This is a genomic window from Paractinoplanes toevensis, assembly GCF_018332695.1.
In the GTDB taxonomy this organism is placed as follows: Bacteria; Actinomycetota; Actinomycetes; order Mycobacteriales; family Micromonosporaceae; genus Actinoplanes; species Actinoplanes toevensis.
In genome coordinates, this window is the sequence record NZ_BOQN01000068.1 from 1 (window position 1) to 57,671 (window position 57,671).

The window sequence follows — 57,671 nt, forward strand, 5'->3', positions numbered from 1 at the left end:
GTACTGCAGGTCGACCTGGTAACCGAGCTCCTCGAGGTCTTTCTTGACGTTCAGGCCGTCACCGTTCCACCGCTCCGAGGAACGGGTCGGCATGGTGACACCGATCAGGGCGCCCTTGGTGTCGCCGGCGGTTCCGGATCCCTGCTTGTCGGTGGTCTTCTCGCTGGAGCCGCACGCGGTCAGCGTGACGGCCAGTACGGCGGCGGATGCCGCGGCGGCCAGAAGGGTGTATCGCATGGCCAGCTCCTTGCTGTTCGCCGTGAGTTCAGTGGGATCTGCCGTAGACGCCGACCTCGACGGTGTCGACGAAGTAGCACCCCGCGTAGAAGTCGGGGCAGGTGATTCCCTCCTCGGCGATCTGGGTGCCGAGCATCGTGTAGCGCAGGTAGCGCACCGCGGACGTGCTGCCCGCCGCGAGGGGGACCTCGTTCATCCGGCCCCGGTTGCCGGCCCCGAAGTGGCCCGCCGACGCGACCGTCCAGGTCTGGCCGTCGGCAGAGGTCTCGACGCGGTAGTCGCCGGTCGAGGCGCTCGGGTCGTCGCCGCAGTTGCCGGACGGGTTGATCGCGATGGACGACACGTCGACGGCGGTGGGCAACCGCACCACCAGGTGGCGTGGGTCGATCTTGCCATTGGCGTCGTAGGTGGCGTCGGTGCTCCACCCGGTCCGCTGCAGGGCATCCACCGCGGCCACCGGGCCACAGCCGACGAACGAGTAGTCGTCGCCGTCGGCATCGGTCACCTGGCTGCCGCCGCCGGTCGCCGCCCAGTCCCGGCGCAGCGTCCAGTCCACCCGGTTGGTGCCGGGACGGATCCGGACGTCCCGCATGCTCGGCTCGTAACCGGGGAGGGTGGCGCCGACCTCGGGGTAGGTGCCGCCGGGCAGGACGCCGGCGATCGTGTACCGGCCGTGCGGGTCGGTGGTCGCCCGGTAGGAGTCGGCGAAGCCGGAGTCGTGGCCGGCGAAGCTGACCGTGACGCCGGCCAGTGGAGTGCCGGAGTCGGCGTCGGTGACGTTGCCGGTGACCGAAGTACGCGCGGCGTCGCGGGCCGGCGGCATCGAGAAGTCCTCGATCGGGGTGACGTCGTCACCGTCCAGGTCGGCGGCGAACCAGCCCATGCCCCGCCCGGCGAAGACCTTCCAGATCTTGTGCTGGTCGCGCCCGTCCCCGGTGACCCTGTCGGCCATCAGGATCGAGTTGCGCATGTCGAGGAAGGACGGGTTGGCCGGGGACAGCTCCATGGCTCGGGTGATCAGGGATTCGGCCAGTTTCGAGCCGACCGCCGTGCGCAGGTCCCACAGCGTCTCGCCCCAGATCTCGCCGTCGGCGTGTGATTCCGGGAAGCCGAGGATCTTGCCGTAGTCACCGTAGGTGTAGCCGCCGGATCCGGCACCGGGGGTTCCCGGACATACGCCGGCACTCGCGCCGACCGTGCAGTCCAGCGGTTGGGTCCGGATCAGGTTCTGGTCGTCGCCCACATACCGGCCGACCAGTACCTCACCCGGTGCGGCGGTGTCCTTCTGCACGCCCAGCGCGGTGAGGTGGTCGAACGCGTACCAGTCGCTCCATGCCTCACCCATCGAGTAGCCCTGGGCACCGGTCAGTGCCGAGTTCCCGGACGCGTCGACGACCAGCCGGTTCGACATGCCGTGGGTGTACTCGTGGTAGACGACGTCACCCTCGTCGCCGGAGTTGGCCGCGATGAACGGGTCGTCCGGCGACGGGTAGTGGAACAGGTACATCTGCATCCGTCCGGGCACACCGTCCGGGGTGGGCAGCATGTTGGCGTTGTCGACGTGGTCGCCGTCCGGCCGGCCGTTCGCGGTGTCGGCGCCGTCGAGCGCGTTGACCTCGATCGGGTCGCCGTCCGCGGTCTCGTAGTTGCCGGCCTGACGGGTGAAGCCGATCGGCGCCTTCTCCAGGTGGTCATGGAAGCTGCTGACGTAGTAGAACAACTGCGCCGCGTTCTGCCGTGAGTTGTCCTTCCACGAGTACGCGGTGTTCGGGTCCCAGGAGCACTGTTTGTCGGCGGCGCAGGGCGGGCCGACCTGGGCGGTGAAGTCCTTGAACGGGAAGCGCCAGTCGCCGGGCCGGGCGGGTGCGACCTCCTCCCCCGGGCCGGCCTGATCGTCGTCGTCGACGTCGAGGAAGACGTGCGCCGAATCGCCGTCGAGGGTGGTCGCGCCGGGTGCGATCCAGCGGGCGAGGGACTGGCGCCGCTGGGTGCCGCCGAGCGGGGCGCCCGGATAGTTCTGCCACACCGCGGCCTGCGGGCCGTTGTCGTTGAGCAGCAGGTCCTGCCGGTAGAGGACGCGGCCGGTCGCCGCGTCGATCACATGCAGGTAGCCCTGCTTCGTGCTGAGGGTCTGCCAGGCGAGGCGGGTGCCTCCCCGAGTGGCGAAGGCGACCAGCTCGGCCGGGTCGCCGGGGCGGGCGCCGACCTTCGAACCGGCGTCCTTGACCGCGGCCGCGCGGGCCTGGTCGGCGGTCATCCTGGCACTGCCCGGCGAGGTGGGCAGGGCCGCCACCGGGGAGCCGGTGACCTGAATGAGCCGGCCGTCCTTCGCGACGTCGGCGCGCACGCCGTTGCCGAAGATCGGCACGTCGCCGACCATCTGCTGGAAGCTCAGGTGGTGGGTGCCGTCGATGTCGACGTAGTCCTTGCGCAGTCGCAGCGCGGCGACCTCGGTCGCGCTCAGGCCGAACACGTCGGGGTGCGCGATCAGGTAGCCGGTGGCGATCTCCTTGGCCGGTTCGCGGCCGGCCGCGGTGAGAAACCCGTCCAGCTTGGCGACCCGGCGGGCCGTCCCGGTCTCCGGGTCGAGGTCGACGATGCCCTGCGGGCCGAGCCCTTCGTGCAGCCTGGTGACGCCGGCGGCCGGGCGGGCGGCACGCAGCGCGACAAGGGTGCGCGCGTCCGGCGTACGGGTGTCGAAGCCGGCCCGCCGCTCTCGGTGGTGGTCACGGACGGTGGCCGGCCCCGGGCCGGGTGCCGCGGACGCCGAGGCGGGTACGGCGCCGATGCCCAGGACGATCGAGGCGGCCGCCGCGACAGTCCTGCGTGCTCGTGCGGATGTCATCGATTGACTCCTTCATGCCGCTGGCACGGCATCTACTGTGGAGTGGTCTGGCCCGCGGGGAGTGACCCCGACCATAGGCAGCCGGCCGATGTTCAGGTTCGGCGTCGATCACTGAACAACAAACACCGGACACGGCGAGACGACGATGACGACTGATGGAGGTGCCGTGCCGCGGCAGGAACGTCCGTTGGAGTCCGAGGACACACCGCTCCTGCGGTTCGCCGGTGACCTGCGTCGACTTCGCCTGCGCGCCGGCCGGCTCTCGTACCGCGAACTGGGGAAGCGGACCAATTACTCGGCCGCGGCACTGTCCGAGGCGCTGTCCGGGCGTCGGCTACCCAGCCTCGCCGTCACCGGGGCGGTCGTGCGGGCCTGTGGTGGCGATATCGACGAATGGACCGAGCGATGGCGTCATCTGGCTTCCGCGCAGCCGGGTGCGAGCGCGGACACGCCGGCGCCGTACGTCGGTCTGGCGCCCTACCAGGTAGGTGATGCCGATCGGTTCTTCGGCCGGGAGGCGGTGACCGACACGCTGGTGAAGCTGGTCGACGACCGCCCCTTCGTCGGCGTCTTCGGCTCCTCCGGCGCGGGTAAGTCGTCGCTGCTGCGGGCCGGGCTGGTCGCGCGGAGCCGGCGTATCCCGATCGTGATCACGCCGGGAGCCGATCCGATCAGCGAACTCGCCGTGGCCGTGGCGAATGTCGCCGACGAGCCCGTCGACCGCGTTCGCGGTGATCTGGCAGCGGGTCCGGAGGCGTTGCGCGGCTGGCTCGCGAAGGCCACGGGCGACGTGTTGCTGGTGGTCGACCAGTTCGAGGAGGCGTTCACCCTCTGCCACGAGGCCGACCGGGACTGGCTGATCCGGGCGTTGACGAACGCCGCGGGACCGCACGCGCGCATCGTGGTCGGCGTTCGCGCCGATTTCTACGGGCACTGCGCACGCCACCCGGAATTGGTCACCGCACTGCACCGGGCGCAGGTGATGCTCGGCCCGATGTCCACCGAGGAGCTGCGGTCGGCGATCACCGAACCGGCCGCACGCGCCGGGGCGACGATCGAGACGGCGCTGGTGGCTCGTCTCGTCTCGGATGTCGCCGGGCAGCCGTCCGTGTTACCGCTGGTGTCGCACGCGCTCGCCGAGACCTGGCAGCGACGCCGCGGCATGGTCGTGACACTGACCGGCTACGACGACGTCGGAGGTGTCGAACATGCCCTCGCCCGGACCGCCGAGCGCACCTTCGAGCAGTTCACCGAGGAGGAGCGCACCGCGGCCCGGTTGCTGTTCCTGCGCCTGGTCGTGCCGGGCGACGGCACCGAGGACACCAAGCGACGGGCCCGGCGTACCGACCTTCCGGTGCCGGACGCACTCCTCGACCGTCTTGCCGCCAGCCGGCTGATCACCATCTCCCGCGACAGCGTCGAGCTGACCCACGAAGCGCTGCTGCGGGCCTGGCCACGACTGGCCGGTTGGATTTCCCAAGATCGAGACGGCCTGCGCGCCCAGCACCGGCTCGCCGAGGCCACCGCCATCTGGGAGTCACACGACCGCGACCCCGACACCCTCTACCGCGGCGCGCGCCTCGATCAGGCCGCCGCGCTGCGCGACCGGCTCAACCGGCACGAGCGCGAGTTCCTCGACGCCGGGCTGGCCGCCGACGACGCCCGTACGAAAGCTGACCGGCGCGCTACCAACCGCTTGCGCAGGCTCGCGGCCGGGCTGACCGCCCTGGCGGTCCTGCTGGCCGGCACCGCGCTCGCGGCGATCGCCGCGCAGCACAAGGCCGCGCGGCAGCGCAACGAAGCGCTCTCCCTGCGGGCTTCCGATACCGCCCGGGACATGATCGCCGGCCGGCCCCGCGACGCCGCGACGCTGGCCCTGGCCGCCTACCGGCTCGCACCCACCCCCGAGGCTCGGGACGTGCTGCTCCTGGCGCACGCCGCCGCGGGTGCCACCACACTCGGGCGTGGATACGCGAGCCCGCCGGGCCGGTTCGCCGTCACCTACGCCGCCGGAACGGACGATGAGCAACTGTGGCGGCGCGTCGGCACGACGTGGCGACCGGCCGCCACTCTGCGCACCGCGAACAGCTATCTCCGTGTGAACAGCATCGACGAACGCCGCGCGATCTACTGGGCGGGCAACACCCGCTCGTTTCTCTGGGACCTGGCCGACCTCGACCACCCTCGTCGGATCACGGTGCCGGCCGACCTCGGAATGATGGACAGCATGGACCGGACCGGTTCCCTGCTGGGCGCGGTCGGCACCGACAGGACGGCCAGGGTGTGGCGGGTCGGCGATCGATCCGTCCGGCGACTGCCCGCCACGGAGGTCCTCGGAACAGCCGTCCTCGCCGACGGTTCCGGCATCGTCCTCAGCCGCCGCGACGGCGCTCAGGACGCCATCGAGAAGTGGACCCCGGACGGCCGCCTGACCACGACCCTGCTGCGCGTCCCGCATCCGGCGGTCGTCCAGGCGGGGCCTGCCGGACTGATCGTCATCACGTCCTACCTGAGCAGCGCAAACATGACGATCATGGACGTACGCGACCAGCATGCCCCACGAGTCGTCGCCCGAGCCGACGGCCTGGACGAAACGGGCACCGCCGCGTTCGATCCGACCGGACGAACGGTGGCCGTCGTCGACGGTGCCGAAGCGAGGATCTGGGACGCCGGGACCGGCGCCCAGATCCTCTCCCTGCGCACTCAAGGCCTGCATCTGAGCACGCCCCGTCTCGACGGCGGCGAGTTGTCCCTGCTGGACGGGAAGTCGGCGGTATGGCGCATCGACAGCGACCTGAATGCTGTCATCCGCCAGACCTGTGCATCGCCGGGCACCGTCGACTGGGACAGCAACTTCCCGGGCACGGCACGGAAGCAGCCGTGCCTCAGAACAGACGGAACGCCGTGACGAAGGAATCGGTCGGGGTTCCGAGGCCGGTGACGTCGTCGAAGCCGGGGGTCACGGTGAGGCCGAGGTCGGCGCCGAGCGTGGTCAGGCACGGTTCCGCGTCGGCGTCGCCGTTGCAGTACTTCACGCCTGCCGTGATCGGTGGGTGGTGCGGATTCACCGGACCGATGTCGTGCAGTGCCCGGGTGCCGGCCAGCTTGTACAGGGCCGGGTTGACGAAGCCGAGCGCGTGGCCGGTGGCCTGCTTGGCGTTCGCCTCCAGCGCGGCCAGCAACGGCGACGATCCGCTGGTGCCGCCGCCCACCGGCCGCTCCGCGTACACCGGCGGGCCGGGCTCGGGGTCGGTGTCGGAAGGTCCGGGATCGCCCGGCTCGACCGGTGCGGGCTCCCCCGGCGCGGTGTAGCCGATCAGCCAGAACGTCCCGGCGTCGGCCGACACATCCGGCACCACACGGCGCGCCGGGACCGTGCCGCCCGCGGAGGCCAGGGCATCGGGAACCACGCCTCGCTGATAGGCGGGCTGGGCGATCTTCGTGCTGAGCCCGCCGCCGGAACCCATCAGGAAGGTGCCCGGCGGGGTGCCGGCGTACCCGGCATCGGTGATCGCCGTGACGGTGTCGCCCCAGCCCCATTCGCCCAGCACCTTGCCGCCCGCGCCGATCGCCAGGCTGGTCCCACCGACGCCGGTCGCCCACGGGTCCGAGGTGGGGAACGGCACCTTCGCCCTGCCCAGGCTGTCGTCGCTGCCGTCGCCGTAGTCGCCGGAGGCGAAATTCATCCCGATTCCCTCGATCGCGCCCTGCTGCAGGATCAGTTCCCAGGCGGTGATCATGGCGGGTGAGGTGTCCGACTCGATACCCGGCCACGAGTTGCTGACCACGTCGGCGAGGTGGTCGTCGACGACGCGGGTGTGCGCGTCGAAGAAGTCGTACTCGCCGTAGGCGCACCCGGCGCTCACGAAGACGACCTTGGCGTCCGGCGCGATGATGTGCACGGTCTCGACGTCGAGGGCCTCCTCGGGGTTGTCGCCGTCGGGCCACTCGGAGCAGTCGAAGTCGGGCGGAAGGTTCTCGGTGTACTGACCCGGCTTGAACCCGGCCACCCCGTGCGCCGCGAAGAACCGGTTCGCGTCGGCCTCCATGGTGGGTGAGCGTCCGTCCAGCACGATCGCGACGGTCGCCCCCTTTCCGGCGTAGGGGCTGCCCTGCACGCCGTAGGCCTGGCGCATCTGGGTGGGCGTGTATCCGCAGACCTCGGTGGGCGCGGTGGTCCGGCCGTACGCCGTCGGGATGTTGACCTGATGTTCGCCCCAGTAATGCGAGCAGGGGTAGGTGGCCGCGGTTCGGGCCTGCTTGGCCTGCGGGACCTGGCGTACCGCCGACCGGCGTTCCGACCCGCTCCAGGCGAAGGAGGTCAGGCCGTTGACGGCGGCGACGGCCGCACCGATCCCGGCCGGCACCGACACGTCACCGACCGGCACGATCTGCGAGTAGGACTCCTTGTCCGTGCCGATCCGGTAGGCCCGGAACTCGGTGCCGAACGCGATTGCGGCCTGCCCGACCGTGGCGTCGGCGGCCAGGTAGTGCCCTGTGCTCGCGGTGACGGTCATGCCTTGACCGGCGAGCCAGTCCCGCACCTGGGCGGTCTGCGCCGGGGTGGCCCCGAACCGCTGCCGGTACTGCGCCGGGGTCAGGTAGTGGGCGTAGTGCGCACTGTCCGGATCGGAGACGGCCAGGGCGGTGCTCACCCGCCCGGCACCGTCCCGGCCGGCCAGAAACACGCGCAGGTGCAGTTCGGTGGCCGGATCGGCCGCCGTGGACTCGCCGGCCGGCGGTTCGCTGACCGGGGACGGCAAGGTGACACGCTCGGGAAGCGACGTGCCGGCGAAGGAGACACCGGCCGTGCCCACCAGGGCGGTGACGGCGAGACCGACGAGCAGTCCGCGCCACAGCTTTTTCGAAGTCATGCTCCTATGACGCGGGTCGATGCCCATCCGTGGCGAAACACCGGGATCGCGTCTCAGGGTCTGGTGAGGCGTCCGATCATGGAATGGGCGGCGGCGGTCACCAGCGCGCGGTCGTAACTGACGACGAATTCGAACTGGCGGTCGGCGTCGGGGCCGGTGTCGCCGAGGTCGCGGGCCATCAGGGCGGCGGCGGTGTGCGCACCGAGGACCACGACGGTCCATTCGGTGGCCAGTGGGTCGAGGACCGGCAGGTCGCTGCCGCGGACGCCGGGAGCCGGTTCGGCCGGCATGTCCACCCCGAGGGCGGCGACGAACGGCAGGTGGGCGGCGAGTTCGGTGAACCTGCGGGTGGTCGACGGGCGGAAGAACTGGACGTGTTCGAAGGCGGCGAGCAGGACCGGCGGGACCGTGGCCTGCAGAGCCGTCAGTTCCAGAGTTTTCGACAGCGGGACGAGCAGATGCTTGGGTGCGTGGCGGATCTGCCGGCCGGCGCCGATCATCTCGTAGGGGGTCGCGCGCAGGGTGGCGCCGATCGGCCGGGCGGCGAACCGCTCCGGCCGGAACGTCGCCGGGGAGAAATGCCGTTCGCCCCGGCTCCAGAGCCATCCTTGACCGAGCGTGGCGCCCAGCACGAGTGCGCGGGTCAGGTCCTGCGGTGTCTCGATGCCTTCGGCGACCACCTCGGCGCCGGCCTGCTCGGCGTAGGCGCGCACAGCGCCGGCCACGATCACGGTGCCGGGGTCCTTGACGGTGCGCAGCAGACCCAGATCGAGCTTGACCACCTCGGGACGCAGCAGCGGAATAAAGGCAAGAGACTCCGGGTGTACGCCTACGTCGTCCAGGGCGATGGCACAGCCGGCGGCGCGCAGCTGCTCGGCGCCGGCCAGCACGCCCGCCAGGTCCTCGGCCAGGGCCCGCTCGGTGATCTCCACAACTACCTGGACGTGCGCGGCACGGACGGCGAGGGCTTCGAGGACGACGTCGAGACGCTGGGTGAGTGTGCTGGGCTCGAGGTTGACGAACAGCGTCACCGGCCGTCCCTCGGACAGGCGGGCGGCGTCGGTCAACGAAGCTTGCAGCGAGGCTCGTTCCAGCTCGGCGAGGCGGCCGGCCGAGCGGGCGGCGTCGAGCAGGGCCATCGGCGACTGCAGGCCGGACCCGTCGGGGCCCCGCAGCAACGCCTCGAACGCCAGCACCGCCCCGGAGTCCAGATCGACGAACGGCTGATAGACGCAGTGCAAGCCGTCCCGCAGCACGCCGTCCAGGCTCACGCTGCCCTCGCCGGCCTCGGCCTGACGCATGTCCATGGCATCCACAATCAGTCATTCGGCAAGGACGGCGCTCGGTTGAGTTCGCCCGTCGTGGCCGGTGCGGAGTTTACGACCGATGCGTCGTGGGTCGGACGTTTCAGGTGGAACACGCGGGGAATGCGCCCCGCCATGATGCCCGTGCCGGTCGACCTGGACGGACCGGCGCTGCCGCCGCACCTGCAGGTCGAGATAACCTCCGCCTGCAACCTGCGGTGCACGATGTGCCTGGTCCGCTATCGGCCGCCGGTGAACAAGCTGGCCGGCGCCATGCCGCTCGAGCTGTTCCAGCGTCTGATCGGCGAACTCCCCGATCTGCGGCGACTCACCCTGCAGGGTCTGGGCGAGCCGCTCCTGTCGCCCTATCTGCTCGACATGATCCGTACGGCCGTGGACCGGCGGGTCACGGTCGGCTTCAACAGCAATGCGACGCTGCTCAATCGCCGACGAGCCGAGGAGCTGGTCGACAGTGGCGTCGACTGGCTGCACGTCTCGCTGGACGGCGCCACCGCGGCCACGTACGAGAACATCCGCGACGGCGCGCACTTCGGGACCGTCACGGAGAATCTGGCTGGACTGGTCGCCGCCAAACGACAGGCCGGAAGTACGACCCCCTGGATCCGGGTGGTCTTCGTGGCGATGCGCGACAACGTTGCCGAACTGCCCGGCCTGGTGCGCCTGCTGGCCGAGATCGGCGTCGACGAGCTGCATGTGCAGAACCTCTCGCACAGCTTCTCGGACACCGATCCGGCCGGCCGTTACGCGGGCATCCGCGCCTTCACGGCCGATCAAGCGCTCTGGACCGGCGCCGATCTCGACAATGCCGCCGCCGCGTTCGCCGCGGCGACCTCCGCCGCCGCCGAGACCAGCCTTCACCTCCGGCTGCCCGGGCTCATGACGGCCGAGGCCGGACCGCTCGACGGCCGAGGGTGTTCCTGGCCGTGGGACGCGGTCTACGTCACCAGCGCCGGCGTGGTCCAGCCCTGCTGCATGGTCATGGGCGACGACCGGGCCACCCTCGGACAGCTCGGCGAGCAATCCTTCCCGGACATCTGGTACGGACCGGCCTACCGCGAGTTCCGCCGACGGCTGATGAGCGACGATCCTCCGGAGGTCTGCCGCGGCTGCTCGCTGTACCGAGGCACCTTCTGAACGTACCGGACACACTAGTACGTTCAGCTAGATTACGATCATTTTTCGGCTAAGTTCGAGTTGCCGGTCAAGAAATGTGCCGACTCCGAGGCGCGGTGACGCCGTCCGACACCCAGCCTCATACATACAGCCGTTCGACCGAAGCTGACCGCTACGCCTCGGACCTCGTACTGGCCCTGGCCGAACTACCCACCGACCATCCGGACCGTCCCGCGGTGCGCCTCCGGGCGATAGAGGCCTGGCTGCCGATGGCACACCGGCTCACCCGCCGTTACGCCGGCCGCGGCCGAGGCCGAATTGATCCAGACCCTCAACCGGTCGCCGACCGTCGCCGACATCGCCGTCCACCTCGACGTCTCCGAGAGGCGGTACTCGAAGGACTGGAAGGCGGACACGCCTACCGTGCCGTCTCGCTGTCCACCCCCATGGGCGACACTCCGGGGTTCGAACTGTCCGACCTGCTCGGCTCCGACGACAGCGGGTACGAACTCGCCGAACTACGCGTCACCATGCCCACCGCGATGGCCCACCTCACCGAACGCGAACAGCGGATCATCGCCCTGCGCTTCTACGGCAACCAGACCCAGGCACAGATCGCCGCTCAGATCGGCGTCTCCCAGATGCAGATATCCCGGCTGCTCACCGGCGCACTGGCCAAACTCCGCGAACACCTGGCCCCCGACCTGACGCCGAGCTGATCCCGAGCCGGTTTGAGCGGCGTCGGCACGGGTATGCGGCGCGCTCGCAGGCCGATCCGAGGAGTGTCAGGTGAACCCGACCAAGAACGTCACCCATCCGGGGCCAGAACCTGCCTCCTCGGCTCGGCCGACACCCGAGACCGACGACGTCACCGTGGTGGTCGCCACCCGGAACCGGCCCGATCGGTTGCGTCAGACCATGCGGCACCACCGGGCGCCGGTGATCGTCGTCGACAACGGCTCCGATCAGCCGCTCGACATCGACGGCGCGGAGGTGATCCGCCTCGACCACAATCTCGGCGCGGCGGCCCGCAACATCGGCGCCGAACGGGCCCGCACCCCGTTCGTCGCCTTCGCCGACGACGACTCGTTCTGGGCGCCCGGTTCGCTGGCCTGCGCCGCCGAAGTGCTCCACGCCTGTCCGCGTACCGCGCTGCTCGCCGCCGAGGTGCGGGTGGGCCCGGAAAACCGCCTCGACCCGATCTCCGCCGACATGGCCACGGCCCCCCTGGGCACTCCGGCCGGCGGTGCCGGACCGGCGGTGCTCGGCTTTCTCGCCTGCGCCGCGGTCGTTCGCCGCGACACCTTCCTGGCCGTGGGTGGATTCAACCCCAAACTTCTGGTGTACGGCGAGGAGGCCCTGCTCGCCATGGACCTGGCCGCCGCCGGTTGGCAACTCAGCTATACGCCGCACCTGACCGTGCACCACCACCCCGAGCCGGCCGGCCGGAACGTCCGCGCCCGGCGGCGCCGCGAGGCACGCAACCGGATTCTGACCGCGCTTTTGCGCCGCCCACCCGCCGTGGTCGCTCGTGCCGTCGCCGCCGGTCTGGTCACCGACCCGACCGCCGTGGCCTCAGTGCTTCCCGAACTGCGCTGGGCCCTCAACGATCGCCGCCGAGTGCCCGAGTCGGTGGAACGCGCGCTGCGCGCCATCGCCTGAGCCTGAAGGCCGACAGCGCCCGGCACGCTTCAGGACGCTCCGCCCGGGTACCCGCCGATGCCATGACGGCAACCACTCCCCGGCGAGGAGGCAACGCGTGACGCAGCAGCTCGCGAGCATGGGCGGAGACACCTCCGCCGACAACGAAGGCGTCAGTGGCGGCGAGTCGGTCGCTCCGGTCCCGTACGCGCTCGGTGACGCGACGGGCCCGCTGGAGCGGCACGAGCTGGAACCGGTCGATGCCTGGTGGCGCGCGGCGAATTATCTCGCCGTCGGGCAGATCTACCTCCAGGCCAACCCGTTGCTGCGGGAACACCCGGATCGTTCCATGAGGGCGGCGAGCTGGGTTACTCGCTGTTGCACGCGTACGGTGCGGTTCTCGACAACCCGGACCTGACCGCCTTCTGCGTCGTCGGGGACGGTGAGGCGGAGACCGGCCCGCTGGCCGGCAGCTGGCATGCCAACAAGTTCATCAATCCCGTACGCGACGGGGTGGTGGTGCCGATTCTGGCCCTCAACCAGTACAAGATCGCCAATCCGACGATCCTCGCCCGCATCCCGGAAGCCGAACTGCTGGATCTCATGCGCGGCTACGGTTACGCACCGCACATGGTCGCCGGCGATGGTCCCGCCGACGTCCACCAGCAGATGGCCACCGCGATGGACGCCTGTCTCGGCACCATCGCCGAGATCCACCGCACGGCCCGCGACGACGGCGACGAACGCCGTCGCGTGCTCGAACAGTGGCTGCGGTCGTACCGGCCGGAGGAACTGTTCGACGACGACGGCCGCCCGATCGCCGGCCTGCGGCAGGCGGTGCCCGCCGGTGACCGGCGGATGAGTGCCAACCCGGTGGCCAACGGCGGCACCGTGCTGCGCGACCTGCGGTTGCCGGACTGGCCAGCAATCGGCTCCAGGACATCCTCGACGTCACCGAGCGCGATTGGCAGGCCGAGATCGGCGAGTTCGACGAGAAGACCGGTCCGCGCGGTCGAGTGATCGAGGTGCTGTCCGAGCACATGTGCCAGGGACTGCTCGAGGGCTACCTGCTCACCGGCCGGCACGGCCTGTTCACCTGCTACGAGGCGATCATCCACATCGTCGACTCGATGTTCAACCAGCACGCCAAATGGCTGAAGGCGAGCGCCGAGGTGCCGTGGCGGCGCCCGCTGGCCAGCCTGAACTACCTGCTTTCCTCACACGTGTGGCGGCAGGACCACAACGGGTTCACCCACCAGGACCCCGGCTTCCTCGATGTGGTGATGAACAAGCAACCCGGCATCGTACGGATCTATCTGCCACCGGACGCGAACACGCTGCTCTCCACGTACGACCGGGTGATCAACGTCGTGGACCTGATGCGGCTGCAGCAGGACAACGAGCACCCGCACGGCCTGCCCGACCGCGAGTTCGACACCCTCTTCACCGCCGACCGGCCGGTGATCTTCGCATTCCACGGCTACCCATGGCTGATCCACCGCCTCACCTACCGGCGCACCAACCACGCCGACATCCACGTCCGCGGCTACCAGGAAAAAGGCCCGACCACCACGCCGTTCGACATGGTCATGCTCAACGACCTCGACCGTTACCACCTGGTCATGGATGTGATCGACCGGGTGCCGGGCCTCGGCGCACGGGCGGCCGGGCTGCGGCAGGACATGGTCGACGCTCGGCTGCGCGCCCGCGCCTGGACCCGCGAGCACGGCGCCGACCTGCCCGAGGTGGCGAACTGGACCTGGCCGGGCACGGCCGGTGAATCCGATAAACTCATCGAGAGTCGTTAATCGCGATGCGTAGTGGGTAGCCGATCGCATCCCTATCAAGGAGGTGCTTCATGGTAACCAGATCCCACTCCGGCAACGTCGCTTCGGCTCGTCATCTGGTGCAGACCACAGCCCTGGCAGTCGCCATTGTCTTTCTGCTCGTCGGCGTATTGGGCTTTATTCCGGGCGTCACGACGGACTACGACAGCATGACGTTCGCCGGGCACCATTCCGATGCGAAGCTGCTGGGCGTCTTCGAGGTTTCCGTCCTGCACAACATCGTGCATCTGCTGTTCGGAGCGGCCGGTCTGGCGATGGCCCGGACCGTCTCCGGTGCACGGCTGTACCTGGTCGGCGGCGGCGCCGTCTACCTGGTCCTCTGGCTGTACGGCATGGTGGTCGGCCAGGACACCGCGGCCAACTTCGTCCCGCTGAACCCGGCGGACGACTGGCTGCACCTGTTCCTGGGACTCGGCATGATCGCGCTCGGACTGCTCACCACCCGCCGATCGGTAGCCCGCCGGTAACCACGGCTGCGCCGGCCTCCCACGAGGGAAGGCCGGCGCACCCAGCCGGTCAGGAGGCGTTGTGAGCCGCCTGCTTCGTCTGTTCCCTGGCATCCTGCGCCGACGACTGGGCCTGGTTCCGGGTCGTCTGCGCGGCGTCCTTCGCCGTCTCCTTGACCTGGCCGACGGCCTGCTGCACGGTGCCGGAGAGGTCGTCCTTCACCTCGGTGGCGATGTCCTTGACCTTGTCGGTCAGTTCCCCGCTGTTGTCCTTGAGCTGCTGCCCGGCGCGGCGTTCGGCGTCGGTGACCGGGATCAGCGTGGCGGCGAGCATGCCCACACCGAACGCGATGATCCCGGCCGCCACGGGATTGCCCTGAGTTTGGGTCGCGACGGCCCGCGGGGCACTGCGGACCGCGTCCGCGGTGTCGTGGGCCTTGTCCTGCACGCTGCTCACGGCTGAGGACGTCTTGTCCTGCACGGTGCCGAGGGCGGACGAGGTGGCGTCGCTCGCCGCGTGCCGCGCTTGATCGGAAGTGCCCATGACCTTCTCCTTGACTGCGGTCCAGCGCCGCTGTGCCACCTTGGTCGGACTGGTTTTCTCGGCGAGCAGGTCGACGTCACGGGTCAGTGAGGCCCGCGTGTTCTCGATGTCCTGCCTCAGCCGGTCGGGTTCTTCAGCCATTGCGCGTCCTCCTTGATCGTGTCGACGGTGCGTCGGGGCATCGGCTCGACGGTCTTGAGCTGCCGGCGGCCACGCAGATAGAGCACGCCGGCGATGATCGCCCACAGGGCGGCGACGATGAGCGCCGCCCAGCCCGGGTCCATCACGTTGGACAGTCCGGCGACCAGCGCGAAGCTGAGCAGAACGACCACGAGGTACCCGGCGAAGCCGGCCCCGCCGAGCATCCCGGCCGCCTTGCCGGCCTTTGCCGCCTCCTGCTTGAGTTCCACCTTGGCCAGCTCGACCTCCTGGCGGAACAGCTGCGACAGGTCATCGCTGATGTTGCCGATCAGGTCACCGATCGAGGTGTCGGCGACCTGATCAGAGCGCTGTTGGGACGGGGGCGTGGTCACGGCCGGCGCTCCTCGACGAGGTAGTCCTGCTCGACCACGACCGGCGCACCGGTCCCGGTCGCCGCGTATTCGGTGCCGGTACCGACGTAGTCCGCGCCGGCACCGGCCGTGGTACCGACGTAGTCGGCGCCGGCACCGGCCGTGGTGGCGACATCGGCGGCGGGGTAGCCGGCGGGATCCGGAGACGGCTGGGCGTTCGACACGAAGGAGTCGCCGGCCGGCTTCCGGCTGCCGGCCGCGGGGTCGGCCTTGGCCACGGTCTTGCCGAGCCGGCCCACCACGAAGCCGGCCGCGAGCGCGGTCGCCAGGAACGCCCCGGGACGGCGCCGGGCGAAGTCCTGCACCTCCTGCAGCACCCCCTCGGGGCCGTTGCGGTCCAGGTAGTCGGCCAGCTGCCGGCCACCCTCGGCGACCCGGGACACGACCATCGCCGCCGGCGAATCACCGCGATCGCCACGCATCTCGTCGAGCTGGGCCGCGGTGTCGCGGATGCTGCCGACCAGGCGGTCGTTCTGCGTGCGAGCCTGTTCGCCGAGCTTGCCGCGCACGTCGGCGGCAACGTTGCGGACCTGATCCTTCGCCTCGGTGCCGACGCGCTGCGCCTGCTCGGCGGTGGTCTCCTTGACGTCGCTCACGGCCTGCCCGGCCGCTTCCTTTGCCTGTCCGGCTACCTGCTTGGCCTTGGACGAATCGTTTCCGGGGGAGTCCAACGCGTAGGCGCCGGTAGATGAATCACTCACAGTGCCTCCTAATTAGGCCGGTCGTACGAAACGCCGGGTTCCCCCGATGCGGGCTTCTAATCTCCCGACCCGTTTATCGCATAAACAACGATCATGGAATGGCACAGGTGAGCGGATCTCGCCGTCAGCCCTTGATGCTGTGCTCGGCAAGGTAGGTCAGCGCGGTCTCGACGTCACCGGGCAACCCCGGCGTGACGGTGGCGAAGAACTCGTGCACCAGCTCCCATGCCGGGCGCTCCCGGCCCAGGCGTACGTCGATCAGCGTTCCGGTCAGGCCTTGGCGGGCCGCCTGCCAATGCGCCCGGTACACCAGGTCCAGGTCCACCGGCGGGTTCGAGCGTCCGGCTTCCAGGTCCTGGGTCGCCGCCACGACGGCGGCTCGCACCAGTGCTGCCACCAGAACACTGTCGTCCACGCCGAGGCAGACGTCACCGGCTCGAACCTGCACCCCGGAATCACGGGGGTGAGGACGCACGGTCCAGCCCGGTACGGCTCGGCTCACCGTGGCGGTGACCTGCCGGACCCGGTCGGCCGTGTGCTCGTGATCGGCGACGGACCACAGCCGGGGGGCCAGCATGCCCAGGGTCTCGCGCTGCTGTTGAACGAAACACCAGCTCGCGTACCCGGTGTCCACCGATCGGTCGAACGGTGAGTTGGCGGTCATCGCGTGGATCACCGGTAGCCACGTCCGCAGGCAATGGAAGATCCGGACGGCAAGCTGCCGATCCGGCACGGCGGCCTCCAGACGCAGCCCGCGGAGGGCAGGCAGCGGCGGTCCGAGCGGCACCGTTCCGAGGGCGACCATGAGCCGGCCCTCCCCGGCCGTGCCGCCGCGGCGGCACGGCGCGCACCGAGCAGAGCCGTACGCAGCCCGCCCAGATCGGCGTACCAGGAGGTCTCCAGGCTGAGCCGCTCGGCGCGGGCTCCCATCGGATCGCGGTCCAGCAGCAGGACATCCTCGACCGCCCGAAGCCGCTTCAACGGACAGCCGCGGCACGGGACGACCGTTTGTCGGCGAAAGTCCCGGGTACGCGGCCGCCATGAACGAAGCAGTCCGGCGAGGCCAGAGCGCCTGGCGAACCGACTTCACCGCGGCCGGCCGCGCGAACTGACCGATGGGCTCCGGATCATGACCCTCTCCGAGGTACCCCGTCCACCGCGCGGCCGGCTGCGGCCCGACACCGTGCTCGATCCCGACAGTCTGGTGCGCGCACTGATCGATGCCGCCACGCCCGGCCCGGCCGGGGCCGACCGCCGGCTGCGGTACGTGCCGCTGCTCGGCCGGCGCGGTGAACTGCCCGACGACGCACGAAAGGTTGCCCTGCGCGCCGAGGCGACAGCGGCCGCGCTGCCGGACAACGCCATCGACCGGATCGACGCCGAAGCGGTGGCCGGCTGGTTGTCCGGCCGTTATGCCGAGCCGGCCTACCCGGCGGTGGTGTTCGGATCGCCGCACGGCTCGGCCGTCCATCTGGCCGCGGCGCTCGGCGGGGCGTGGTTACCCACCAGCTTCCGGCTCCGGGTGCCGTGGCCGGGCGGTTCGCCGGAGAACTGGACCGGCGCAGCCGAGTGGGGACGAGAAGTGGCCGGCCGCATTCTGGCCGCCAACCCCACGATCAGCGTGCGGCAGGTGCACGACCCGGTCCTGGACGGCCCGCTCTGCGGAGCGACGGTGACCCTGCACCTGCGGTGGCGACGCCTGCCGGCCGCGTACTCCCGGTTCCTGCGCACCCGGCTGGCACCCGGCGGCCTGTCGCTCACCCTCCGCGACCTGCGCACCTGGCCGGTCCACCACCTGGCGCCCGGACACACCATGCAGCTCGGCAGCCCGGTCAGCGGGTTGTCGGCGCACGAGTACGACCTCGGTGAACCCGGCCTGCGAGGGACGCCGACACATCGGGACGCCCTGCCGCAGTACGCGGAAGCGGGCGGCGAAGCGGCTCTGGAAACGGAGGTGCGGCACCTCGCCGCGCTCGCCGGGCACCACACGCACCGCGCCCTGTATTCCTCGCCGGACACGCTCAGCCGGTTCGTCGCGGACCTTTACCGGGGCCATCTCCGTGCTGTCGCCGGGCGGGGTGAGTCCTGCCTGATCGAAACGGGACGGCTGATCTCCCCGAGCCGGGTGATCGAACACGGGCTGGTGCCGTACTGGTGCGAGTCGGCGGCGCTGCCGGCCATCGACGCCGCCGAGTGGTGGCTGGCCGGGAGCGATCCGTTCGACCGTCTCTCGGTGCTGCCGGAACCGCCCGGCACGGCCGCGGGAGCCCATGCCGGCCTGGTCCAGTGGCGCTCGCTGGCGAGGTTCGCCCGCCACGACGGGTGGGTGGACCGGCTTGCCGCCGGGCGATACCCGACCCTTCCGATCCCCCGGAGCAACGTGGTCCGAGTGATCACGCAACGGGCGGCACCGGCGGCACCGGTTCCCCTGATGACCAACCAGCAGGTCATCGCGGCCCTCCGGCAGCAGGCGCCGACGTGCGGAATCTTCGTGGACTGATAGCCGTCACCCGAAAGGTGACGTCGTCCGACGTTTGAACTGCCCTCCGGTTGGCATCCGCCTCCGCCACAATTTACCCGAAGAGCGGAGGAACCGGACGTGAGCAGTGCGGACACCGGCCGGGTGTCGTTCGGATACCGGCCGGCCCTCGACGGTCTGCGGGCACTGGCCGTGACGGCGGTGGTTCTCTACCACGCCGGCATCACCGGGCTGGGCGGCGGCTTCCTCGGCGTCGACACCTTCTTCGTCCTGTCCGGCTTCCTGATCACGTCGCTGTTGCTGACCGAACGCCTGGCACACGGACGGATCGACCTGCCCCGCTTCTGGATCCGGCGGGCCCGGCGCCTGTTGCCGGCCCTGCTGGTCATGGTGGTGGCCACCGTGGTCGCCGGGCGCTGGCTGCTCGACCCGGACGCGCTCGGGCTGCTGCGCACCGACGCCTGGGCCGCGCTGGCCTACCTGGCCAACTGGCGGATGATCTTCCGGGGCACCGGGTACGTCGCCGCGACCGCCGCGCCGTCGCCGCTGCAGCACACCTGGTCGCTGGGCATCGAGGAACAGTTCTACCTGATCTGGCCGCTGGTGGTCGCCGGGCTCATCGGCTGGGTGGCGGCCCGGCACACCCGTACCGTGCTGGTCGTCCTCTGCGGGGCCGGCGCCATCGCCTCGCAGCTGGCCTGCGGCTTGGTGTTCCAGCCGGACGACATCGCCCGCGCCTACTACGGCACCGACACCCGCGCCCAGGCCCTGCTGATCGGGGCCGCGCTCGCCGCCGTCCTGACCCGGCCGGCGGCACCGAGCCCCGGCCGCCGCGGGCGCCTGGCCCTCGGGGTCCTCGGCGCCGCCGGTGCGGCCGCGACGGGCCTGCTCTGGCACTTCGGCGCCGATCAGGCCGCCTGGCTCTATCGCGGCGGCCTCACCGCGGCCGCTCTCGGTACCGCCCTGATGATCCTGCCGGTCATGATCGTCCCCGGCGCATTCCTGGCCCGGCTGCTCGGCTTCGCGCCGCTGGTGTGGCTCGGCCGCATCTCGTACGGCGTCTACCTGTGGCACTGGCCGCTGTTCAGCTATCTCACGGCCGACTCGACCGGCCTGTCGCGGTGGCCGCTCCTGGCCCTCCGGCTGGCCGCTACCCTGGCCGCCGCCGTGCTGAGCTACCACCTGATCGAGATGCCGATCCGGCACGGAGTACTGGGCCGGTCGCTTCCCCGTCGCGTACCGGTCGCGGTGGCCGCCGCGACCGTCGCCGTGACAGCCGTCGTGATCGCCTACGCGGCCACTCCCCCGCCCGCCCCGGTGACCACCGCGGCCCCGGTCGTCATCACCACCGTGCCGGCCGCACCGCACCTGGCCAACCGGCGGGTGGTAGCGCCCAGGCCGGCGCCGATCGACCGGCCCGGGCGGCCCGGCGCCGGCCGTGAGCCGCGGGTGATCTTTCTCGGCGACTCGGTCTCCTGGGTCATCGGCACCTACCTGCCGGCCCACCCCGGCATGTGGACCAGCGTCCGGGCCATTCAAGGCTGCGGCATCGCCACCCTCCCGGACATCCTGCAGCTCGGCACCCGGCACACCAACTATCCCGGCTGCACCTCGTGGCAGAAACGCTGGCAGAGGGGCGTGGCCGAGGACCAGCCCGACGTGGCGGTGATCGAGCTGAACCGCTGGGAGCTGATGGATCGCCGGTACCAGGGGCGCTACCAGCACGTCGGCGACCCGGCGTACGACCGGTACCTGACCGCCCAGCTCGATCGGGCGATCGACATCGCCGGCTCCCGCGGCGCCGCGGTCGTGCTGCTGACCGCCGCCTACACCCACCGTGCCGAGAAGCCCGACGGCAGCCTGTACCCCGAGGACCAGCCGGGACGGGTCGATGCCTGGAACCGGCTGCTGCGGGCCACCGCGGCCCGGCACCGCGACTCGGTCACCGTGCTCGACCTCAACCCGGTCGTCTGCCCGGACGGCAAGTTCACCTGGAAGATCGACGGCCGCCGGGTCCGGAGCGACGGCCTGCACTACACCCCGGCCGCCGTCCAGCGAATCATCGCCCCGTGGCTGCTGCCCGAACTCGCCGCGATCGCCAACGGCACCTATCCACGCGCGACCGCCCCCGGGGACTGAAACGGTTCGAGCAGCCCGGAGGTTGCCGGAGCCTGTCGTGGTGGTGGCACAACGCGGCCCGGCTGTCCGGGCGGCAGCAGGTCGGCGGCACCGAGCAGGGCCAGGACTTGGGCAGCCGGTGCGCTGATCGCACAGACCCGCGGTGCCACCCGGACGTTGAGCAGGCCGATGACCGCCGCCCGGAACGCCGGTGCACGATGCATGTCGAGCTCGCCGCGGACGGCCCGGACCTCCAGCACCTCGATCCCCGACCGGCTCAGGCGCCGTAGGTACACCGGATTCAGCGCGGCGCGGACGGCCGGGACCACAGATACGCCAGGGTAGCGGTCCCGTTGACCAGCATTTCGATGGACACCCGTTCATCGCTGCCGTGCCACCGATCCTCGGGCAGCCCGACGCCGAAGAACAGGACCGGCGCGTCGAGCACCCGGCTGAGCAGTTCGGCCGGTCCGCCGCGCGATCGTGAGGTCGTACTCGACCGTGCCGGCGAGATGTCAGCCACCCAGCGCCGCAACTGATCGGCGACGTCGGCGACTGTCTGGCCGGGAACCGTCCGGATGTTCACGGTCGCGGTCGCCACCGCCGGAAAGCCGGTGGCGCGCAACTCGGCCGCCTCATGCCATCTCGGGGCGCCCACCCGTACGGGTTCGGTCCGGCCGAGCGACGACTAACGCTCGCGAATCGGGGCACGCGGGGGGCGTGTTCGAGAACTTGCCCACGATCGCCGACCTGGATGATCTCATCGAACTGATCACCAGCTCGGCGGCAGAAGATCAATTATTCGTACGGTGGTCGGCCGGCCCGGCGGTGGACCTGCGCCAGGACGAGACCAGCCGGGACTCGCTGACCGGTGTGCCGCTGCCCGGCCTGTCGGCCAACCCGCTCGCCGTCGAACCGTGGTGGGGTGACCGATCCCTGCGGCTCTGGGTGGCCCGCCGGCTGTACGACTACCGCCACCTGCGGTACCTGCGCGGGCCGAACGTCCGCCCGTGGGTGCTGGTGGGTAGCCGGTGCGGCCGCGGACCGGACAACGAGCCGCTGGTCAGGGTGCGCCGGCCGGTCGCCTGGATCGCCGACGCCGCGTTGATCGAGGCGGAGCACCTGGTCGAGGCCCAGAATTCGGCCGAGTGGGGCCCGCTGGACCGGCGCGGTGCCCGATGACACCGGCGACGGCGACCGCTTACCCGCCGGGGGTTTGGCCGGCCGCCTGGCGGGGATCCGGTCCGCCATGAGTTCGACCATCATTCCGTACGAGGACGGCCCGCTGATCGTCCGCGGCGACTTCGAGATCGTCACACCGGACGGCGCGCCGATCGAGGCCGGCCGGGCCACGGTCGCCCTGTGCCGGTGCGGGAAGTCGGCGATCAAGCCGTTCTGCGACGGCACCCACAAGGTGATCAACTTCCGGGCGGGCACCGACCGTGTCACACCGCCGCCGCGATGAGCCGGCGATGATCCCCCGGCGGCGTTTACCCGGCGCGTGCGCGGGAAGCCAGCCGGCATGAAACTCCCTGCTCCGCGCGGTGCCGTCTCCACCGCGGTGATCGATCTGCTCGGTGGGAAGGCGGCGACGTTGCCCCGCACGACGACGCCGGACGACGACGAGGATCTGCATCTGGCGCTGTTCGTCTGCTACGAGATGGCCTACCGCGGCTGGGACGGGGTGGACGACCGCTGGGAGTGGGATCCCGAGCTGCTGCGGTTGCGCGCCGCGCTGGAACAGCGGTTCGAGGCCGACCTGCACGCTCTCGCCGGCCCGCCGGAGCACGTGGACCCGGAGACCGTGCCACACCGCCTGACCGAGTTGGTCACGGCCGACGACGGCCCCTCGCTGTCCGGCCGTCTGCGGAGCCGGGCCACCTACGAGCAGTTCCGCGAGTTCGTCACGCACCGTTCCGTCTACCACCTGCGCGAGGCCGACCCGCACACGTACGTGATCCCCCGCCTGGCCGGACGGCCGAAGGCGGCACTGATCGAGATCCAGCTCGACGAGTACGGCGGGGGCGTCGTCTCGAAGATGCACCAGGAACTCTTCAAACGCACGATGAGCTGGTTCGGCCTCGACCTGACCTACGGGGCGTACGTCGATGCGGTCCCCGCCGCGACGCTGGCCACGAACAACGTGATGTCGCTGTTCGCCCTGCACCGCCGCAACCGGGCCGCCCTGCTCGGTCATCTCGCCGCCTACGAGATGACCTCCTCGATACCCAACCGGGCGTACGCCGGCGGGCTGCGCCGGCTGGGCGGGGACGCGAGCGCCACCGCGTTCTACGACGAGCACGTGGAGGCGGACGCGGTACACGAACAGATCGCCGCGCACGACCTGTGCGGGTCCTTCGCCGTCGCCGAACCCGAGCTGGCCGGCGACGTGCTGTACGGCGCCCGCTGCGCCCTGGCGCTCGACGCGCGGTGGGCCGGTACGGTGCTCGCCTCCTGGGACGCCGGTCGATCATCGTTGCGGGAGTGATCCATGCAAGCCACCGTCACCTTCATCGGCAACGCCACGACCGTCCTGCGGCTGGGCGAGTTCACCTTGCTGACCGACCCGGCGTTCGGGCCGGCGGGCAGCCGCGTCTACCTCGGTTACGGGGCGTGGACCCGCCGACTGGCCGATCCCGCCCTGCCGGCCCTCGATCTCGCCCAGGTGGACGCGGTGCTCCTCTCCCATCTGCACGGCGACCATTTCGACCGGGCCGCGCGGCGACGACTCGCGCACTCCCTGCCGATCATCACGACACCCCAGGCGCAACGCCGTCTGCGCCGCCGGCACTTCGAGGCGGTGCACGGGCTGCCGACCTGGGAGTGCCACGAATGGACCCGGGACCGCCAGCGGCTGCGGGTCACCGCGGTGCCCGGCCGGCACGGTCCCGGCCCGGTCGACGCCCTGCTGCCGGACGTGATGGGCTCCGTCGTCGAGCTGGAACAGGACGGGCAGCGCGAGCTGACGGTGTACATCACCGGCGACACGCTGTACGACACGAACCTCGCCGAGATACCGCGGCGGTTCGGCGAGATCGACGCCATGCTCATCCACCTCGGCGGCACCCGGCTGCTCGGGCTGCTGCTGACCATGGACGACCGGCAGGGCACCGATCTCACCCACCTGATCCGGCCGAGGCTCACCGTCCCCGTGCACTTCGATGACTACCGGGTGATGAAGTCGCCGCTGAGCGACTTCCTGGCCCGCGCGCGGCAGCAGGGACTGACCGGCGTTCAACCGATCGCGCGCGGCGACACGCTGGATCTGCGGTCGCCCTGATCAGCGCGAATAGGTCGCCCGGGACGGGGAAACCGCTCGCCATGACGACGATCGGAACGGCCGCACCGGCCGCATCCGCCCAGCTCGACGCCGCCGCCGACGAGGCACTGCTGCGCCTCGGCCGGGCACTCGAGGACCGCGGTTATCGGTTCATCACGGTCACCCCGACCACCCACGAACGGGTCAACCGGCGCCCCGGGAACGCGTGGGCGCACAACGAACGGGACGTGCTGGGCTGGAGCCGGCCGTTCCGGGACGGGGTGCTGCCCGCGGAGCTGATGGAGTTGCTGGACGCCGGCGGAGCCCTCGAGCGCCACGGCGACGGCTGGCGGAGCCGGGTCCGGTTCTCCTCCTACGACGACGAGTTGTTCCTGCACTCCGCGTTCCCTACGGCGACCGCCGATTCGGTCTTCCTGGGCCCGGACACGTACCGGATGGCCGACGCGGCGGTCGCGCACCTGGCGGCGCGGGCAACACCGGTCCGCCGGGCCGTGGACATCGGTTGTGGCACCGGGGCCGGCGCGATCGCCATCGCGAAGCGGGCGCCGGAGGCCGAGGTCATCGGCGTCGACATCAACGACACCGCGCTGCGGTACGCCCGGATCAACGCCGAGCTGGCCGGCACCGAGCGGGTCCGGTTGTCCCGCAGCGACCTGCTGGACGGCGTGGACGGCACTTTCGACCTGATCATCGCCAACCCGCCGTTCATGATCGATCCGGCCGGCCGCACCTACCGCGACGGCGGCGGCCCGCACGGCAACGAACTCTCCCTGGCGGTCGTCGACGCCGCGAAGCAGCGGCTGGCCCCGGGTGGTTCGCTGGTGCTGTTCAGCGGGACGGGCATCGTCGACGGGAAGGACCCGCTCCGCGCGGCCGCCGAACGCCGGCTGGCCGGCGCCGGCCTGGCCTGGACCTACCGCGAGGTGGACCCCGATGTGTACGGCGAGGAGCTGGACACCGCCGCCTATCAGCACGCCGAACGGATTGCGGTCGTGGTGCTGACCGCGACCCGGCCGCGGTGAGCACACCCGGGCCGATCCCCGGCCAAACCCTGGGTGTCGAGGAGGAGTTCCTGCTCCTCGACCCGCACAGCGGCGAGAACGTGCCGGTGGCCGGAAAGGTCCTGAGCTCCCTTCCGGAGTCGGTGCGCGGGCAGAGCCGCCTGGAGTTCCGGCACAGCATGGTCGAGATGGTCACTCCGGTCTGCACCGGCCTGGCCGAACTCCGGCACCACCTGGTCGATCTCCGGCGGGCGGCCGCGGCCGCGGCGACCGGCGCCGGCGCCCGCCTGGTCGCCGTCGGCGCTACTCCGGTGGCCGAACCCTGCCGGGAGCCGACCGAGAACCCGCGGTTCCACGAGATCGCGCGGTACTACGGGCCGATCGCCGCCGACCCCGCCGTGTGCGGCTGTCACGTCCACGTCGGCGTACCGAATCGGGCGCTCGCCATCGAGGTCGGCAACCACCTGCGGGAATGGCTGCCGGTCGTGCAGGCCCTCACGGCGAACTCGCCGCTGTATCAGGGTGCCGACACCGGCTATGCCAGCTGGCGATCCGTGCAGCTGCAACGGTGGCCCAGCCTGGGGCCGACGCCGCACACCGACTCGGCCGCCGACTACGACCGGACGGTGGCCGCGATGGTGTCGTCCGGCGTCATGCTCGACGACAGCATGGTCCTCTGGTATTCGCGACCGTCCGCGACCTACCCGACGGTCGAGGTGCGAGTCAGTGACGCCGGACTCACCGTGGACGACACGGTGTTGCTCGCGGGCCTGGTCCGGGCGCTGGTGGCGACGATCAGGGACGACATCGCGGCCGGTCGGCCGGCCCTGCGCATCCCGGACGACCTGCTCCGGGCGGCGCACTGGAACGCGGCCCGCACCGGGCTGGACGGCACCCTCACGGATCTCCGGTCACGGCGTGCCCGGCCCGCCTGGAGCGTCGTCGACGAACTGGTCGCGTACGTCGGTCCGGCCCTGCACCACCAGGGCGACCGGGAGGTCGTCGAGGCGCAGCTCGCCCGCATCCGCCGGGACGGCACCGGCGCGGCCCGGCAGCGGCAGATCCTCCGGGCGGGCGGCGATATCGGCGCGGTCCTGGACCGGCTGGCCGAGCTGACCGTCTCCGGATGACCCGGAAGGTCGCGCGCGGGAGCGGCCGCCCTTCGCTCCCGCGCGCGATGACCGTCAGTCGAGAGCACCCTTGATCTTGTTGACGACGTTGGCCACGCCCTGGGCGTGTGCTCCCGCCCCGGTGCCCGGCTTGCCCTTGCCCATCGCGCCGTCGTAGGTGACGAACAGCTTGGGGTCCGGCGCCGGCCCGAGGGGCTTGTCGTCGGTCAGCGGCTGCGCGTCCGGCACGTACACGATCTCCTTGCCGCCGACCAGGGTCGGACCCTGCGCCCAGCGGCCCTCGCCGGCCGTACTCTCCGGGTCGAAGCTGTAGAAGGTGTGGTTGGCCTCCTGGTTCTCGTCGTCGCCGTTGGAGTCCTCGATCCCGTTCTCGGTGAAACCGTCGGCGACGAGCTGCTCGATGCCGAGCAGCCACTGCTGCTGGTGCCAGGTGTCGCGGGCGAGGTTGAACTGCAGCATGTCCTTGACCCCGCGGTCGTCGGTCATGTTGTAGACCCGGCTGGTCATCAGCCGGCTCTGCGCCTCGGCGGCCACGTTGGACCGGAAGTCGCTGAGCAGGTTGCCGCTGGCGATGATGTAGCCGGTGTTCCACGGCACGCCGGCCGCGTCCCGCGGCAGCGCACCGCCACCGGTGACGATGGCGTGCTGCGGGTTCATGCCACCGAGGACGGCGGCCAGCACCGGGTTGGCGGCCGCCGCCTTCTCGGTCGCTTCGCCCGGGGCAGCCTCGAGCAGGCGGGCCAGCATGGTCGTGAGCATCTCGACGTGGCCGATCTCCTCGGTCGCGATGTCCATGATCATGTCTTTGTACTTGCCCGGCACGCGGCACGACCAGCCCTGCCAGAGATACTGCATCATCACGGTCATCTCACCGAACTGACCACCGACGAGCTCCTGCATCTTCGCGGCGAGCAGGGCGTCCGGCTTCTCGGGCTTGGCCTGGAACTGCAGGTAGTCGACGTGCTTGAACATCAGAACCTCCATGCTGATTCGAGGGGCACGACGATCGGCTACCCAGGGTTCTGGCCCGGCGGGGCCACCGCTGGCCCGGCCAGGTCACCTTCGCGGGGCACCCGGAGGTATCCGGTCGCCGGCAACCCGGGGAGACGCTCATGGCCATCGACACCTCCGCACCCCTCGCGGTGTCACTCCCCCTGCGGCGGCGCGTCGCCCGGCTAGCGCCGTGGTTCGGCCCGGCCTTCGTGGCCGCGATCGCCTACGCCGACCCGGGCAACTTCGCCACCAACTTCACCGGTGGCGCCACCTTCGGCTATCAGCTGGCGTGGGTGATCGTCGCCGCCAACCTGATGGCCATGCTGATCCAGTCGCTGTCCGCCAAGCTCGGCCTGGTCACCGGCCGGGACCTGCCGCAGCTCTGCCGGGCACGGTTTCCCCGCCCGATCAGCCGGACGCTGTGGGTGCAGGCCGAGGTCGTGGCGATGGCCACCGATCTGGCCGAGATCATCGGCGGCGCGCTCGCACTGAACCTGCTGTTCCGGGTGCCGCTTCCGATCGGTGGCCTGATCACCTGCGTGGTCGCGTTCGCGCTGCTCACGCTCCAGCGCCGGGGCGTACGGCGGTTCGAGACGGTGATCGCCGGGCTGCTGGGCGTCATCCTGCTCGGCTTCCTGTACAACGTCCTGCGCTCCGGCGTCGACTCCGGTGCGCTGGCCGGCGGAATGGTGCCCTCGCTGTCCGGAACGGACGGTCTCGTGCTGGCCACCGGCATTCTCGGCGCGACCGTGATGCCGCACGTCATCTACCTGCATTCGGCGCTGACCAGGACGCGGACGATCACGGGCGCCGGCCCGGACGAGCGCCGCCGGGCCCTGCGGTGCCAGCGTGTCGACACGCTGGTCGCGCTCGGCGCCGCCGGGCTGGTCAATCTGGCCATGCTGGTCGTCGCCGCCCAGCTCTTCGCCGGGACCGGGATCACCGGCACGGACAGCCTGGAGGGAATCCACACCGGGCTCACCGAGACCGTCGACCGGTACGCCGCGCTGGCGTTCGCGGTCGCCCTGCTCGCCTCGGGTCTGGCCTCCTCGAGTGTCGGCACCTACGCCGGGCAGGTCGTCATGCAGGGCTTCATCGGGCGCACCATCCCGCTGTCAGCCCGCCGCATCCTCACGATGGCACCGGCGATGCTAGTGTTGCTGGTCGGCGTCGACCCGACCAAGGCCCTGGTGTGGTCCCAGGTGGTGCTCTCCTTCGGGGTTCCGTTCGCGCTCGTCCCGCTGATCTGGCTGACCCGGCGCCGCGATGTGATGGGCGAGCACACCAACAGCCCGGTGGTGACGGCGATCGCGGTCGCCCTGGCGGTCCTGATCATCGTGCTGAACGCCGTGCTGATCCTGAACGCCGTCGCCGGATAGCCGTTTGAGGCCCCGAGGCGCGGGAAGTCGGCTGTCTCCGCAGGCATCGAAGGAGTCTCATGACGACCTGCCGACCTCAAAGAATCCCCGCGCTCCCGGCCAGCGCCGCGGCCTCGGTCCGACTCGACACCCGAAGCTTGCGCAGCAGTGTCGCGGTCAGCCGCTTGACCGTCCGTTCGGAGACGTGCAGCTCGACCGCGATCTCGGTCGTGGTCGCGCCGGCCGCGATGAACTGCAGCAGCTGCCGTTCCGCCTCGTCCAGCTCGGCCGGCGCCGGGCGGATTCCCCGGACCGGCGCGAGCAGCGTGCCGAGCAGGGCGGCCGGCAGAACCGACCAGCCGCCCAGCACCGCGAGCAGCGGCTGCAGCAGGTCCGCCACCTCGCTGGTCTTGGGCAGGAACCCTTCCGCCCCGGCCCGCAGCGCCTCGATCGCCGGCTGCGGATCCTCGTCCCCGGACATCGCCACGATCCGGACGCGTGGTGCGGCGCGCCGGATGGCGCCCACCGCCCGCACCCCGCCGGGCGCCGGCATGTGCAGGTCCACCAGCACCAGATCCGGGACGGTACGCCGGACCAGGCTCGCTGCGGCCGAGGCGTCGCCGGTCGAGGCGACCACGGTGACCTGCCCACCGCTCACCTCGGGAAGCAGTAGTTCAAGTCCGCGGACGAACAGCGGGTGGTCATCGACCAGGGCAACTGCGATAGCACGACCGTTCTGCATGCGCGCTGCATGCCCGTTCCGGAGCGCACCATGTCTCGGTTGACCCGGCGATGGAGGATGATGCACGAGCCGCAGCCGGCCGATCCCGGCCTGCTGTTGCTGCGCAGCGTCTGTCACGAGTTGCGGCCCCCGATGTCCACTCTCACCTCCCTGGTCCAGGCACTTCAGGAGCACCCCTCCGAGTCGGCCCGCGCCGATCTGGCCCGCCTGGCCGGTGAGCACGTCACGTACGCGGAGGCGGTCCTGCGGCAGGCTGCCGCGGCGGCGTACGGCATGGCCGGCACCACCGACCCGCCGGTCCCGTTCCACCGGATCCTGCCGATGGTGACGGCGGCCGTACCCGTCGAGCGTCTCGTCGTCCGGCTGGGCCGGACCGCCGGAGACCATCCGGTGCACCGGCAGCATGCCGGGCAGATCCTCATCAATCTGCTGACCAACGCCGAACGGTACGGCCCGCCCGGGGAGCCGATCCGCCTGGAGGCCCGCACCCATCGGCGCCGGCTCCGGCTGACCGTGAGCGACGCCGGCACCCTGACCGCCGAACTGGCCCGATCGTTGCGCCGGCCCGTCCCACCGGCCGGGGAGAAGGGTCTGGGCCTGTGGGTGGTAAGGCAACTCGTCGTCGCCAACGGTGGCACCATCCGCGCCCGCCGTCTGGCCCCGCGGGGCGTGGCCGTCGAGGTAACCCTCCCCCGGCCTCGGCGTTGACCCGCCGGGGCCATCACCTGGCCCCGGCGGGACGGCGTACGGGGCACCTCTGTCACCGACCGGTCGACGCCCGAAAGGAACACTGTCATGTCTGTCGCGCTGCTCACCCGGACCGCCGTGAGCGCGGCCTACCTGCTCGCACTGCTGCTCAACGGCCGCGCGGACCTGACCACCGGCGTGCTCGCCGCCGCACTCGTCGCGGTGTGGGTCGTCCCCCAGCTTCGCGACCGCAGGCTACGGCGCTCCCCCGCCCCTGACCTGTCAGTTGGGTAGGAAGACCGCCCGTACACAATCATCTTCTTTGTCTTTGAACATCCGATAGCCGGTCGGGGCCTCGGCCAGCGGCATGGTGTGCGTGGCCAGATATTCGGTCACCAGTTCACCGCGCGCCATCCGGTCGAGCAGCATCGGAATGTAACGCTGGCCGTGCATCTGCGCTCCCCGCACGGTGAGTCCCTTGTTCATCAACGCCCCGAGCGGGAACTTGTCCACGAAACCCGCGTACACGCCCAGGACGAACACCGAACCGCCCTTACGGCAGGCGTGAATCGCGTCGCGGACCGCCGCCGGCCGGTCGGTCTGCAGGCGAAGCTGCTGCTTGACCTGGTCGTAGAGGAACTGCGGGCCAGGAGTGTGCGCCTCCATCCCGATCGCCTCGATACACACGTCCGGGCCCCGCCCACCATTGGGCGTGACTTCCCGGATTACCGCCCATCGCATGCGAATACCCGAAACAGCCCCCCGGCGCCTGCCCCCACAATGTCTCGGTGATCGCCGGATTGGTGTTGCCGTTGTCGCACAACGAGAACAATCGCTGTTCGCAGAACCAGCACTTGCCGCAGGCGATGAACGACGACACCACCACCTGGTCACCGACCTGATGGTTACGGACGTCCGGCCCGGTCTCCACGACCTCACCGACGAACTCGTGACCCAGCACATCACCCTTCTCCATGAACGGGATGTAACCACCGAGCAGGTGCAGATCCGAACCACAGGTAACCGTCCGATTGACCTTCACGATGATGTCACCGGCGTTACGGATCTCCGGGTCCGGCACCTCCCCGACAGCCAGCTTGTTCACCCCTTGCCACTGCAACGCCTTCACAACAGTCCTCCCTCACGACCGTGCCGGGTGGCCGACCGCAGCGGCCGATTCCATGGGGTCGGTGTCGTCGTCGGACCGCCCGGCCGCAGGACGTCACCGACCTCCAGGAGAGATCGGCTCTCGCGCAGCAGACGCCGGATGTCGCCGTCGGACACCGTGTCGTTCAGGGCGCGGGCGCTGATCTCCGTACCCCGGCCGGCCGGGGCCGCTCGTAGCCGCACGTCGATGGTTCCGTGGTAGGCGCTCAGTGGCTCCGGCAGCACCTCGGCGATCTCCTCCAGAGGCCGGTGAACCGTGATCACGTGGCGCCGGCCGGCGGGCGGCTGTCTCCTGGTGACGATGCGATAGGTGGTGCCGCCGAGAGCAGCGGTCACGGCGGTCACGATCATCGCGCGAGTCATAGGTCTCATGGAGGTCTGAGTACCGATTTGGAGGCCGCTCAAACGGACGTTCGCCGGCACGGTCGAGGCGGGGCTGTCACGCCGCTCCGATGCGGGGGGTCGGGTCGCCGCCGCCGTTGTTCTCGACCAGGTCGCCGAGGTCCACACCGGCCCGGCCGAGCAGCTGTTCCACCGCGGCCAGGTCCAGGCCGTCGATCACGTTGTCGGCGTGCAGCAGGCGGTACGAGCGCAGACCGTCGCGCTGGATCACCTCGACCCGCCACTTCCCGTCGGCGGTGGCCAGCGCCCCCTCGACCGTGGCCGGGGCGGGAACGGTGGGGGCCGGCTGCCGGCGTGCCTCGGCCGGGGTCCGGTCCGGCCGCAGGCCTCGCCACGAGGGATGGCGCATGCGCCCGTCGGGTGTCCAGTTGCGGAAGGCGACCTCGCCCACCAGCACCGGTTCGACCCAGTGGGCGTGCCGGGCGAATTCGCGGGGGACGCCGGATACCGGCGGTGTGCCGCGGGCGATCGCGGCCAGCTGGTCCGTCAGCTGGTGCAGCATGACGTCGGTGAAGCCGGTGCCGACGTGGCCGGCGAACCGCGGGGTGCCGGCTTCGTCGAGGACGCCGAGCAGCAGTGAGCCGATGGTGCCGGCCCGGCGGCCTTCGCCCGCCTTCCACCCCAGGACCAGAACCTCTTGGGTACGGATGAGTGGGACCTTGGTCCACGAGTCCGCCGAGCGCCGGCCGGGCCGGTACGGACCGTTGCGCCGCTTCGCGACCACTCCTTCCAGGCCGCCCAGCTCCGCCGCCCGCAGGATCGCCGCGCCGTCGACCCCGGTGAAATACGGCGGCGTGCGTACCGTCGGGGCGTCGAGGCCAAGGCCGGCGAGCAGGTGGCGGCGGCGGTCGTACGGCTCGTCCAGCAGCGCCGTCCCGTCCAGCCAGAGCAGGTCGAACACGTAGTAGACGACCGGGACCGTGTGCAGCAGCGCGCTGGTGGGCCGGGCGACGTGCATGCGGGCGGCGAGCTTCGCGAAGGACGGCCGGTCACCCGGATCGAGCGCGACGATCTCGCCGTCCAGGATCGCCGCCCGGTCACCGAGCAGGTCGCCGAGCACGCCCAGCTCCGGGTAGGTGGCCGTGACGTCGTTGCTGTTGCGCGACAGCACCCGCACCCGGCCGCCGTCGACGTAGCTGACCGCGCGGACCCCGTCGTACTTGAACTCGAACGCCCAGCCGTCGCCGGGCGGCAGCGGCCCGGCCGCGGCCAGCATCGGCGGGATCACCTCGGGCATGGTCACCCGTTCGGGCTACCCGCTCCTGGTCAGGACGATGCCGACGGCCGACGAACTACTGCCGTGTAGTTCGTCGGCCGGACGGCGCCGACTGATCTTGATCCGGGGCAGGTGTCAGGCTGCGGCCGCCCCCACGCCGGCGGAAACGGGCTCCAGGGCCGTTCCCAGAATCTCGCGGACGTCCGCGACGATGTGCACCGTCAATGCCGAGAGCACGTCGGCCGGCACCTCGTCGAGGTCGGGCTCGTTGCGCTTCGGCAGGTACACCTCGGTGAGGCCGGCCCGCTGGGCCGCCAGCAGCTTCTGCTTGACGCCGCCGATCGGCAGGACCCGCCCGGTCAGCGAAACCTCGCCGGTCATCCCCACCTCGGCCCGCACGTTACGGCCGAGCAGCAACGACACCAGCGCCGTCGTCATCGTGACACCGGCTGACGGTCCGTCCTTCGGCACCGCGCCCGCGGGCACGTGCAGGTGGATCGGGTGGTCGAGCTGCTCGGGCGAGATGCCCAGCTCCTCGGCGTGGGCCCGGACGTAGGAGAGCGCGATCTGCGCGGACTCCTTCATCACGTCGCCGAGCTGCCCGGTGACCGAGAGCCCGCCCTTGTCCCCGGGCAGCAGCGACGCCTCGATGTAGAGCACGTCACCGCCCATCCCGGTCACGGCCAGGCCGGTGGCCACGCCCGGAACGGCGGTCCGCTCGGACGACTCCGGAGTGAATCGCGGCCGCCCGATCAGGTTCTTGAGGTCGGCGGCGTCGACGGTGGCCGGCAGATCACCCAGGGCGGCCTTGCGGAAAGCCTTGGCGAGCAGCCGTTCCATCGACCGTACGCCGGCCTCGCGGGTGTAATTCGCGGCGATCTCGCGCAGCGCGTCCTCGGTGACCGTCACCTCGTCCTCGGCCAGCGCGGCCCGCTCCAGCTGCCGGGGCACGAGGAAGTCCCGGGCGATGGCGACCTTGTCGTTCTCGGTGTAGCCGTCGATCGTGATGAGCTCCATCCGGTCGAACAGCGCCTGCGGGATGGTGTCCAGCACGTTCGCGGTCGCGATGAACAGGACGTCGGACAGGTCCAGGTCGAGGTCGAGGTAGTGGTCGCGGAAGGTGTGGTTCTGCGCCGGGTCGAGCACCTCGAGCAGCGCCGCCGCGGGGTCGCCGCGGTAGTCGCTGCCGACCTTGTCGACCTCGTCGAGCAGCACGACCGGGTTCATCGAACCGGCCTCCCGGACCGCGCGCACGATGCGGCCGGGGAGGGCGCCGACATACGTACGGCGGTGGCCCCGGATCTCCGCCTCGTCCCGCACACCGCCCAGGGCGACCCGGACGAACTTGCGGCCCAGCGTGCGCGCGACCGACTCGCCCAGCGAGGTCTTGCCGACTCCGGGCGGCCCGGCCAGCAGGATCACCGCGCCGGACCCGCGCCCGCCGACGACATTGAGACCGCGGGACTCGCGACGGGCGCGGACGCCGAGGTACTCGACGATGCGTTCCTTGACCTCGTCCAGGCCGTGGTGGTCGGCGTCGAGCACGGCCCGCGCCGCGCCGAGGTCGGTCGCGTCGGTGGTGCGGACGTTCCACGGCAGGTCCAGGACCGTGTCGAGCCAGGTCCGGATCCAGCCGGCCTCGGGGTTCTGGTCGCCGGCCCGCTCCAGCTTGCCGACCTCGGCCAGGGCCGCCTCGCGGATCTTCTCCGGCAGATCGGCCGCCTCGACCCGGGCGCGGTAGTCGTCGGTGCCGTCCGCCTCGCCCTCGCCGAGCTCCTTGCGGATCGCCTTGAGCTGCTCGCGCAGGAGGTACTCGCGGTTGCGCTTCTCGACCGATTCGCGTACGTCGGTATCGATCTTGTCGCTGACCTCGGACTCCGCCAGGAAGTCCCGGGTCCACTCGACGAGCAGCCGCAGCCGGGCCTCCACATCCGGAGTCTCCAGCAGCTCACGCTTGCGGTCGTTGGACAGGTACGGCGCCCAGCCCGCGGTGTCGGCCAGGTCACCGGGGTCGTCGATGGCGCTGACCGAGTCGATGACCTGCCACGCCTCGCGGCGCTGCAGCACCGAAACCACCAACTGCTTGTATTCGGCGGCCAGCTCGCCCACGTGCTCGCCCAGCGGGCCGGCCGTGACCGGTTCGGCCTCGACCCAGAGAGCCACGCCCGGACCGGTCACGCCGGCGCCGATGCGGGCGCGCACACCCGTGCGCAGCACGGCGGCGGGCGAGCCGCCGCGGAACTTGCCGACCCGCTCCAGGCTGGCCACCACGCCGTAGGTCGCGTAGCGGTCCGCGAGCCGCGGGGCGATCAGCAGCTCGGAGCCGGCCGACGTGCGAGCCGCATCGACGGCGGCCAGGGCCGCCTCGTCGAGCTCGACCGGAACGACCATGCCCGGCAGCAGGACAACGTCGTCAAGGAACAGAACGGGGAGTCGTTTGCTGGTCACCCGGTACCTCCGAGAAAGTTGAGTATGCGCGGCTCAACTACGGAGGCCCCCAACATCTTCCGGTGTTCACTGCCAGCGAAATCGCCGGCCCCGCGCCGATAGCAACCCATCTTGTGGGACGGCGTACACCCCACTATGGTCTGTCTAGCGGAACTAATGGTCCATCAAGCGGACCTTCGGCAGTCCACCTGGGCATTAACGAAACCACGGTGATCGATGAAACCGCGCAATCTCGCACCGCTCCTGTTAGCCGTCGCTGTCGCGGCCGGGCCGTCGGCCGCCATCGCCCAGGGCCCTCGAGATGGCGTCGAGCGGACGAACCCGCCGGGTCTGGAGCCGACCGGGGCGGACATGCCGACCGTCGGTGGCAACCTCGCGAACCAGCACTACTCGGGGCTGAAGCAGATCTCCCGGCGCAACCTCGACAAGCTTGGTCCGGCGTGGCGCACCCATGTCTCCGCGGTCGCCCCGGCCAGCGACGACGTCGGCCAGCAGACGACGCCCATCGTGGACGACGGGGTCATCTACCTGGACACGCCGGGCGGTGAAGTGATCGCCGTCGACGGCGCGACCGGTGAGCCCAAGTGGAAGTGGGCGCCGGAGGGTTTCGAGACGGCGGACACGCGACGCGGCGTCTCGGTCGGCGAGGGCAAGGTGTACACGCTGGCCGGCGGCGATCGCATCGTCGCCCTCGACAAGAACACCGGCGAGCAGGTCTGGTCCGTGCAGCCGGCCGTCCAGGCCGGTGTCGACCTGGGCAACATCGACCGGGTCGCAACGGTGTACTACGACGGCGTGGTCTACGTCCACGCGGCCAACGGCGACCGTGCCGCGGTCGTCGCGGTGCGTGCCGTCGATGGCAGTTACCTGTGGCATTTCTTCGGTGGACCGGATCGCGGAACCATCTACACCGACGTCAACGGCAACTCCGTCGACGCCGGCGCCACCTGGGGGCCCGTGCTGCCCGACGGCACGCAGTGCAACCTCGAGGCCGGCGCGACACCGTGGATGCACGGGGCGATCGACCCCGAGCTGGGCTTCTACTACATGACCTTCGGCAACCCGCGCAGCTGCCGGAGCTCGCAGGACGGCTCCCTGCGCCCGGGCGACGACCTGTTCTCCACCACGATGGTGGCGGTCGACCTGAAGACCGGCGCGTACAAGTGGCACTACCAGTCGATCCGGCACGACGTGTGGGACATGGACAATGTCCATCCGCCGACCCTGGCCGACATCAGGATCAAGGGCCAGAAGCGCAAGGTGGTGTTCTACGGCAGCAAGTCGGGACACCAGTTCGTGCTCGATCGGACGACCGGCAAGCCCGTGCTTCCGGTCGTCGACAAGCCGATGATCCAGGACTCCCGGCAGCACAACGCCGAAACCCAGCCCTTCCCGACGGAGCGCCTGCTGCCCGAATGCGTCGTCTGGCAGAAACTGGACCCGCGGAACGTCCCGGGTGACCCGTGGCGCGCCGTGCCGAACTACAACGGCTATCAACCTGACGCGAAGGGCAACCTCGTCTTCAACCCGGACAGCTACGTCAAGGCCGACCAGCCGTTCCTGAAGTACCCGCCGGGCTACCCCTCGGACCACCGCCGCGGCTGCATGTACGACCCACAGTGGGACCTGCCGATTCTGTCGACCACCAGTCAGAACGGCGGGGCCGACTGGTCGAACGACTCCTACAGCCACAGCACGAACATGGTCTATTACCCGTACGGCACCAACCCGGTGGCGCACTGGAACGGCGCCGCGGCCAACGGGCAGCGAGCGATCGGCCAGTACCAGACCGGCGGCATCCTGGCCTACGACGCCTCGACCGGCAAGGTGCGGTGGCGCAACCACCTCGGCACGGACATGTCGCACGGCCAAGGACCCCTGACGACCGCGACCGATCTGCTCTTCGCCGGCCAGATCGACGGCCGGCTCCTGGCCCTGGACGCCCGCGACGGCGACGTTCTGTGGGAGTTCCAGACCGGGTCGGGCATCTCCGGCGCCCCGATCACCTACACGGTCGGCGGCGAACAGTACGTCGCTGTTCTCGCCGCCGGGTCCACGAACCCGTACGGCGCCTCGGTGACGCAGGGCGATTCGCTGTGGGCGTTCAAGCTCGGCGGCACCTACACGACCGAGTCGGGCAGCCAGGAGGGGCCGGACACAGCTCCGCTGGCGATCCGCCGCCCCGTGCAGGGCAACCCGGTCGACGGCGCGACGGTGAACAACACCGTTCTCCTGGGCCGCCAGAACCGCACGACCGACACCGCCGCAGCCCGCGACAGCACCGCACAGGGCGGCATGGCCCCGACTCACCTCCGGGTGCCGGTCGGGACCACCGTGACCTTCCTGAACCCGGGAGCGGAGACCTTCCCGAACTTCCCCAACCAATTGCCGCACTGCGCGACCCAGTACTTCGAAGGGCTGTTCAACCCCCGACTGGACCCCGGCGAGCGCTTCGAGTTCACGTTCGACCGCGCCGGCGAGTACTACTTCAACGACTGCACCGACCCACGGCCGACCGGCAAGATCGAGGTGTACCCGACACCACAGGACCTGCCGGGCGCGTTGCGATTCACCCCCGCGACCCTCGACCTCAGCTCGCGGACCGGAATTTTCACCGCGGTCCACGGCACCGTGACCGCCACGCTGCACCTTCCGGCCGGCCACCGCCTCGACGGCGGGGTCGAGCTACGCACACCGCTGTCAAGGACACCTGTCCCGGCCGAGCGGGCGAAGGTGATCGGCCGGACCTTGATCGTGACGTTCGACAAGGCCGACCTCGACAACAACGTGCCGGAAGGCGACGCGGTGGCGTTGACGCTGGTAGCGAACTTCCGGCAGGGCGGCGACCAAAAACAGCTCACGTCAACCGCGACGGTACGGGTCCGCAAATGAGGCCCGGGGCGCCACGACATTCAAAGGAATCTATGCGTACGTTGTTCAGGTGAGCATTCCCATCGCGCTGGCATGCGAGCGGTACGACCGCACGGAGGCGCTCCGCGACGGCCGGGTCACACCGGCCGGGGTGGATCTGACCTACCTGCCGCAGCCGGTCGAGGAGACGTTCTTCCGGATGGCCCGGTTCCGCGAGTTCGACGCCGCCGAGATGTCGCTGGCCAGCTACGTGGTGAGCCTGACCCGAGACGCACCGTTCGTGGGCCTGCCGGTGTTCCCGTCCCGGATGTTCCGGCACAGCGGCATCTATATCGCGGCGGCGTCCGGCATCATGGAGCCGGCCGACCTTGCCGGGCGTCGCGTCGGCGTGGCCGAGTTCCAGCTGACGGCCAACGTCTGGATCCGGGGCCTGCTCGCCGACGAGTACGCCGTGCCGGTCGAGTCGGTCTCCTACGTCACCGGCGGGCTGCACACCCCTGGGCGAACCGAGAAGGTACCCCTCCACCTCCCGCCCGGCATTCGCGTCGAGCCACTGGGGCCGGGGCGCACCCTCGACGAGGCACTGGCCACCGGCGAGATCGACGCGCTCTACTCACCGCGTACGCCGCAAAGCTTCACCAGCGGCGATCGCGGGGTGCGCCGGCTCTTCGAGCCGGCCCGCCCGGTCGAGGAGGACTACTACCGGCGGACCGGCATTTTTCCGATCATGCATGTGCTGGTGCTGCGCCGCGATGTGTACGAGCGCAACCGCTGGCTGGCGCGGTCGCTGTACGACGCGTTCGAACGCGCCCGGCGGCTGTGCGTGGCGGGCATGGACGACACCGCCGCGGCCCGCTACATGCTGCCCTGGCTGCACGACGAGGTGGCCCGGACCCGGGCGTTGCTCGGCGACGACTACTGGCCCTACGGGCTGGAACCCAACCGCCAGGCGCTCCGGACCTTCCTGGACTACGCGTACGCCCAAGGGCTGGCCGCCCGCCCCCTGGAGCCGGAGGAACTGCTGGCACCGGAGACCCTGGAGTCGGCGATCGTCTGAACAACCTGATGGCACGACAGATCCATTGACCAACAACTATGTCTGACTAGGCTGGCGAGGGAGGGACGAACGAGGGGGTGGGACATGTTCCCCGTCCGCCGCGCATTGGCCACCGCGCTGGCCGTCCTGCTGGTCACCGGCGCGACCGCCTGCTCCGACGACCGCGACGGCCAAGCCGAGACCGTCACCCGGCTGGACGTCGGCGTGGTCTCGGTCATCGATGTCGCCCCGCTCTACCTCGGCATCAGCAAGGGCTTCTTTTCCGCCCGGAAGCTGCAGGTGACGCCGACGCCCCGGCAGGGCGGCTCGGTCATCGTCGCCGCGGTGGTCTCCGGAAACCAGCACATCGGCTTCTCCAACAACACCTCACTGCTCATCGCGGCCTCCCGCGGTTTGCCGCTGCGTATCGTGGCCGCCGGTAACCAGGCGGCCGACGGCGACTACGCGGCGATCTTCACCCGCGCGGACAGCCGGATCAGCTCGCCCAAGGACCTCATCGGCAAGAACATCGCGGTCAACAACCTGAACAACGTCGGACCCCTGTCGATCAACGCGGCGCTGCAGGCGAGCGGCGTCGACATCACGAAGGTCAAGTTCGTCGAGGTCTCCTTCCCGGAGATGGGCGCCGCCCTGGCGCAACGGCGGGTCGACGCGGCCTGGGCCGTCGAACCGTTCGCGACCGCCATCAAGGCGGCCGGCGGCGCCAAGGTGGTGCTGCGGCCCTACCCCCTGGTGGCACCGCACTTCCCGGTCGCCTCCTACTTCACCAGCCAGTCCTACGCGGCGTCCGACCCGGACGTGGTCGACCGGTTCCGGCAGGCGATGAACGAGTCCCTGACGTACGCCCAGAACCACCCCGACGAGATCCGCAAGATCCTCCCGACCTACATCGACCTGACCCCGGAGATCGCCGCCGGCGTCGTGCTGCCCGAGTGGAGCACCGACATAGGCGCCCCCCTGCTGCAACGCACCGCGAAGCTGGCCCACGAATACGGCTACCTCACCACCGAACCGGACGTGGCCCGGCTGGTGGGCGGCTGAATTCATCCGCGCCAGGGCATGACGGACTCGGTAGCCTGCCCTATGCGCCGAATCCGTCCGGAGTGGTCGGTGGCGGCCGCGCTGCTGGTGCTGTTGCTGGCAACCAGTTCGCAGTACGGCTGGCACCGCGACGAGTTGTACTTCGTGGCCGCCGGGCGGCATCCGGCGTGGGGCTACCCGGACCAGCCATCGCTCGCGCCGCTGTTGTCGGCCGGGCTCTACCGTGTGGGCGGCGGCTCACTGGTCGTCGTCCGGCTGGCGTCGGCCTTGGCGACAGCCACGACCGTGGTGCTGGTCGGCGCGATCGCGGGGCTGCTGGGCGGAACCGGCCGGGCGCGCCTGCTCGCGGCGAGTATGTGGGCGGTCGGCGCAGCTGCCCTGATCACCGGTCATCTGGTCAGCACTGCCACGTTCGACGTGATGTTCACCGTGGCGGTGACGGCCTGCATCATGAAGGCGCTGACCGAAGGCCGGCCCAACTGGATGCTCTCGGCCGGCGTGCTGCTGGGCTTCGGCCTGTTCAACAAGATGGTCATCGGCGTCGTGATCGCGCTGGTCTGCACGGCACTGCTGGTTCTGGGTCCGCGTCGGCCACTGCTGACGTGGCAGGCCCTGGCCGGCGCCCTGTTCGCGGTGCTGGGTGCGCTGCCTTACCTGCTCTGGCAGTCGGCCCACGGCTGGCCGCAGGCGAAGGTGGCGGCGTCCATTGCCGGCGACGAGAACTGGATCGGGGTGATTCCGACCCAGTTGGTGCTGGTCTCGATCTTCTTGGTGCCATTTCTTGGCGCCGGCCTCGTGCGTCTGCTGCGTAGCGACGCCGGACCGGCCCGGGCTTTCGGGTACGCGTACCTCGCTCTACTCGTCCTGATCCTGGCGACCGGCGGCAAGGGTTACTACGCGGCCGGTCTCCTGCCGGTGGTCGTGGCATCGACCGGAATCGTCACCGACATGTGGCTCACCCACGGCCGGCGCCGGCTACGAACCGCCCTGGTCGGTACGGCGATGGGAGTGTCGCTGGTACTCAACGCCATCAACGGACTCGCGATCACACCGGCCGCACAGCTGCAGCACAGCGGCATCAACACGCTCAACCACGAGGCAGGCGAACAGGTCGGATGGCCGGAATTCCAGGAAACGGTCCGCACGGCCGTGCGGAACCTGCCCCCGGATCAACAGGGCCAGGCGGTGGTGTTCGCCTCGAACTACGCCGAAGCCGCCGCGGTGCAACTCGGTCACGATCTGCCGTCGGCCTACAGCGGGCACAACGCGTACGCGTCCTGGCCACCGCCCTCCTCGGCCACCGGCCCGGTGATCCTCACCGGCTTCACCCCGGGCGACACCGTCAGCCGGCACTTCACCGGCTGTCAGGTGGCCGGCCGGGTCGACAACGGGTACGGGCTCGACAACGACGAACAGGGCGCCATCCTGCAGCGGTGTTCCGGCCCGATCGGCGACTGGACGGCGATCTGGCCATCGCTGATCCACTACGACTAGCACGACCACCCGGAGAGGTGGGTAGGACGAAAACCGGCCGCTGAGCGTGAAGGCAGGGATGCCGCGACTCTTGTACGGCTTCGATGGAAAAGGGACGGGCGAAGAGCTCGGCCTGCCGAGCCGGATGGTCGAACATGCGGATCTCCGGGGGTTCGGCCGGCATCTCGGCAAATTCGTCGAAATGGCTTCGCAGATCGAGGACCTCGACATCCAGATCGCTTCCGGGCCGTACGGCGGAATTCGGCTGCATAGCTCGCCGCACGACGTGGAGTTGATCGGCCCGCCCGGGGTTCCGCCACGATCAGAGCCCGAGTCCCGCACAAGTCCATCAGTCGGAGCACAAAGCCGACGTACAGCTGCTCCACCCGCGCGTACTCGTCGAGGGTGAGCGTTTCGCCCCCGAATCGCTCGCCGATCTGGGCGAAGGCGGTCCACTCCTCGGCATCCGGGTCACCCGAGTGCTTTGCGACCAGCAACTGCACCACGTCGGCCACTCAACTCCGATCTCGATGAGGTCGAACTGGCTCTCAGGGAAGACTGCCGCGCAGCCCATCCTCGGCGAGCACCCGCCGGAGGCCTTCGACGACCTGGTCGAACTTCCCGTTGGCCAGATGGAATCTCAGCGTCGCGGGAATGTCCAGTTCCTCGGTGGCCTCCGTGGAGAACGTCATGGTCAGGACCGACGCGCCCGGGTCGGCGGCGATGGCGATGATGCCGCCGTAGATACTCCGGCCGAGATGGTTGCTTATCGAATAGGTGTCCATCCCGAGACGGCGGTCCTGCTCGTCGTACTCACCGCTGAGCGGAACCTGGAAGGTCAGCCCGAACTGCTCTCCATATTCGTCCGTGGCCATCGCCACGCAGTAGGTCTCGACGTCCGGCAGCTCCACGGCAGCCGCCGAGACCACGGCGATGTCGGCGTTACGGCTCATCCGGTTCAACGGTGCTCCGACTGCGGTGCCGAAGGCGGCGATGTCCGCCGCGGCGATCTCGACATCGCTCTAGCGAAGCCAGCGAGCGGTCAGTGATCCGGCGGCGTTCGGCACGACGGCGGCGAGCGGTGACGGAGCGTCGAAAAACTTCTCCGGATTGAAGAGACCCACCGTCCCCGGCCCCTTACGGATGCTCTCCTGTACGGCTTCGATGGAAAAGGGACGGGCGAAGAGCTCGGCCTGCCGAGCCGGATGGTCGAACATGCGAATCTCCGGGGGCTCGACCGGCATCTCGGCAAATTCGTCGAAATAGCTTCGCAGATCGAGGACCTCGACATCCAGATCGCTCCCGGACCGTACGGCGGAATTCGCCCGCATCGCCCGCCGCACGACGTGGAGTTGATCGGCCCGCGCCCGGTACCAGCGCTCCCCCCACGGCCCGTAGGCCCATTGTTCGAGAATCCAGATCCCGCTCGGTGATCCCGCTGCCCATTCCCGCAGGGCAAGCCAGAAGTCATCGTCGGCCGGCCTGGTGATCAGCTCGTCGCAGGTCGGCTCCTGCTCCCGCAGAATGCGCAACCCGGCCGGAAGAGCCCTTTCGACCAGCTGCCGTAGGTCTTCGGCCACCTCCACCGTGAGGTAGAAGTCGAACGCCACTCCCACCCGCACCGCGCCACCCGGAACCTCGAAGACACATCCCGTCCCGCTCCCCCGGAGCATGCCCCGGAGGAGCGGGACGATCGATGTGACGCCGAGCTCGGTGCCGTTGCGGAACTCGGGCAACCACGCCGGCAGAGCCGACGCGACCCGGGGTTCCGCCACGATCAGAGCCCGAGTCCCGCACAAGTCCATCAGTCGGAGCACAAAGCCGACGTACAGCTGCTCCACCCGCGCGTATTCCTCGAGGGTGAGCGTTTCGCCCCCGAATCGCTCGCCGATCTGGGCGAAGGCGGTCCACTCCTCGGCATCCGGGTCACCCGAGTGCTTTGCGACCAGCAGCTGAACCACGTCGGTCACTCAATCTCCGATCTTGATGAGGTCGAACTGGTTGTCACCGACAGCCCCGAGGTCGTAGGTGCCCTGTCTCGCCACCTTGCCCGTGCTCATCAGGTCGGACGACTTGTTCCCGCCCTTGAATATGCCACCGAGGTGCCCGGTCAGGTCCTCGGCGATGAACTTGGGCCCCTTGACGCCGTTGGGGGCTTTCCAGATCTTCGAGCCTCCGGCCGAGATCTGGTTCGTCGGCGTGTATCCGAGCCACTTTGCCAGATCATTGGCCTGCCCCGGCTTGAGCACCCGGCCGGGCAACTTCCGCGGGCAGTTGTGGACCAGGACGGGTGTTTCGCCGGCGAACACATAGTAGGTGTGGATGCCGGCGACGGTGAGGTTGTACATGTGCTGCCAGCGGGCGAACTTTCGCACCGACGCCACACGCATGACCGCGCCGTTGCCGGACTTCAGCCGGTCGCCGGCGTTCAGCTGGTCGACCCGGGTCCACCGGCCCGTGGTGACGTCCCAGAACGGGTGGTTCTGGGTGGTGTGCACGACGACGCTCTTGCCGTGGCCGTCGGTGACGGTCAGGTCGGCCAGGTGGACGTCGAGGTTGTCCTGCCGCTGCATCACCGTCTTGTCCGCGGTTCGGCCGGTCACCGGGTCGGTGGCCTTGACCACGTCGCCTTCCTTGATCGCCTTGATCGGCTTGGTCGAGCCGTCGGCCATCAGGACCGGGGTGTCGGCATCGAAGCTGCAACCGATCTTGGCCAGCAGTTGCTCGACCCGGACGCCGTCCTCGGCGCCGAAAAGGGACAGGTCCGCGGCGGCGATCTCCAGATCCTCGGGGCCGCCGATCATCAGCATTCCGGTGGTGCCGAGCCCGTCGCCGACCTTGAACCAGATGCTGTCGGTATCGATGCCCTGCTGGTCGAGGACGTCCGACTTCCATTTGTCGTTGAGCTTCTTCTCCAGCTCGTCGTCGTGCGAGAGAAGGCCGATGAGTCCGGTCCCGGTATGGACGACCCCGGTCTGAACGCCGGCTGTCATATCGGCGTTCGCCGTGGCGCCGTAGTCCCAATGTGACCGTTTGAGCTGCGCGTCGACCTGCCGGGCGCGCTTCTCCAGCTTCTTCTTGTTCAGGTGCGGCAGCACCCGCAGATCGATCGACGCGCCGTATTTGGCGTCGATCGCGCCCGATTCGCAGTCGGTGCAGGAGACGCCGCCGGCGGTCTGCTGGGCGCAGGTGAGCGTGGCGCAGAAGTTGGCCGCCAGGCCCGTCGGGTCGGAGAACGTCGTCGGGTTGTTGTTGGAGTAGGCGTAGCCGTTCCACTGCTGCGGATCGGTCAGGTCCTGCACCGGGTCGACGGAGATGAACCGGCCGATGCCCGGGTCGTAGTCGCGGGCGCCGACGTGGGTCAGTCCGATGGCGTCGAGGGTGCCGCCGACGAAGCCGCGATTGTTGGGCCAGGCCCCGGCGGCGCCCCGCGGTGCGCCGAACGGCTTCTGCCGGCGGATCGAGGCGGTCTGGGAGTCGCGGTCGATGGCGACCGAGTCGGTGCCGTGGTGATCGGCGGAAAGCCAGGTCACCCCGGTGGCGGTACGGGAGCCGATGGTGGCGCCGGCGAAGGCGTAGTAGCGGGTGTCGCTGGTGGCGCCGCTCGCGGCCGTGTAGCGGACGTCCTGGCCGGGCAGGTGGAGGGTGGCGCCGGCGGGGTCACGGCTGATGAGCCGGTTGCCGTCGGCGTCGTACAGGTAGGAGCTGGACCCGCTGCTGTCGGTGCTGGTGGCCAGGTTTCCGTCGGGGTCCCAGGTCAGGGTCTGGCTGCCGGATCCCGCGGGCCGGGTCAGCATGTTGCCGGTCTCGTCGTAGGTGTAGGAGGCGGCAACGCCGGTCGTGGTGGTCACGCCGGTCACCGCGTGCGGGTGGGCCGAGGCGGCCGCCGGGTAGGTGTACTTGCTCGTGTTGTCCGCGCCGCCCGCGGTGGTGGCGTGGTCGACCTGGGCGAGCCGGTTGCCCGTGGCGTCATAGGTCCAGGACTGCCAGTACGGCGCCGGCCCACCGAGCCCCGCGGTGCTCGGCGCGGTCGAGCAGTTGTCGGCGGCGGGGGTCCAGGCCTGGGTCAGCCGGCGCAGGTAGTCGTACTGGTAGCACTGGTTGTCGCCGGTGGCCGCGTCGGCCATCCTGGTGATGTTGCCGGCGTTGTCGTACGTGTAGGCGGTGTTGGTGACCGTGTAGGGCGCGACGGAGTCCCGGTCGGTGCGGATGTTGGTGACCCGGCCCGTCTCGAGCTCGTACCCGTAGGTCTGGTAGACCCGCTTGCCGAGGTCGTCCTTCAGGCCGGGGTAGAGCAGCAGTTCGCTGATGCGGCCGAGCGCGTCGTAGGTGGTGCGACCGGCATAGCTGATCAACCGGCCGTTGAACGTGCTGGTCGAGGTGCTCGGCAGCCCGGTGGTGTCGTCGTACTGGTAGTACACCGTCTCGGCCGGCAGGCCACCCGCGGCCGGGTACCCGGTGGCGCTGATACTGCCGTCGGCCTTGTAGTAGTTCTCGACCAGGTAACTGCCGCCGAGCCCGGTCTCCGTGGCCGGGATGGTGTACGTCTGCTGGGTCGGCCGGTAGGCGTCGTCGTACGAGTTGATCTCGTGGGTGTAGCTGTTGACACCGGCGTACCGGATCGACTTGTCGAGCTGCCCCTTGGCGAGGGAGTCGTAGTACCAGCGTGCCCGGGTGCCGACCCCGGTCTGGAAGACGGCCGTACGCCGGTCGAGCGCGTCGTAGCTGTACTGCAGTTTGACGCCGCGGGTGTCGACGGTGGAGGTGAGCCGTCCGTCGGCGTCGTAGCCGTTGGTGACCGTGCCCTTGTCCGGGTCGGCGGCGGTGAGTTGCCGGCCGCGCAGGTCGTAGGTGTAGTCCCAGTGGTTGCCGGCCGCGTCGGTGACCTTCTTCAACTGGCTCTTGCGGTCGAACGTGTAGGTGGTGGCGTCATAGGCGCCGGTCGGCGTGGCGGCGGAGTACTGCCGGACGGCGGTGGTGCGGCCGAGCGCGTCGGTGATCGTCGAGGACGCGGTGCCGCCGGCCGGCGGGGTCACGTCGACCCGGTCGCCGCCGTACGCGGTGGTGGTCCGCCACCGTTCGACGGTGTTCGGCTGGAAGATGGAGGCAATCACGCGGCCGGCGCCGTCGTAGACCGTCCGGGTCTGGCTGGGCACGTCCTGCCGGTCGACGGCCGTGGACAGGGTCGTGCTCGGCGCACCGGCGGCGTAGTAGGCGCCGTGTTCGCGCACCTGCCGGCCCGCGGTGTCGTAGAAGACGTCGGTGAGCAGCCGCCCACCCGACGGCGACGGCGCCTGGGTCTGGCGTGCCCGCAGCAGCCCGTCGTAGAGGCTGTAGCTGGTCAGGTAGTTGCCGGACGCGTTCAGCGTGCTGGTGCCGACCACGCTGGGCCCGGTGTTGCTGATCAGGTAGCTGAAGGTGGTGTTGGCGCTCTCGGTGGCCCGGTTGCGGCCCGGCTGCCAGATCGCGGTCAGCCGGCCCAGTGCGTCATAGGTGGCCTCGGCCTTCTTGCCGTTGGGATCGACCACCGTGGTCGGCTGGCCCCACGCCGGGGCGAGCGTCGTGGTGGTCGCATGGCCGAGCGCGTTGGTGACCACGGTCTTGGTGGGCAGCCCGGCGGCCGGCGTGTAGGCGATGGTGGTCTGGTGGTCGAGGGGGTCCCACGCGCTGGTGGCCCGCCCGCTGCTGTCGTACGCGGCCCGGCTGAGCTGCTCGTAGGTGGGGTTGCCGGCGTTCCAGGTCTTGGCCTTCTCGGTGCGTGTCACCAGCCCCCGGGTCGGTGCGGTTCCCCACGTGGTGGCGCCGTCGAAGAAGTTGCGGGTGTCGGAGACGACGTCGTCCTCGGTCAGCGTGGCCAGGTTCGTGGCCGAGGCGCACGGAACGGCCAGCGCCAGCGTGCGGTGCGCGGACGACATCAGCCAGTCGGTGGTGTCGCGCGGCTCGTACGTCGTGCGGGTGCAGCTCTCGTCACCGGTCACGCCGGTGTCGCCGCTGTCGTCGACCGCAACGGCCATCCCGTACGCGTCGAACGTGTTGCGCACCGTGCGGACCCGTTCACCCCGGCCGCCGTCGAGCGCGGTCCGGGTGTGGCCGGCCGCCGCCGCGGTGATGCGGGCCTGCACCGTGTCGCCGTTGATCGTGCGACTGGCGGTGACCGCCGACTGCCACGGCTCGGTGACCTGCCGGGACACCACCGCTCCCCCGGGCCCGTTGAACACGGTGGATTCGCGGGTCATGCCGGCGTAGGCGTCCTCGTCGTTGACCGTCGGCACGCCGGTGCCGGTCACGGTGACCGTGCGGGTGCCGGAGGCGGCCCGGTCACCGTGCATGCCGCGGAAGTACTTCGTCTCGGTGTACGTCTGCTCGCCGGAGTCGCCGGTGGTCACGCCGACCCGCTCGTAGCCGCGCCACATCGACCAGGTCTTGTCCTTGGCCTCGATCAGGCCGTCGTCGTCGGTGTAGTGCCACGCCGGAGAGCCGAGATAGCTGTACTGGTGCACCACCCGTGGGCTGCCCTTGGGCGCGGTGCCCCCGGTGTTGTCGGCCTCGTAGACGGTGGTGACCACGTACTTGTGGAAGTAGTCGGTGACCGGATCCTGGTAACCCTCCGGTGTCCAGCGAACCGGGTAGCAGCGCTTGGTGTTGTTGGCCGCGTCGGTCGGCACGTTGGTCTTGGCGACGCACTCCGGGGCGGAGTACAGGACGCTGACGGTGCCGCCGGACTCGTACCGGATCTGCGAGATCCGCCACCAGTTCATCGCCGCGGCGAAGTCGATGGTGTCCACGCGGTTGTTCATCTGCACGCCGGAGAACTCGACGTCGGGCACGTTGGCGGTGCCGCCGGCCAGGCCGGAGTGCGACAGCTTCGACAGCCACAGCCCCGCCCGGGTGCCGTCGCCCGGATCCGGGAACGTGTGGGTGAGCGTCCACCGGTCCACGTTGTCGTACGCCGTCCCGTTCCAGATCCGGGCGGTGATGGTGGACAGGCGCTTGGTGGACCAGAACGACGGGCTGTAGACGTCACAGGTCGACCCGGTGCATTCCTGGTCCCACGGGGTGTCCGGCCAGTGCGCCTCGTCGTGCGTGCCGCACCCGGACAGGCAGCGGTCGGCCACGCCGAACTCGATCCGGGCCGGCGCGGTCGTGGCGAACCGGCTGTCCGCCCCGCTGTCGCGCCGGGTGCCGTACTCGATGTGGTCCAGGTGCCCGTCCCGGACGTAGCCGGCCAGGTCGGAGTTCTTCAGGTTGCGGGCGTACTTGTTGGTGTCGGTGGCGTACCAGTAGGAGGCGCTGTTGCCGTTGATGTCGACGACGTAGTCGAGGTTCCACCGCCAGGCCTGGGCGCAGCTGGAGTCGGCGAACGCGGTGGCGTGGCACGGCTCGCCGGTGTTGTTGCCGTAGACCGGCACCGTCCAGGCCGAGTTGGTGACCGAGTCGCCGGTGTTCCAGCCGGGCAGACGGTGCGCGCCGAACCAGTACTGGGTGCCGTCGGTGGCGGTGACCACCCAGTACTCGCCGTTGTTGTCGCCGTTGCTCGCGCCGGTCTTGCGCTCGACCCGCGACCCGTCGTCGTTGCGCAGGTGCCAGCGCTGCTCGGCCGAGTTGTAGATCAGCTCGCCGGAGTGGCCGGCCAGCGACAGGGTGGCGTTGTCGGTGGCCCAGCACAGATCGCCGGTCTTCGTGGTGTTGTTGGCGCCGCTGCCCATGTCGTCGCCGCAGTCCTCGTACCGGCGCTCGATGAATCCGCCCGCGCCGGTCTCGAATCCCTCGCCGGCCCATGACGGCTGGTTGTTCGACGCCGCCTGCAGGCCGTCGACGGACTGCGAGGAGTACGACAGATCGACCGACGGGGCGGAACTGCCCGGTGCCGGCGGCACCCGCATGGGGTACGACCAGGAGAAGTCGCCCGAGCTCCCGCCCGCCGACCACGTCGACGACGGCTGCAGCTTGGTGGCCGCGAAGCTGCCCGCCGCACCTGAGGTCGCTGCGGCCACCGCGACCAGGGACGCGGCCGCCGAGGAGGCGGGCAGGCCGACCGTCGCGGTCACGGTGCCGGTCTTCGGGTCGTTGCGCGACGGCAGCGGCGTGCCGGCGCACTCCGCACGTTGCGGAGTGGTCAGCGCGCAGGTGGGCAGGGCGACCAGCCGCAGCCGGGAGGCCCAGTCACCGCCGTACGCGGTGCGGAAGCCGCTGTAGTCGACGGTCAGGTCGACCGCGGCGTCGCCCGTTTGCCGGTCGGCCCGGTTGGCCTGCAACAGCACGCCGCGCACGCCGGCCCGTTCGGTGCTCGCCCGGTCCAGTACGCGGATCCCGACACTGGCGGGCGCCGCGCCGGTGGCCCGCTTTCCGGTGGTCCGGACCGTGCCCGGCCGGCTGACCCGCACCGGCAGCTGTCCCGCCCGCGCAGCCGTGGTGGCCGGGCCCGGTACCGCCACGTCGGCCGCGCCGGCCGCGGGCCACACCGGGGCCGGCTTCTTCGTCCCGTCCGGCATGGCGGCCTGCTTCACCGCGACCGGGTCGACCTTGCTGACCGCGACCGCCGGCACGTTCTTCGCGGTCGGTGGGGTGAACGGCGTCGGCCGGTCGGCCCACGCGGGTGCCTGCAGCAGGCTGCCGGCGACGACCGCCGCGGTCACGGCCGCGGTCATCCGGCGGGCACGGCCCGTCCGGCGCCGGCGGGCCGGCGACGGGAAAAGGGCAAGCGGATCCTTCACCAGGTCTCCTTCATCGGAAATTGGCGGGCGGGAAGCAGAAGTCACTGCGGCGGGTCGAAGCGCAGGCCGATGCCGGGGCGCAGGACCGGTTGGCGGTAGGTGTACTGCAGCGCCCAGGTGCCGTCGGCGTTCTCGATGCCGATGGTCGCGGCGCCGCCCTTGGTCAGGAAGGTGCCGGTGATGGCGGGGTAGGCGAAGGAGTAGCCGCCGGATTCGTCGAAGATGACCTGGAAGGTGGTGCGGGTGGTCGGGTCCTCGTAGGAGGAGACGTTGCGCCACTCGATGACGTACTGCCGGTTGGGTGCGGTGCCGCGGGTCGCGGTGCGGACGCTGGCGCTGCTGTCGACGACCCAGTCGTGCCAGAACGGGTAGACCGCGGCGTTGGGTTCTTCCGGGAAGCGTGGCGACGGGATCGGCCAGGCGTCGGAGTTGGGTGTGCCGGGGTCCTCGAAGGTGACCAGGCCGTTGCTGTCGACGTAGCCGGTGTTGTAGGTCTGGCCGTAGAGGGTGACCGGGAACGGCAGGGTGACCGGCTGGTAGTCCTCGTCGCCGGTGACCGGCAGCACGGTGGTGTCGGCCGGCGTGTAGGTCACCGGTTGCTCGGTGAGCCGGTAGCCGGCCCCGGCCGGGGTGGCGACCCCGGCGAAGTCGGCCGCGACGACCGTGCCGGTGCCGACCGTGACGTCGTCGACCGTGGAGCCGGCGCAGGTCCCGTCACGGGTGGCGATGACCGCGTAGGTGCCGGCCGGCACGTTGTCGATCCGGTACGTCCCGTCCGTGGCGGTCGTGGTGGTCTGCCCGGCCGCTGCCACCGTGGCCCCGGCGACCGCGGCGCTCTGGCAGGAGACGGTTCCGGTGATGCTGCCGGCGCCGGGCGGCGACGGGGTGAACGTCACGCCCTTGCCGGTCTCCAGCAGCGCCTCGTCGTACAGGTACTGGAAACCGATCGTGCCGGACGCGTTCTCGATACCCACGGTGGCACTGGATCCGCGCGCCGGCAGGCTGGCGGACGGGATCGACCCGTACGCGAAGGTGATGGTGCCGTCCTCCCCGAAGACGGTCTCGAAGGTGGCCCGGGTGGCGGTGTCCCCGGAGCGGTAGACGTTGCGCCACTCGACCACCCACTTACGGTTCGGAGCGGTGCCGGTCGTGGTGGTGGCGATGTGCGAGCTGCTGTCGAGCGCCCAGTCGTACCAGTGCGGGTAGACCGCGGCGTCCGGCTGACCCTCGGCCGTCGGGGTCGGCAGTTCGTTGTTGTTCGGGCTGATCCAGCCGAAGTACATCGGGTCCTTGAACGCGAGCAGGCCGTTGGAGTTGATCCAGGCCGAGGTGTACGCCTCGCCGTACAACTTGATCGGGAACGGCGGGTTCTTCTGCCAGGTCGCCTCGTCGCCGGTCCAGTCCTCGGTGACCGTGCCCGGGACGAACGTCGTACTGCCCGCGGTGCAGGTGTAACCGAACTCGTCACCGGCCGTCATCACCGACAGGTCGACGTCCATGGTGTTGCCCGGGAAGTTGACGATCTGCTTGGCGTACCGCCCCGGGCAGGCGTTGGTGCCGGTGGCGACCTGCACGGTGTACTCACCGATCGGTACGCCGGCGAACGAGTAGTTACCGGCCGAGTCGGTGACCGTGGTCCGGCCGCCCGGGTTGAGCGTGACGGTCAGCCCCGGCGCCGCGGCACCGGTGACGGCCACGCTGGTGCTGCCGCTGATCGTGCCGGCCGCGTGCGGGGTGAACGTGATGGTCCCGTTCGAGTTGACCCGCGCCTCCTGGAAGGAGAACAGCGTGGCCACCGTGCCGGAGGCGTTCTCGATCCCGATCGTCGCCGCCGACCCCTGCTGCAACGCGGTAGCCAGCGTCCCGTAGTTGAACGCGATCTCCCCGGTGGTCTCGGTGAACACCACCTCGAACGTGATCCGGTCCGGTCCGCTCGGGCGGAACAGCGCATTGCGCCACTCGATGATGTATTTGCGGTTGGGTGCGGTGCCGATGGTGTCGGTCCGCACGCTGGCCGACGCGTCGATCTGCAGGTCGTCCCAGAACGGGGCGACCACCGCGTTGGGTGCGGCCGCCGTCGGCATCGCCGGGTTCGCGTACGTGTTGACGCCCAGGTTCGTGTCGAAGGTGAGGAAGCCGTTGGTGCTGACCGTGGCCGAGGTGTAGCTGCGACCGTGGAACGGCACCGCGAACGGAAGGGTCACCCCGGCCGTCGCGTCGTCGCCGGTCAGGGCCAGCGCGGTGGCCGCCGCCGTGAAGGTGCCGGTGACCTGGGCACAGGCGTACCCCATACCGCCGTAGTCCAAGCCGCGCTGGAGGTTACGAACCGTGTCCGCGCTCAGGTCGACGACCTCCTTGGCCACCTGCGGGCACTTCTGGTTCTGCTCCGAGTAGACCGTGTACGTGTCGGCGACCAGCCCGTCGAAGCGGTAGGTGCCGTCGGACGCCGTGGTGGTGGAAAGACCGCCCGGGTCGAGGGTCACCTTGGCTCCGGAGATGCCCGCACCCGCGGTGCTGAGCACCTTGCCGGACAGCGAGTGCAGCTCCAGCGCGCCGACGCCCTCGGGGTGGTCGAAGACGACCGCCTGCCCGTCGGCGAGGGCGGGGGTGTTGCGCGAGTAGGTCAGGGCATCCTCGGCGTCGGGGGCGGCGATACCGACCGCGGCGGCGGCGCCCTTCTCCGCGGTCGAGTCCAGCCCGGTGTAGTTGGTGGTCACCGTGCCGTCCGCGGTCAGCACGGCCGAGAACGACACGCGCTGCGAGGTGTCCGCCTTGCGTTGCACGTTGCGCCACTCGACGGCGAACGTCGCGCTGCTGCCGCTGCCGGCCGAGGCGGTGCGGACGCTGGCCGACGAGTCGACGACGAGGTCGTCCCAGAACGGCGCGACCATGGCGTTCGGGTTGACGGCCGACGGAAGGCTGCTGCCGTCGTACGGGTGTGAGCCGCCCGGGTCGGTGAACGAGACGATGCCGTTGGTGTCCACCCAGGCCGTCCGGTACGCCTGCCCGTAGAACGGGAACGCGAACGGCAGGGTCACCGTGGTGACCGCGTTGTCGCCGGTCAGTGCGACCACGCTCTGGTCGGCCGGGCTGAACGTCTGCGCCTGGGTGCCACAGGTGTAGCCGAGCTGATCGGTGACCGGGGTGAGCATCAGGTCGAAGGTGGAGTCCCCGGCGATCGGCAGGTCCGCGTAGACCGACCGCAGGCCGCAGGGCCCGCCGTACGTGCCGGTGACGGTGTACGTGCCGGCCGAGAACCCGGTCAGCGTGTACGTCCCGTCGGCGGCCACGGATGCGGACACACCGCCGGGATCGAGCCGGACGACCGCGCCGGGCAGCGGGTTCAGGTCGCCGTCGGTGACGAAGCCGGAGAGGGTGGCCGGTTGCGTCAGGCTCAGCCGGACCTGCCCGACCGTCGACGACACCCGCCCGGCCGAGTCCACGGCGACCGCGCGGATCACGATCGAACCGGCGGTGGCGGTGTTCAGCGCGACGGTGACCGAGCCGCCGGCCGCGGACGGCGTCGCGGTCCGGTCCAGCGTCTCGGAGTTGAAGCTGTACCTGTACGAGACGACGTTGATGTCGGACCCGGAGCCGATGACCACGTTCGCGGCCGTGCCGACCGGCACCGAGTCGCCGCCGGGCAGCGTCACCGTGGGCATCACCGGCACGGCCAGCTCGGCGATCTTCGAGGTGGCCGGGATGAAGCTGTAGAACCGGACGTCGTCGACCCCGCCGTTGAGGAACCCGTCGTCCGCGCCGTTCCATCGCCGTTTGCCGATCGCGAATCCGGTGCTCGCGTTGAAGCCGCCGGTCAGCGTGGCGGTGGCGGTCTGGGCGACGCCGTCGACGAAGAGCGTCAGCTTCTTGGCGCTCGCGTCGTAGGTGCCGGCCAGCAGCGTCCACTTGCCGGCCGTCGGCGCGGCGTTGGACAGCGCCGAGTACAGCGTGGGGTTGTCGGCGTCCGCGCCGGCCATCGAGAACCGCCACTTGTTGTCGGTGGCGGAGTAGCCCAGCGTGTACGCGCTGGTACGGGTGCCGAAGGCGGAGACGGCGGTGGGCTGGCCGGTCCCGCCGGTCGCGGCGAGCCGGACCCGGGCGGTGACCGCGAAGCTGGTGGTGGTATTCACCGGGGTGGCCGCACCGGTGGTCGGGTGCGGAGCGGTGATCGCGCCGGTCAGCGTGGCGGCCCCGGACGAGCCGTTGAGGGTCAGCGCCGAACCGGTGCCGCCGCGGCCGGTGGCCCGGGTGGCCCCGCTGGACAGGGTGAGCGTGTTGCCGTGACCGGCGTCGTCAGCACTGGTCGTGCCGGTGTCGTCGAACGACCATTGCGCGGCCGGACCGGTGCCGGCCTTCACGGTGAAGGAGTAGCTGAGCGCGGCCGACGAGAACCAGCCGGCCCTGTCCTTGGTCCAGACCCGCATCGTGTAGACGCCGTCCCGCAGCGGGACGTACGGAACGCTCACGCTCTGCCCGGGGCTCGCGGCGACCTGGGTGGCTGCGGACGCCTGCACGCCCCCGTCCAGGGTCCAGGCGTACCCGGCGAGATCGGCCGCACCGCTGGCCGGCGGCGCGAACGTGAACTGCCCGGACAGGCCGACACCGCCGCTGGGGGTAGCGGCCGGATAGTCCGGTGAGGTGACCGAGGCCGGGGCCGCGGGTGCGCTCACGTCGATGGTGAACTCACACGTCGCGGAGAAACCGCCGGTGGCGTGCGCGTCGTTGGTGCGCGCCTGCCACACGTACGTCTTGCCGTCGGTCAGCTTGCCGGACGGGACCACCTTGGACACGATGGTGTTGTTCCCGGCCGACTGGGAAACCTTGTTCGTCTCGCTGCGCGCGGCGCCCGACTCCCACCAGTAGAAGGACGTGGTCAGGCCCTGATCGTTGTCCGGGTCGGTCTGCTTGGCGGCCAGCGTCGGGGTCAGCGTCCGCACGTACGGCCGGGCCGAACCGGTCGCGCAGCCCTTCGCGTCGGAGTTGCGCCCGCTCGGCGCCGCCGGCGCCGTGTTGTACGTGATGGCCAGCTTCGGCGAGGCGTGGTTGAACCGCTTCCACTGGTTCTTCGTGCTCTCGTCGATCGCGCGCAGGCCCAGGGTCAGCGAGGTCCAGTTGCTGGCCGCGGCGTGGGCCACCATCGCGGTGGTGTTGAACTCGATGGTGCCGGTGCCGGCGCAGCCGTGGATCGCGCCGATCTTGCGGTTTGCGGCGGTCTGCGCGGTGTACGAGCTGTACCAGGTCGGCTGGTTGTTCCACGTCACACTCGACGAGATGCCGCTGGTCATCCAGATCTTGGCATTGGATTTCGGGCTGCACGTCCAGGCATGCCGCTGCTCGATCCGGAACGTCGCGGAGAGAATCTGCTTGGACCTGACCTTGCTGACGTCCATCGAGAAGAACGACCGGACGATGTAATCCGAGCAGCCCGAACAATCCTCGGTACGGCCCGCACCGGCCGACCCGTACGTCGAACCGTTGTTCAGCGCCGACGCGTTCTTCCAGAACGAACTGGTCTTGTACTTGCTCCACACGGTCGTCCAGGCGCCACCGGCAATCGCCCCGGTCACCGACGGATCGATGTAGACCGGGAACTTGGTGCCCGGGTCGGCCAGCAGCTTGGCGTCCGGGCGCAGGCTCAGGGTGCCCTTGGCGACGCTCACCGGCATCACCGAACGCCGTCCCGCGGAGGCCACCGCATCGGTCCTGCCCGACGGCTTGGCCTTCTTGGGCGGGGTCTCGGTGTCCTCCGCGGCGGTCTGCGCGGCGTCCTGGACCGTGGCGTCCCACATCAGCGGTGCCGGCGCGGTGAACACCGACGCGCCGTGCTTGTCCCGGGCGACCAGGCCGCCCTCCGGGGTGGTACGGACGTTCACGCCCTTGGTGGCGAGACCGAACTTCAGGTTGCTCAGCCGCGGGTCGGCGGCGGCGGTGCGGTCGCGCACGATCAGCAACTCGCTGAAGCCGAGCGAGTCGGCGGTCACCTGCAGGTCCACGTGCGGCAGCACGTTCGGGTAGAGCGCGATGTTGCCGCGCAGCACCGGCTTCGGCAACGGGCCCGGCCAGGAGAAGCTCAGCTCGTTCGCGCCGTCCCGCAGCCGGGCCAGCGGCCCGTCACCGCCGGCGGACAACGTCATCGGCAGCGCGGCCGCCCTCGGCTCGACACCGGCCGCGGTCGCCTTCAACGTCGTGTCGATCGGTACCCAGGTGGAGCCGTGCTTGACCCGGACCGGCTCGATCGACTCCTCGAGCGTGTGGGTTCCGTCCGGGTTGACGAAGGTCTGGGTGACCTCCGACCGCTCGGTCAGGATCTCCACCCGCTTGCCGCAGCTGCGGGAACTCACCGTCGCCGCCGCCTCGGTCGGCTGCTCGGCGGCACAGGCCGGCTTCGCCACCGGCGCCGCTCCGGCGGGCGCCGCCGGCAAACCGACCAATGTGGACAGTAGGAGCAACGGCACACCGAGCCGAATGATCCATCGAGAAGGAAAGGCGGGCAGCATCGTACGACGACCGACAGGCATCAGAACTTCCCCCGTGTGATGACCATGCGATAGGCCCTCATCACAGTGGACGCGGCACCCGGTGTCAATATCGAAGATCGCCGTTTGGATGACCGCCGACAGCGGCAACTCAACAAGCTCTTGCAATCGACAGTTATCTAAATAGGGGCGTGCCCGTTCATGCGGTTTCGCCGCCCGAAAAATCGGCTACCACAAACCCTGCGCTTCCCGGTGTCGCCTTATGCCGGCCTATATTCTGGCGTCGATCAGCCTACTTTTCTTGACACCTCATGGAGTTCACCGGCGTCGTCCCCGGCGAGGAGGAGCGATGAGGCTCACCACCTACCTGCGCCATCCTTGGGCGGCGGTGCTCGCCCGGTGGGGCCGCATCCCCGGGATCCGCACTGCCAAGGTCACGCTCGCCGCCGTGCTGGCCTACGTTGCCGCGGATCTGCTGAACACCACGGCGACACCGATTCTCGCGCCGCTGACCGCCATCCTCGTGGTGCAGGTGACCGTCTACCAGACGGTCGCCGAAGGACTGCAACGCGTCCTGAGTGTGCTCGCCGGCGTCCTGGTCGCGGTGGTACTCGCCAGCGTCGTGGGGCTGAGCTGGTGGAGTCTCGGGGCCGTGGTGGCCGTGAGTCTCGTACTCGGACAGGTCCTCCGCCTCGGGTCGCACACCCTGGAGGTACCGATCAGCGCGATGCTCGTCCTCGCGGTCGGCGGCGCGGCGGCGCCGCAGGCGGCGGCCGGCCGGGTGTACGAGACGCTCGTCGGCGCGGCGATCGGCATCGCGGTGAACTTCGCGATCGCGCCTCCGGTGCATGTGGAATCCGCCGGCTCGGCGGT

Annotated in this window: 39 protein-coding genes and 4 pseudogenes (1 of these 43 running past the window's edge); 23 read left to right on the forward strand and 20 right to left on the reverse strand. The window is 70.2% G+C overall.

Annotation, left to right across the window (positions count from 1 at the left end):
• Both Ato02nite_RS26945 and Ato02nite_RS26950 read right to left on the reverse strand, forming a co-directional pair.
• Window positions 1-237: pseudogene (locus Ato02nite_RS26945) on the reverse strand (sugar ABC transporter substrate-binding protein); the annotation flags it as partial.
• Between the two features lie 28 nt (window positions 238-265).
• The gene (locus tag Ato02nite_RS26950) at window positions 266-3,082 is read right to left on the reverse strand and encodes a M36 family metallopeptidase (protein WP_213009424.1); all 2,817 of its coding nucleotides are present in this window, start codon (window positions 3,080-3,082) and stop codon (window positions 266-268) included.
• A gap of 145 nt (window positions 3,083-3,227) precedes the next feature.
• On the opposite strand from Ato02nite_RS26950, the gene Ato02nite_RS26955 reads away from it, so the two are divergent.
• A complete protein-coding gene (locus Ato02nite_RS26955; RefSeq protein WP_213009425.1) occupies window positions 3,228-5,990 on the forward strand; it encodes an nSTAND1 domain-containing NTPase in 2,763 nt (920 codons plus the stop codon).
• Here Ato02nite_RS26955 and Ato02nite_RS26960 read toward each other — a convergent pair.
• Window positions 5,968-7,956 (reverse strand): S53 family peptidase, encoded by a 1,989-nt coding sequence (locus tag Ato02nite_RS26960; RefSeq protein WP_213009426.1) that lies wholly within the window; start codon window positions 7,954-7,956, stop codon window positions 5,968-5,970. The genes Ato02nite_RS26955 and Ato02nite_RS26960 overlap by 23 nt on opposite strands.
• Before the next feature lie 53 nt (window positions 7,957-8,009).
• Entirely contained in the window at window positions 8,010-9,263 is a 1,254-nt protein-coding gene (locus Ato02nite_RS26965) for a sensor domain-containing phosphodiesterase (protein WP_213009427.1), read from the reverse strand.
• 132 nt (window positions 9,264-9,395) lie between these two features.
• Between Ato02nite_RS26965 and Ato02nite_RS26970 the strand changes: the two genes are divergently transcribed.
• The 6 genes and pseudogenes from Ato02nite_RS26970 (at window position 9,396) to Ato02nite_RS26990 (ending at window position 14,349) form a co-directional block, all read left to right on the forward strand.
• On the forward strand, window positions 9,396-10,415 hold the full coding sequence (locus tag Ato02nite_RS26970) for a radical SAM protein (RefSeq protein ID WP_246607447.1): 1,020 nt from the start codon (window positions 9,396-9,398) through the stop codon (window positions 10,413-10,415).
• Window positions 10,416-10,489: 74 nt separating this feature from the next.
• Window positions 10,490-11,113 (forward strand): annotated as a pseudogene (locus tag Ato02nite_RS53325) (sigma-70 family RNA polymerase sigma factor).
• 70 nt (window positions 11,114-11,183) lie between these two features.
• Complete coding sequence (locus Ato02nite_RS26980) at window positions 11,184-12,056, forward strand: glycosyltransferase family 2 protein (RefSeq protein ID WP_213009429.1); 873 nt, start codon at window positions 11,184-11,186, stop codon at window positions 12,054-12,056.
• A 118-nt stretch (window positions 12,057-12,174) separates the two neighbouring features.
• Window positions 12,175-12,453: a phosphoketolase family protein gene (locus Ato02nite_RS53330; protein WP_438873078.1), complete on the forward strand. Its 279-nt coding sequence runs from the start codon at window positions 12,175-12,177 to the stop codon at window positions 12,451-12,453.
• Window positions 12,342-13,843: pseudogene (locus Ato02nite_RS26985) on the forward strand (phosphoketolase family protein); the annotation flags it as partial. The gene Ato02nite_RS53330 and the pseudogene Ato02nite_RS26985, both read left to right, overlap by 112 nt.
• Window positions 13,844-13,893: 50 nt before the next feature.
• Window positions 13,894-14,349: a DUF4383 domain-containing protein gene (locus Ato02nite_RS26990; RefSeq protein WP_213009430.1), complete on the forward strand. Its 456-nt coding sequence runs from the start codon at window positions 13,894-13,896 to the stop codon at window positions 14,347-14,349.
• A 49-nt stretch (window positions 14,350-14,398) separates the two neighbouring features.
• Here Ato02nite_RS26990 and Ato02nite_RS26995 read toward each other — a convergent pair whose 3' ends face one another.
• The 4 genes from Ato02nite_RS26995 to Ato02nite_RS27010 form a co-directional block, all read right to left on the reverse strand.
• Window positions 14,399-15,013: a DUF3618 domain-containing protein gene (locus Ato02nite_RS26995; RefSeq protein ID WP_213009431.1), complete on the reverse strand. Its 615-nt coding sequence runs from the start codon at window positions 15,011-15,013 to the stop codon at window positions 14,399-14,401.
• Complete coding sequence (locus Ato02nite_RS27000) at window positions 14,989-15,405, reverse strand: phage holin family protein (protein ID WP_213009432.1); 417 nt, start codon at window positions 15,403-15,405, stop codon at window positions 14,989-14,991. Before Ato02nite_RS27000 ends, Ato02nite_RS26995 begins: the two co-directional genes overlap by 25 nt.
• The gene (locus tag Ato02nite_RS27005) at window positions 15,402-16,145 is read right to left on the reverse strand and encodes a hypothetical protein (protein WP_213009433.1); all 744 of its coding nucleotides are present in this window, start codon (window positions 16,143-16,145) and stop codon (window positions 15,402-15,404) included. Before Ato02nite_RS27005 ends, Ato02nite_RS27000 begins: the two co-directional genes overlap by 4 nt.
• Before the next feature lie 124 nt (window positions 16,146-16,269).
• Window positions 16,270-16,950 (reverse strand): carboxylate-amine ligase, encoded by a 681-nt coding sequence (locus tag Ato02nite_RS27010; RefSeq protein ID WP_213009434.1) that lies wholly within the window; start codon window positions 16,948-16,950, stop codon window positions 16,270-16,272.
• 324 nt (window positions 16,951-17,274) lie between these two features.
• On the opposite strand from Ato02nite_RS27010, the gene Ato02nite_RS27015 reads away from it, so the two are divergent.
• Both Ato02nite_RS27015 and Ato02nite_RS27020 read left to right on the forward strand, forming a co-directional pair.
• Window positions 17,275-18,645, forward strand: coding sequence for a hypothetical protein (locus Ato02nite_RS27015; protein WP_213009435.1), 1,371 nt, complete (start codon window positions 17,275-17,277; stop codon window positions 18,643-18,645).
• 99 nt (window positions 18,646-18,744) lie between these two features.
• Window positions 18,745-20,763 (forward strand): SGNH/GDSL hydrolase family protein, encoded by a 2,019-nt coding sequence (locus tag Ato02nite_RS27020; RefSeq protein WP_246607448.1) that lies wholly within the window; start codon window positions 18,745-18,747, stop codon window positions 20,761-20,763.
• Here Ato02nite_RS27020 and Ato02nite_RS27025 read toward each other — a convergent pair.
• Window positions 20,733-21,038: a hypothetical protein gene (locus tag Ato02nite_RS27025; protein WP_213009436.1), complete on the reverse strand. Its 306-nt coding sequence runs from the start codon at window positions 21,036-21,038 to the stop codon at window positions 20,733-20,735. The two genes, Ato02nite_RS27020 and Ato02nite_RS27025, sit on opposite strands and share 31 nt — an antisense overlap.
• A 5-nt stretch (window positions 21,039-21,043) precedes the next feature.
• Window positions 21,044-21,400 carry a zinc-binding metallopeptidase family protein gene (locus Ato02nite_RS27030; protein ID WP_213009437.1) on the reverse strand — a complete coding sequence of 119 codons (357 nt, stop codon included), beginning with the start codon at window positions 21,398-21,400 and terminating at the stop codon, window positions 21,044-21,046.
• 62 nt (window positions 21,401-21,462) lie between these two features.
• Between Ato02nite_RS27030 and Ato02nite_RS27035 the strand changes: the two genes are divergently transcribed.
• From Ato02nite_RS27035 to Ato02nite_RS27060, 6 genes are all read left to right on the forward strand, one after another.
• On the forward strand, window positions 21,463-21,924 hold the full coding sequence (locus Ato02nite_RS27035) for a DUF6098 family protein (protein ID WP_213009438.1): 462 nt from the start codon (window positions 21,463-21,465) through the stop codon (window positions 21,922-21,924).
• 67 nt (window positions 21,925-21,991) lie between these two features.
• The gene (locus Ato02nite_RS27040; RefSeq protein ID WP_213009439.1) at window positions 21,992-22,207 is read left to right on the forward strand and encodes a CDGSH iron-sulfur domain-containing protein; all 216 of its coding nucleotides are present in this window, start codon (window positions 21,992-21,994) and stop codon (window positions 22,205-22,207) included.
• Between the two features lie 57 nt (window positions 22,208-22,264).
• On the forward strand, window positions 22,265-23,230 hold the full coding sequence (locus Ato02nite_RS27045) for an iron-containing redox enzyme family protein (RefSeq protein ID WP_213009440.1): 966 nt from the start codon (window positions 22,265-22,267) through the stop codon (window positions 23,228-23,230).
• A gap of 3 nt (window positions 23,231-23,233) precedes the next feature.
• Complete coding sequence (locus tag Ato02nite_RS27050) at window positions 23,234-24,022, forward strand: MBL fold metallo-hydrolase (protein WP_213009441.1); 789 nt, start codon at window positions 23,234-23,236, stop codon at window positions 24,020-24,022.
• Between the two features lie 41 nt (window positions 24,023-24,063).
• The gene (locus Ato02nite_RS27055) at window positions 24,064-25,044 is read left to right on the forward strand and encodes a methyltransferase (protein ID WP_213009442.1); all 981 of its coding nucleotides are present in this window, start codon (window positions 24,064-24,066) and stop codon (window positions 25,042-25,044) included.
• A complete protein-coding gene (locus tag Ato02nite_RS27060; protein WP_213009443.1) occupies window positions 25,041-26,153 on the forward strand; it encodes a carboxylate-amine ligase in 1,113 nt (370 codons plus the stop codon). Before Ato02nite_RS27055 ends, Ato02nite_RS27060 begins: the two co-directional genes overlap by 4 nt.
• Window positions 26,154-26,207: 54 nt before the next feature.
• On the opposite strand, the gene Ato02nite_RS27065 is transcribed toward Ato02nite_RS27060, so the two are convergent.
• A complete protein-coding gene (locus Ato02nite_RS27065) occupies window positions 26,208-27,125 on the reverse strand; it encodes a manganese catalase (RefSeq protein ID WP_213009444.1) in 918 nt (305 codons plus the stop codon).
• 140 nt (window positions 27,126-27,265) lie between these two features.
• On the opposite strand from Ato02nite_RS27065, the gene Ato02nite_RS27070 reads away from it, so the two are divergent.
• The gene (locus Ato02nite_RS27070) at window positions 27,266-28,525 is read left to right on the forward strand and encodes an Nramp family divalent metal transporter (protein ID WP_213009445.1); all 1,260 of its coding nucleotides are present in this window, start codon (window positions 27,266-27,268) and stop codon (window positions 28,523-28,525) included.
• A 76-nt stretch (window positions 28,526-28,601) separates the two neighbouring features.
• Here Ato02nite_RS27070 and Ato02nite_RS27075 read toward each other — a convergent pair whose 3' ends face one another.
• Window positions 28,602-29,246, reverse strand: coding sequence for a response regulator (locus Ato02nite_RS27075; protein ID WP_213009446.1), 645 nt, complete (start codon window positions 29,244-29,246; stop codon window positions 28,602-28,604).
• Between the two features lie 60 nt (window positions 29,247-29,306).
• Here Ato02nite_RS27075 and Ato02nite_RS27080 point away from each other — a divergent pair, with 60 nt between their 5' ends.
• Window positions 29,307-29,954: a sensor histidine kinase gene (locus Ato02nite_RS27080; protein ID WP_246607449.1), complete on the forward strand. Its 648-nt coding sequence runs from the start codon at window positions 29,307-29,309 to the stop codon at window positions 29,952-29,954.
• Window positions 29,955-30,041: 87 nt separating this feature from the next.
• Window positions 30,042-30,227 carry a hypothetical protein gene (locus Ato02nite_RS27085; RefSeq protein ID WP_213009447.1) on the forward strand — a complete coding sequence of 62 codons (186 nt, stop codon included), beginning with the start codon at window positions 30,042-30,044 and terminating at the stop codon, window positions 30,225-30,227.
• Here the strand turns inward: Ato02nite_RS27085 and Ato02nite_RS52605 are convergent.
• From Ato02nite_RS52605 to lon, 4 genes and pseudogenes are all read right to left on the reverse strand, one after another.
• Window positions 30,216-31,062: pseudogene (locus Ato02nite_RS52605) on the reverse strand (alcohol dehydrogenase catalytic domain-containing protein). The gene Ato02nite_RS27085 and the pseudogene Ato02nite_RS52605 sit on opposite strands and share 12 nt — an antisense overlap.
• Complete coding sequence (locus Ato02nite_RS27095) at window positions 31,059-31,451, reverse strand: hypothetical protein (protein ID WP_213009448.1); 393 nt, start codon at window positions 31,449-31,451, stop codon at window positions 31,059-31,061. Before Ato02nite_RS27095 ends, Ato02nite_RS52605 begins: the two are co-directional and overlap by 4 nt.
• 88 nt (window positions 31,452-31,539) lie before the next feature.
• Window positions 31,540-32,739, reverse strand: a complete 1,200-nt coding sequence (gene ligD / locus Ato02nite_RS27100) for a non-homologous end-joining DNA ligase (protein ID WP_213009491.1) — start codon at window positions 32,737-32,739, stop codon at window positions 31,540-31,542.
• Window positions 32,740-32,853: 114 nt separating this feature from the next.
• The gene (gene lon / locus Ato02nite_RS27105; protein ID WP_213009492.1) at window positions 32,854-35,109 is read right to left on the reverse strand and encodes an endopeptidase La; all 2,256 of its coding nucleotides are present in this window, start codon (window positions 35,107-35,109) and stop codon (window positions 32,854-32,856) included.
• A 273-nt stretch (window positions 35,110-35,382) separates the two neighbouring features.
• On the opposite strand from lon, the gene Ato02nite_RS27110 reads away from it, so the two are divergent.
• The 4 genes from Ato02nite_RS27110 to Ato02nite_RS27125 all read left to right on the forward strand — a co-directional run bounded on the left by Ato02nite_RS27110 (window position 35,383) and on the right by Ato02nite_RS27125 (window position 41,629).
• The gene (locus Ato02nite_RS27110; RefSeq protein ID WP_213009449.1) at window positions 35,383-38,058 is read left to right on the forward strand and encodes an outer membrane protein assembly factor BamB family protein; all 2,676 of its coding nucleotides are present in this window, start codon (window positions 35,383-35,385) and stop codon (window positions 38,056-38,058) included.
• Window positions 38,059-38,107: 49 nt separating this feature from the next.
• On the forward strand, window positions 38,108-39,094 hold the full coding sequence (locus tag Ato02nite_RS27115) for a substrate-binding domain-containing protein (protein ID WP_213009450.1): 987 nt from the start codon (window positions 38,108-38,110) through the stop codon (window positions 39,092-39,094).
• Between the two features lie 84 nt (window positions 39,095-39,178).
• The gene (locus tag Ato02nite_RS27120) at window positions 39,179-40,135 is read left to right on the forward strand and encodes an ABC transporter substrate-binding protein (RefSeq protein ID WP_213009451.1); all 957 of its coding nucleotides are present in this window, start codon (window positions 39,179-39,181) and stop codon (window positions 40,133-40,135) included.
• 42 nt (window positions 40,136-40,177) lie between these two features.
• Complete coding sequence (locus tag Ato02nite_RS27125; protein ID WP_213009452.1) at window positions 40,178-41,629, forward strand: ArnT family glycosyltransferase; 1,452 nt, start codon at window positions 40,178-40,180, stop codon at window positions 41,627-41,629.
• A 527-nt stretch (window positions 41,630-42,156) separates the two neighbouring features.
• On the opposite strand, the gene Ato02nite_RS27130 is transcribed toward Ato02nite_RS27125, so the two are convergent.
• The 4 genes from Ato02nite_RS27130 to Ato02nite_RS27145 form a co-directional block, all read right to left on the reverse strand.
• Window positions 42,157-42,561, reverse strand: coding sequence for an Imm10 family immunity protein (locus Ato02nite_RS27130; RefSeq protein WP_213009453.1), 405 nt, complete (start codon window positions 42,559-42,561; stop codon window positions 42,157-42,159).
• A 69-nt stretch (window positions 42,562-42,630) separates the two neighbouring features.
• The gene (locus Ato02nite_RS27135; RefSeq protein ID WP_213009454.1) at window positions 42,631-43,578 is read right to left on the reverse strand and encodes a hypothetical protein; all 948 of its coding nucleotides are present in this window, start codon (window positions 43,576-43,578) and stop codon (window positions 42,631-42,633) included.
• On the reverse strand, window positions 43,579-50,322 hold the full coding sequence (locus Ato02nite_RS52610; protein WP_213009455.1) for a polymorphic toxin-type HINT domain-containing protein: 6,744 nt from the start codon (window positions 50,320-50,322) through the stop codon (window positions 43,579-43,581).
• Window positions 50,323-50,363: 41 nt separating this feature from the next.
• Entirely contained in the window at window positions 50,364-56,777 is a 6,414-nt protein-coding gene (locus Ato02nite_RS27145) for an NIDO-like domain-containing protein (RefSeq protein WP_246607450.1), read from the reverse strand.
• A 370-nt stretch (window positions 56,778-57,147) separates the two neighbouring features.
• On the opposite strand from Ato02nite_RS27145, the gene Ato02nite_RS27150 reads away from it, so the two are divergent.
• Window positions 57,148-57,671, forward strand: the 5' portion of a protein-coding gene (locus Ato02nite_RS27150) for an FUSC family protein (protein WP_213009456.1). It continues 940 nt past the right edge of the window; 524 of the gene's 1,464 nt are visible here — the first part of the coding sequence; the start codon lies at window positions 57,148-57,150; its stop codon lies off the right edge, out of view.

Bases quoted from the DNA above. Each gene is read 5' to 3' on its own strand.
- Ato02nite_RS27070 (WP_213009445.1), top strand. From the start codon at position 27,266: ATGGCCATCGACACCTCCGCACCCCTCGCGGTGTCACTCCCCCTGCGG.
- Ato02nite_RS26955 (WP_213009425.1), top strand. From the start codon at position 3,228: ATGACGACTGATGGAGGTGCCGTGCCGCGGCAGGAACGTCCGTTGGAG.
- ligD (WP_213009491.1), bottom strand. From the start codon at position 32,739: ATGCCCGAGGTGATCCCGCCGATGCTGGCCGCGGCCGGGCCGCTGCCG.
- Ato02nite_RS27065 (WP_213009444.1), bottom strand. From the start codon at position 27,125: ATGTTCAAGCACGTCGACTACCTGCAGTTCCAGGCCAAGCCCGAGAAG.
- Ato02nite_RS27095 (WP_213009448.1), bottom strand. From the start codon at position 31,451: ATGATCGTGACCGCCGTGACCGCTGCTCTCGGCGGCACCACCTATCGC.
- Ato02nite_RS26970 (WP_246607447.1), top strand. From the start codon at position 9,396: ATGATGCCCGTGCCGGTCGACCTGGACGGACCGGCGCTGCCGCCGCAC.
- Ato02nite_RS26990 (WP_213009430.1), top strand. From the start codon at position 13,894: ATGGTAACCAGATCCCACTCCGGCAACGTCGCTTCGGCTCGTCATCTG.
- Ato02nite_RS27110 (WP_213009449.1), top strand. From the start codon at position 35,383: ATGAAACCGCGCAATCTCGCACCGCTCCTGTTAGCCGTCGCTGTCGCG.
- Ato02nite_RS27125 (WP_213009452.1), top strand. From the start codon at position 40,178: ATGCGCCGAATCCGTCCGGAGTGGTCGGTGGCGGCCGCGCTGCTGGTG.
- Ato02nite_RS27075 (WP_213009446.1), bottom strand. From the start codon at position 29,246: ATGCAGAACGGTCGTGCTATCGCAGTTGCCCTGGTCGATGACCACCCG.
- Ato02nite_RS26965 (WP_213009427.1), bottom strand. From the start codon at position 9,263: ATGGACATGCGTCAGGCCGAGGCCGGCGAGGGCAGCGTGAGCCTGGAC.
- Ato02nite_RS27045 (WP_213009440.1), top strand. From the start codon at position 22,265: ATGAAACTCCCTGCTCCGCGCGGTGCCGTCTCCACCGCGGTGATCGAT.
- Ato02nite_RS27010 (WP_213009434.1), bottom strand. From the start codon at position 16,950: ATGGTCGCCCTCGGAACGGTGCCGCTCGGACCGCCGCTGCCTGCCCTC.
- Ato02nite_RS27050 (WP_213009441.1), top strand. From the start codon at position 23,234: ATGCAAGCCACCGTCACCTTCATCGGCAACGCCACGACCGTCCTGCGG.
- Ato02nite_RS26995 (WP_213009431.1), bottom strand. From the start codon at position 15,013: ATGGCTGAAGAACCCGACCGGCTGAGGCAGGACATCGAGAACACGCGG.
- Ato02nite_RS53330 (WP_438873078.1), top strand. From the start codon at position 12,175: ATGGGCGGAGACACCTCCGCCGACAACGAAGGCGTCAGTGGCGGCGAG.
- lon (WP_213009492.1), bottom strand. From the start codon at position 35,109: ATGGTCGTTCCGGTCGAGCTCGACGAGGCGGCCCTGGCCGCCGTCGAT.
- Ato02nite_RS26950 (WP_213009424.1), bottom strand. From the start codon at position 3,082: ATGACATCCGCACGAGCACGCAGGACTGTCGCGGCGGCCGCCTCGATC.
- Ato02nite_RS27085 (WP_213009447.1), top strand. From the start codon at position 30,042: ATGTCTGTCGCGCTGCTCACCCGGACCGCCGTGAGCGCGGCCTACCTG.
- Ato02nite_RS26960 (WP_213009426.1), bottom strand. From the start codon at position 7,956: ATGACTTCGAAAAAGCTGTGGCGCGGACTGCTCGTCGGTCTCGCCGTC.
- Ato02nite_RS27130 (WP_213009453.1), bottom strand. From the start codon at position 42,561: ATGAGCCGTAACGCCGACATCGCCGTGGTCTCGGCGGCTGCCGTGGAG.
- Ato02nite_RS27080 (WP_246607449.1), top strand. From the start codon at position 29,307: ATGCACGAGCCGCAGCCGGCCGATCCCGGCCTGCTGTTGCTGCGCAGC.
- Ato02nite_RS27040 (WP_213009439.1), top strand. From the start codon at position 21,992: ATGAGTTCGACCATCATTCCGTACGAGGACGGCCCGCTGATCGTCCGC.
- Ato02nite_RS27055 (WP_213009442.1), top strand. From the start codon at position 24,064: ATGACGACGATCGGAACGGCCGCACCGGCCGCATCCGCCCAGCTCGAC.
- Ato02nite_RS27015 (WP_213009435.1), top strand. From the start codon at position 17,275: ATGACCCTCTCCGAGGTACCCCGTCCACCGCGCGGCCGGCTGCGGCCC.
- Ato02nite_RS27120 (WP_213009451.1), top strand. From the start codon at position 39,179: ATGTTCCCCGTCCGCCGCGCATTGGCCACCGCGCTGGCCGTCCTGCTG.